The sequence below is a fragment of the Agrococcus sp. GW821-FHT14H11 genome, from assembly GCF_058803545.1.
Genome location: NZ_JBXAPA010000004.1, coordinates 1 through 55,473 on the forward strand (window position 1 = coordinate 1; position 55,473 = coordinate 55,473).

Here is a 55,473-nt window from a genome sequence, read left to right on the forward strand (position 1 = left end):
CAAGGCATCCGAGGAGCCTGTCGAGTAGCAAGTCAGGCGCCCGCGAGGCCGCCGCGCCCATTCTCAATGTCGAGTAGCGGCCGGCTCCGCCGGCCGCGTATCGAGACCAATCCCGCCCGGCGGCACCCCAACCGCCGGTCGAGCCGCGCGGCGCAGCCGCGCGAGTCGAGACCACGTCACTCCACGCTGAGCCTCACCACTCCCCCGTCGCCCGCCTCCACCTCGAACGCCACGACCACCACCTCCTGCGCGGACTCCCCGAACAGCTCGATGCGCGGGTTGCCGTCACCCCCGAAGTCCTCGTCGCGATACGTGGTCTCCGAGTCGCCCATCTGCGCCCACAGCACCGTCTCGAAGTCAGCGGTCGCGCTGATCGCCTGCGTCGCGGCGCCGATGGTCGCGATCGCGACCCCCGGCCGCCCCGGCTCGACCGTGAGGTCGACCTGCTCCCCCGGCCCCACCGCATCCGTGCTCGTCAGCACCTGCAGCTCGAAGCCGGTCGCATCGCCGCCGTACTCGGCGACCTCGATCGTGTAGCTGCCGGGCTCGAGCACCGTCGCGAGCAGCGGGTCGCGGGTGCTGGTGTCGAGCGCGAAGCCGCCGGCCTCGTCGTAGCCGTCGTCGTTCTCGACGTCGGCGCCGTCGCCGACGATGCGCAGCGTGAGGTCCTCGTCGTCGGTCGAGGATGCGGTGGCGACGACCGCGGCGCGCTGGTCGATGAGCAGCGTGAGCTCGGCCGTGCCGTCGCCGGGGATGAATCCGGCGCGCACGTCGCCTTCGTCGGGCGAGCCCTGCGCGATCGGCTCGAGGCTCTCGGGCCTCGGCACCGGCGGCGGGCTCGGGATGAAGCACCCGGTGAGCGCGAGCGTCGGCATCGCGACGAGGAGGCTGGCGGCGGCGACGCGGCCGACCTGTGCGTGGCGCATGCTGCGGACCCCTTCCGACGCGGTGCGACTGCCCGGCTCGATCGTAGGCCGAGAGGACTGAGCGTCGCGTTCTCGCGCGGACCGCGCCTCACGATCCCATCGTGATCCAGGCCGCCAGCCTCAGCAAAGCAGCCGATTAAGGACAGCGAAACAACGGATTGGCTACAGCGTTCTGCCGGATTGAGATACGGTAGCACCATGCGCCCGACGCTCGACCGCCACCTCGCCGCGCGCGCGAGAGAGCGCCTCGAGTACTCACCGATGCTGGTGATCGAGGGCGCGCGCCAGGTTGGCAAGAGCACGCTGGCCCGACAGATCGCCGCGGAAGGCGCGGTGCACGTGACGCTCGACCATCAACCGACCCGTGACGCAGCGGCGGCCGACCCAGAGGGCTTCGTCGCCCAGGCCGGTGATCGTCAGCTGGTCATCGACGAGCTGCAGCGGCTCCCGCTCCTGACGCTGGCCCTGAAGGCAGCGATCGATGAGGAGCGGCGGCCAGCTCGGTTCATCACGACGGGATCAGCAAGTCTGCTGACGGTGAGAGGTACGGCCGACAGCCTCGCGGGGCGCGCTTCGCGTCTGCGTCTCCACGGCTTCAGCGCCGGGGAGCGAGCCCAGACCTTCGACGACTTCGCGCAGCTCGTGCGCCAGCATGGGGTCTCACGGTTGATCGGTGTCGCCGGCATCTACCAGCGCGCTGGCTATGCAGGACTGGTCACCCACGGCTCCTTCCCTGACGCTCAGCTGCTCCCCGAGCGCGCACGCAACGCGTGGATCGACGACTACCTGCAATCGCTGGTCTCGCGCGACCTGCCGGAGCTGCGACGAGAAGTCCGACCCGCGCGCGTGATGGCCCTGCTCCGAGCACTGAGCGGGCGGCAGTCGTCCGAGCTGGTGCGCGCCCGGCTCGCGACCGAGGTCGGCATCCCCAGCTCGACGATGCCGAGCTATCTCGACCTGCTGCACGATGTGGGACTGATCGCGACGCTGCCGCCGTGGACGCCGAACCTCGCCAAGCGCGAAGTCGGCAAGCCCAAGGCGCTGGTGCTCGACGGTGCCATCGCGACGCGGCTCACTCGGGTGACCGCACGCCAGCTCGCTTCGCTCGAGTATGGCGAGGCGTTCGGCGCCTACCTCGAGGCGTGGGTGACGGCAGAGCTGCTCAAGCAGCAGACGTGGTCGGAGCAGGAGTTCGAGCTCTTCCACTACCGCGATCGGAACGGTCACGAGGTCGACCTCGTCCTCGAGTTCGCCGATGGCGCGGTGCTCGGCATCGAGGTGAAGGCGTCGAGCTCCTACAGCGCACAGCAGTTCCAGGGTCTTGTGAAACTGCGCGACAAGCTCGGGGAACGCTTCCTCGGCGGCATCGTGCTCGGCACGGCGGAGCATGGCTACCGCTATGCCGATCGCCTCGTCGGCGCGCCGGTCTCGGCATTGTGGGAGGCGTCGACGCGCTGACGTACGGCGGCATCAGCGCGGCATCGCGAGCCCTGTCCGCCCTGAGCGTCAGCGCGTCGATGTCAGCGGCCGTCGCCAGGCTGAGCCCATGCACCTCGATCTCGACACCATGGTGGCCATGCAGCGCTCGCGGCTGGCCGAGTTCGTCGGCGGCCCGCTCGACGGCACGGTCACCGACGACTGGGAGCCCGTGCCCGGCACGACCGAGGTGGGCGTGCCGATGGCGCGCATGCCGGTGCCGTACCCGATGGGCGACGCGGTGGCGATCGTCTACGTCTGCATCGGCCGCACCGCCGACGGCCTGCGGTGGCACATGCGCTATGTCGCCCTCGAGGGGCCGGACGGCGACCCGCTCGACGTGCGCTCGTAACGGCCGGGATAGGGTCGCACCATGGCCGAGCGCACCACCTACCTCCTCGTCGACGGCGAGAACATCGACGCGACGCTCGGCATCTCGATCCTCGACCGCCGCCCGGAGCCGCAGGAGCGCCCACGCTGGAACAAGGTGCTCGACTTCGCCGAGCGCACGTGGCAGCAGCCGGTGAAGGGCCTCTTCTTCCTCGCCGTCTCGCACGAGCTGCCGGCGTCGTTCGTGCAGGCGCTCATCGCGATGGGCTACCGACCGGTGCCGCTCAGCGGCGAGGGCAAGGTCGTCGACATCGCGATCCAGAAGACGGCGGATGCGCTGGCCGCCCGGGCAGACGACGTCATGCTCGTGAGCCACGACCGCGACTTCGCGCTGCAAATGCAGCGCCTCGCGCAGGACGGCGCGCGCCGCGTCGGCATCGTCGGCTTCGGCGAATTCATGGCCGGCGACCTGCGCGACGTCGACGGCATCGAGTTCTTCGACCTCGAGTACGACGTGGCGGCGTTCAACTCGCGCCTGCCGCGCGTCCGCATCATCCCGATCGACGAGTTCGACCCGCTCGAGTTCCTCTAGGCGCCTGACTGACGCTCGGGCCGCGCCGCGCCGCGCCGCGCCGCGCCGCGCCCGTCGTCAACCCTGCGCTCGGCACCGCCATTCGCGAGCTCGCGCTCGCGGCGGCTGAGGAGGCACGGCGGCGAAGGCGACGTTCTCCGCCTGGCGCGACCTGTCGATCACGAATCGGCGGTGGCGAGGGACCTGGTACTTGGTCGGGGCCGGCATCGAGCGCCAATTTGTTTGGGTCTGGACGCCCTTTAATGGGGCTTCCGGCTGCATGAAGTCAGGCAAGGAAGCACCTAGTTCGCCCAGCGTCCATTTGGCTTCGCGTTGAGGACAGCTGCGATGTACTTGCCCCGGGACTGGCCGCTCGCGGTGAACTCTTCCCATATAGCCTCGGGGCATGCGGAATACGCCCACTCGACGCCGTTTGGGAAGCGAACGAGAATAGTTTCGCTCTCGGACAGATACGCCTCGGCGACGATCCGGCTCGACCCAACTACGGGCTTCCAATCAATCATTCTTGCTCCTTGTCGTAGATGCCGCGCCAAGACGCGATTGCCGCGCCGACGTCGGGTGAACTCGCGGGCTGCCGCCAAGCTCCGAGGTCCGGATCGTGGGCGTCTGGGAACGGATTAGGCGGGTCGACCAGCGCGCGCGCTGGTAAGCCGACCGCTTCGCCGGAGACGATGGCTTCCCCAGTCCGCAGGGCAGGCAACAGCGCCGCAAGCCCCGACACGCTGTCAGGCAACGCTGCCCGAATCTTGGCCTGATCGGCCGAGTTGCTCAGCCGCAGCGCTATGAGCGTGCCGACCTGAGCTAGCGCAGTGTCGGGCAGTTCCGAGGGACGTTGCGTGACAAGAACCAGGCCCACGCCGTACTTGCGGCCCTCGCGAGCGATGCGATTAGCCGCACTGCTCGCCATGTTGGCTACGGCCGGCCCGAGGTAGCGATGCGCTTCCTCTAGAACGATAAGCACTGGGCGGCTACGGCCGATCCCGGTACCGTCAAGAGGGGCGCGGACCGCTGTTTCAAACAGCAACGACAGGATAACCCCAATTGCCAACTCGCTTGCCTCGTCTGGAACCCCGCTGAAGTCGAGGATCGAGACCGGCTGCTCTCGCCCTAGCCAGTTCGCCACCTCCTCCATCAGGGGATCCTGACCCTTGGGGTCGCCGGTTGGCCCCTGGAGGAAGACGCGACGCGGGTCGAGGAGCCCCAGACGCAGCAATTCAGGAACCGCACCATAGACGCCATGGATGGGGCCTTTGAACGGGGCAGCGCCGCCCGGGCCATATGCTGCGAATGTCGTTCGAACTAGCGCTTGCGGGTCGCCCTGCACTTCAATGATTGCCGTTTCTGGATCATTCTTGTCTTGTCGAACTTCGTTGTTCTCAGCATCCAGTTGGTGCCAGACCCTGCGAAGGTCGAAAGGGATAGGCGTGTCCGCGGTAACGGCTTCAGAATCGAGCGCGAGCCAGTCGGCTTCAGCCGCGAAGGCCCGACGCTCCTGCGTGACAAGATCGCGGAAACGGGCCTGGACCGTGCCGCCTCCCTGCGTTCCCGCGAAGGCGTGCAGGATGTCGAGCGCGGGCAAGGCCCAATAGGGCACCTGGAGACGTCGGTCTCCTTCGGCAAGAACCGAGCGTATGGACGCGTGGCCGCGAAGTGCCTCAGCGTACTCGCCGTGCGGGTCAATGACGACGATGTTCGCTGCGTCCCAGCCCCCTCGCGAGAACCCTTGCAGGAGAGAGGCAACGCAACTCGTCTTACCTGCCCCGGTGGATCCTACGATGGCAGCGTGACGCGTCACGAAGCGATTAGCGTCAAGGCAGATTGGCACTTCCTCAGCCGCCGCGAGGCGACCGAGGCGCAGCAATCTCTCATTGGGCCGGGGGAAGAGCGAGCGCAGATCATCGGCTGTAGCAAAGTGGACGGGATCGTCCAGACCCGGATACGTCCCCACTCCTCGTTGGAACCGCCCAGTGCCCCGATCAATCTCACCTAGCAACTCGATCTGGAGCCATCGCTCCCCGACTTGAACAGCGTCCACCGGCTGAGCAGTTCCGCTCAGTTCCGCAATTCCGAGGAGCCCAACCTGCCCGACCAGATCAACGAGTCCCTGCGGAATCCTCACCATCGAGCCGACTTGACCGATGCGTTGCAGACGCCCACGATAGATGGGTGCTGCGCCCGCCAGATCAGGGTCGAGGGCCACTGTGACGCGAGCCCCGAGGACGTGTCTAACGCGACCAATGCAGGTCGGCTCCGACTCACTCATTGGAGATTGCTGCCCTTGACAGCAGATCTTCCAGACGGGCCTGGAGCTCGCCGCGCGGAGGAGAACTCCTCGCCAGGAAGCGTGTGAGGGAGTCGAAATTACCGAGCAAGAACGCGCCGTCCTGCCATACATCGGACGGTATCGCTCCCGGCTCGCTCCAGGCAGCCCGTATGCCCCCGATAATCGCCTCAGTGCGCGTAACGACTTGAACATTGGGCGTCGTGGTTGCCAACGCCGCTAGCTCTTCAGGGATCTCAGAGAAACAAAAGACCACAGTTTCAGACCGTGAGCGTCGCCGAGCCGCAGCGAAGATGGTCTCGTTTAAGTGCTGATCGCCGAACGCGTAGCCCGTGACCAGCGTCAGAGTCTCGGTCTCCTCCAGGGAACGACGCAGACGATCCTGGAGCACAAGGAATGGGACCCGTCGCGACTCATCGTACTTGGCGTCTGACGGGTAGATCGCGGCCGGTTGTCCGCCGGGCGCGATCGTTCCGAGGCGCACGACCGCTGGGTTTTCGTCTTCAGTCCAGACCCAATGTACTGAGCCGTGCAACTTCCACAGACGCACGAGGAACGCCGGAAGAGACTCCCCTGCTGATTGAAACCCGCGTACCGCGTCGCCGCTTGCTTCCACTAGGTCGCTGCGGAACCGCGCACGCAGGGTGCCGACAAAACCATCAAAGTACGGGACGCCTAGGGCTTCTAGTCCCGTCTCAACGAGCAAGTCGTAGTTGACTGTGAAAATTTCGAGAGGGCGGTGGTAGTCGGCTCTGGCCGCCCACGACGCTAAGCGCAGCATCGGCTCGAGAGTAGCGCTTCCGGACGTCAGGCTCTCTATGATAATCCGGCACACTTCGACGTCCAGCGCATTCGCTTCCTCAGCGCTCAGCCCGTCTACTGTGTCGTCTGCGCCTCGGAGGAGCGTCGATATCCGGCGCAAACGACTGAGAACTTGCTCCAGGTTTCTATCTGTTGCGAGCCGATCGAAAGCAGCCAGTTGTTCGTCCTCCAAGGCAGCCCGGAGGTGTTCGGTGAGTCCTGCCACATCGGGAAGCCCGCACGCCTTCGACGCCCCGGCACCGAGGAACAAGCACACGTGGCGTGAACGTGACGCAAGCTTCTCGCTCAATCCATTCACGAACTCCACGACATTGTGCGGCGACATGACATGAGACTACTGCGGAAGCAACAAGTCCCTGAACGTTTAGGCGCTAGGTCGTGAGGTAGCGGCATCTTCCTGAAGGGCACCGCCTCGGCGTGCCGCGAGGACTAGTCCATCCGAACGCCGCTCGCCTCTCGCAGCACTCTGGATTCGCTTCGGGCGCCCCAAGTCGGCATGACTCTGGCACGTCCATGCACGCGACCGTTAGGGGGACATGCTCGACCGTGCTTCCGTCACGGCCACCTGTCCCAACCCAGTCACAAGTGCAAAGTTGCCGCTTTCGGCGCCGTGCTGTATCGCGGCGCCATCTGCTCCATCTGATCCATGACGAGCCTTATGGCCTCAGGCTGCCGGTCCGGCGGGTACCCGTGCTTCACGAGTAGCCGCTTGATCGACGACCGCAGCTTCGCTCGCACGTCGTCGCGCACCGTCCAGTCCGTGCGCACGTCGCGTCGCATCACCGCGACGAGCTCGCGCGCGATGTCGGCGAGCACGCCCTCACCCTGCACCTCGACGGCGGATTCGTTCTGCGCGACGGCGTCGAAGAAGGCAAGCTCGTCGTCGTTCAGTGGCGGTGAGAAGCGCTTGCCACGCTCGGCGTCCGCAGCGATCTCCTTCGCGAGCTCGACGAGCTCGGCGATGACCTCAGCCGACGTCAGCTGCTGGTTCGTGTAGCGGTTCATCACCTCGGCAATCCGCTCCGCGAACGCCCGCTGCCGCACCAGGTTCGACGCCGAGGTTCGCTTCGACTCCTCGACGAGCGTCGCGCGCAGCGCCTCGATCGCGAGCTGGGGATTGGGCGCGGCCTGCGCCTTCGCGAGGAACTCGGGGGACAGCTCATGCAGCGACGGCCGAGGGATGCCGGCCGCCTCGTAGATGTCGACGATGTCGCCGGTGCCCGTCGCCTTCGCGACGAGGTCGCCGAGCAGGCGAGCGATGTCCGCGGGCACCGGCTCCCCGCGGGCCTGCCGCTCGCGCGCGTCGAACTTCGCGACGAGGATCCGCACCTCCTCGTAGAAGCGGATCTCCTGCTTGAGGTCGGCGAGCGTCGCCATGCCGCCGGCGAGCGCCCATGCACGCGCCAACTGCCCCGTGAGCCTCCGGAACGACGCGACCCGTGTCTCCTGCTCGAGCTCGGGCGCATTCGCCGGGTCTGCGGCATCACGGATGTGGTTTGCCGCGCCGGTCACGGCACGCACCATCGAGCGCGGGTCGTTGCGATCGAGCTCGCGGCGCCAGTCGTACCCGGTGAACAACGCCCGCAGCTCGTCGACCATCGCGCGCGCGACGACCGCAGCCTCGTCGATCTCGCGGCCGACGGGCCGCTCCACCTGGTCGGTCTGCGTATATTCCGCGAGCGCCTTCGAGAGGTTCTCGACCAGCGGCGCGTACGAGACCAGTAGGCCGTCGCGCTTGCCGCGGAACGTGCGGTTCACCCGAGCGAGCGTCTGCATGAGCAGCGCTCCCTTCAGCGGTCGGTCGAGGTAGAGGGTGTGGAGCGGCGGCGCATCGAAGCCGGTGAGCATCATGTCCTTGACGATCACGAGCTCGAGCACGTCGTCGACGTCCTTCAGCCGCTCTTTGATCGCGGCGTTCTGGCTGTCGCGCCGCACGTGGTCGCTGATCGGCTGCGGATCTGCCGGTGTGCCCGAGTAGACGACCTTGATGACGCCAGCCGAGTCGGCATCCGCGTGCCACTCGGGGCGCAGCGCGACGATCTCGGCATAGAGCCGCGCGCAGATGTCGCGGGTAGCGCCGACGATGAGCGCCTTGCCGTTCGCGCCGATGAACGGCGTCATTGCGGCGCGGCGCCGCTCCCAGTGCGCGACGATGTCGGCGGCGAGCGCCCGCAGGCGCTCGGGTGCGCCGTAGACCGCGTTGAGCACGGCGACCGATGCCTCCAGCTTCGCCCGCTCGGCTTCGTCGAGCCCAATGGTCGCCTCGTCGGCGGCCGCGTTGATCTGGTCCTCGCTGAGCTCCCGCTCAACCGCGATGAGCCGCGGCTCGAACGCCACGGGCACGGTCGCGCCGTCGTCGACCGCCCGCGTGAGGTCGTAGATGTCGATGTAGTCGCCGAAGACCTCGCGGGTGTTGCGCTCGGCGAACGAGATAGGCGTGCCGGTGAAGGCGATGAGTGTCGCGTTCGGCAGCGCATCGCGCAGGTGCCGCGCGTAGCCGTCGAGGTCGTCGTAGTGACTGCGGTGCGCCTCGTCGACGACCACGACGATGTTGCGGCGTGATGAGAGCAGAGGATGCGCGAGGCCAGCATCGCGTTCGGCCCGCGTGGGGGCGAACTTCTGCAGCGTCGTGAAGAGGATGCCGCCGGTGGAACGGCCGTCAAGCGCGTCTCGCAGCGCCTGCCGCGAGCCGACGCGCTGGGGTCGTTCGGGGAGCAGCAGGCTTCGGGCGAACCCGTCGAAGAGCTGCGAGTCGAGCTCGTTGCGGTCGGTGATGACGACGATCGTGGGGTTGCCGAGCTGCGGCTTCCTGGCGATGAGCGCCGAGTAGAGCTCCATCTCCATCGACTTGCCGGAGCCTTGCGTGTGCCAGACCACGCCCGCCTTGCCGTTCGAGCGCACCGCCTCGATGGTCGCCGCGACGGCCTTCGTCACGGCGAAGTACTGGTGCGGCTTGGCGATGCGCTTGGTCAGGCCCTCGTCGCTGCCGTCGAAGGCGGTGTAGTGGCGCACGAGCTGCAGGAACCGCTCCTGGTTGCCGAGCCCGTCGAGCACCTGCTCGAGCCCGGTGTCGGGTGCGTCCTGGGTGCCGTACTCGACGCGGCTGCCGTCCTCGTCGACGTTCCAGGGCGCGATGTGATTGAGCGGCGTGAACGGCGTGCCGTACTTCGCGGTCTGGCCGTTGCTGAAGATCACGAAGACGGTAAAGCGGAACGCCATCGGCAGCTCGCGCACGTAGGTCTGCACCTGCGCGTGGGCGGCGGCCGTCTCGTCGTCAGCGCTCGATCGCTTGAGCTCGACGACACCCAGCGGCATGCCGTTGACGTAGAGCACGACGTCGAAGCGGCGGTGGTGCTCGCGGTCGCGCACTGTCACCTGGTTGACCGCGAGCCAGTCGTTCTCCTCGGGCCGGTCGCTGAGCACCCGGATCGTCGGGTGCTGCTCGACGCCCTCCTCGTCGATGTAGGTGAGGCGGTAGCCGTCGACGAGGATCTCGTGGACGCGGTGGTTCTCGGTGATCGCATCCAGGCTTGTCGGCTGCGCGATCTCGCCGAGCGCCTGCGCGAGGTGCTGCGGCGGCACGTGCGGGTTGAGTCGCTGCATCGCGGCGAGCAACCTAGGACGGATGAGCGGGTCGTCCCAGCGCTCGCGCTCGTCGGTGCCGGGTGCAATCTCGGTGCCGTGCTTGGGCTGCCACCCGAGCGGCTCGGCGAGCGTCTCGAGCGCGATCTCCTCCCACGTGGCCTCCGAGATCAGCGCCATCTCACACCGCCTCCTCGACTGCCCGTTCAGCGTCCTTGACCCGAAGCCTGCCAGACATCAGTTCGGGCAGGAGTGCGTCGCGCATCCGACGCAGTGTTACTGATTCGAAGTCCCCGCTCGCGGCGTACGTAAGGAGCGACTCGATTTGAGATCCGGCGTGCTGGCGGAGCGGCCCAACCGGCCACTTGACGGCGAGTCCCGCGACTGAACCCTTCGAGACATGCTGTTGCGCAGCGCCCGTAGCGTGCTTCAGGAGTTCCGGAACGGCATCTCGGATTGCGAAGTGGAGCCAGGCAGAGTCTGCGGCGGAATCTGTCCAGGCCCCAACGAGCGACTGATTGCCCGACGCTTCGATCTCCAGGCGCGAGACCTGGCCGAGCGTTGCTCCGGTGATCGCGATGACGGTGGCCCCGATCGGCATCAGCTTCGCGGCGCTCTTCTGCAACGCCTCTGCAGTTATGAGCGTTGTTGGCTCAACGATGCGATCCGCGTTTGCTGCGCCCGATTGCAGCCATGGCACCTTGCCGTCCGACCAATACGTCGCGTTCGACCGCGCAGGCGTCCCCCCGAGCACAACCGTTGCGATGTCGCCGATTCGCTCGGTGCGGACTGAGCGACGGGATGTCGAATCAAATATTGATTGTGAAAGGTCGAAAGCTGCCTGAGCTCGGTTCGCGTTGGCGACGATCTTGTCGTCGAGCGCGCCCAGTACCGCAGCGATCGCTTGCTGCTCAGCGATCGCCGGTAGCGGGATGATCAGCGCGGACAGTTGGGCCTTTGTTAGCGCGCGTCGCGTGGCGCCGCCTCCCGCTTGCTGAAGAAGCGCTGACTTGGTTGTCGGCGACGCCAGCAACTTTTGAAGGTATACCGGGTCGAGACACGCACGGTCGACACGCAGGATCGCGACATGCTGGTTGACGCGCGCCGGGAGTAGCCGTTCGTCGACGACGGCGGTCCTTGCCACTGACTCACCCGTAATGTTGATGAGAACGTCACCACGTTGCACTTCAACGCTTCTAAGCGCGTAGGCGGCGTCGTCGCTGATGTGGGCGATATCCGCGACTCGCATCGCGTGATCCAGGACATTCTGAGAGCGGATCAATGTCACGCCACGGTCTGTGTAGACAGTTGAGCCCCCACGGGGCGTTGCACCAGAGCCGATCTTGATGGTCACGTCGCCGAGTCGGACTCGCTTCACGAGACTCGCCCCAGCTGCTTGCGCACGACCGCCGCCAGGCGGTCGGACTGCTCCATCTGTGCGAACAGGTCCGCGGTCAGGCGCCCCAACTTGTGCTCGAACGGCTCGCTGTCTTCGTCGGTTTGGGCGCTACCGACGTAGCGCCCAGGGGTAAGCGCGTACTCGGCGTCCGCGATGTCGGCGAGCGTCGCCGAGTACGAGAAACCCGCGATGTCCTCGTAGGGGGCATCGGGAGCCGACGCGGTGCCGCGCCAGGCGTGGAAGGTGTCGGCGATACGCGCAATGTCGTCGTCGCTCAGCGCGCGCTCCGCGCGGTCGACCATGTGGCCGAGATCGCGGGCGTCGATGAAGAGTACCTGGCCGGCGCGATCGATCGAGCCGTTCTTGCCAGCGGACTTGTCCTTCGCAAAAAACCAAACGCAGACCGGGATCGGCGTCGAACGGAAGAGCTGCCCCGGCAATGCCACCATGCATGAGACGAGGTCCGCCTCGACGATTTCCGCGCGGATCTTGCTCTCCCCGCCCGCGTTCGACGACATCGAGCCATTGGCCATCACGACGCCCGCCCGGCCGTCGGGCGCGAGCTTCGAGAGGATGTGCTGGATCCACGCGTAGTTCGCGTTGCCTGCGGGCGGCACGCCGAAGCGCCAGCGCGCGTCATCCTCCTTGCGCGACCAGTCCTTGATGTTGAAGGGCGGGTTCGCCATGACCACGTCGGCCTCGAGCCCCGGGTGCAGGTCGCGCGCGAACGTGTCGCCCCACGACGACCCGAGGTTGCCCTGCAGGCCGTGGATCGCGAGGTTCATGCGCGCCATGCGCCACGTCCGCTCGTTGTGCTCCTGCCCGTAGACCGAGATGTCGCTGCCCTCGTGGTGGTGCGCCTCGAGGAACTTCTCGGCCTGCACGAACATGCCTCCCGAGCCGCAGCACGGGTCGTAGACGCGACCGCTCTTCGGCTCGAGCAGCTCGACGAGCACGCGCACGACGCCCGCCGGCGTGTAGAACTCGCCCCCTCGCTTGCCCTCGGCGGCGGCGAACTTCTCGAGGAAGTACTCGTACACCTCGCCCAGGAGGTCTCGGGCGCGCTTCGCGCCCTCGCCCGCGAAGCGCGCGTTGTCGAGCAGGCCGATCAGCTCGCCGAGGCGCCGCTGGTCGACGCTGTCGCGGTTGAAGGCGCGGGGGAGCGTGCCGGCGAGCGGCGCGTTCTCGTCCATGAGCGCCTTCATCGCGTCGTCGATCAGCTGCCCGGCCGACTTGCGGCCCTCACCCTCGGTGCCCTCGGCGCCCTTCGCGCTCCCGGCGAGGAACGACCAGCGCGCCTGCTCCGGCACCCAGAAGACGCCGTGCCCCACGTACTCGTCGACGTCGTCGATCAGCTGCGCGATCTGCCCGTCGTCGAGCCCGTCTGCCTCGAGCTCCGAGCGGATCTTCCCGCGTCGCTCCTCGAACGCATCCGACACGTACTTGAGGAAGACGAGGCCGAGCACGACGTCCTTGTACTGCGACGCATCCATCGACCCGCGCAGCTTGTCGGCCGCCTTCCACAGCGTGTCCTTGAGCTCCTTCATCGTCGAGGGCGCTGCCTCGACCGTTGCCTTGCGTGCCACCTAGTGACCTCCTTCTTCGGTCTGCTCGTCAGCGTGCTCACCCGAAGGGGCGAGCACGCCGGCGACGAATCCATCCACGAGCGCCCGCTCGTACTCCTCGAGCCGCGCGAGCTGCTGGTGCAGCACGCCCATGCGGTCGACGATGTCGACCAGCGACTCGCGCATCGCCGGGTGCGCGCCCGGGGCGAGCCGTCGCACAGGCCAGGTCTTCCAGTCGCCGCGCGCGAAGCGCTCGATGTCGTGCTCGAGCAGCGCCGGCTCGATCGGCGCATGCGCCGCCCGGTCGACGCGCAGGATCGCGGCGGGAGCCTCGACGACGAGCGCGCCGTAGCGGTCGAGCATCGCCGCGGGGCTCTCGCCACCCACGACGATGACGTCGCCGGGCTCGGTGAGCCGGGCGCTGCGGCCCAGTTGCGCGAACCGCAGTCGGTCGACGTAGCGGGTCTGACCTGGGCCACGGAGCTCGCTCGGCGAGACGACACGGAAGCCGCGCTGCGGGTCGTCGGTGAAGAGGTCGGCAGGGATGCGCGTGCCGGGGATGCGCCGGATCTGCCGGTCGCGCACGAGGTCGCCGAGCGCGGCGGGCGGAAGCGGCGCCTCGCCTCCCTCGCGCGGGGCGACCGGAGGCATTCGCTCGCCGAACGCTTCGACACGCCTGCGCGCTTCGAAGAAGCGCGAGACGAGCTCGGCGTCGGGGGCGACGTCGGCGCGACGGGGCCTCGAGGGGACGAGGCGACCGCCGAGCGCGAGCATGGATCGCAGCGGCACCGGCCGGCCGAAGCGGAAGGCGCGCAGATGCCTCTCGTGGCGGTCGCCGAGGCTGCTCAGCAGGTCGAGCACCGCATCGTGGCGCACGTCCGGCGTCAGATCGAGGTCGTCGAGGTCGACGGCCACGACCGAGCGATCGGCCGCCGGCACATCGTGCTGCGGCGAGCCCAGCACCCAGATGGCCAGATGCGCTCGCGAAGCGCCCACAGCGCACCCGCGCGGGAGCCGCGCGATCGAGCGCAGTCGGCCGAGACGAAGGACGCTGGCCCTCAGTCGATCGGCCTCGCCTGTGAGCGGCTCGATCAGCAGCGACGCCGGTCCGATGATGAGCGCGTGCTGGTCATCGGTCATCGAGAGCGCGACGTCGTCGATCTCGGTCAGGCTCCGCGAAGCGTCGACGCTGCCCGACACGGGCAGCTGCACGATGTGCAGCGCGGGCTCGCCGCCTGGCTCGTCTGCGAGGGTCCGCGTGCCGCTCGCCTGGCCGGAGACGGCGATCATCCGCCGCAGCGCCCGCAGCTCGCCATCGGCTGAGCCGCGCACCGCGATGTCGACCTCCCGGTCGGCAGCGGTCACCAGACGTCGCATCAGCGGACCAGCGGCTGCGACCGGCAGTACCAGCGTCGGCGCGGCGTCGCCGCCCTCGACGGCGGCGGCCACCATGCCGCGAGCCGCCGCTTCGATCAGGTCGAGCGCCGGCTCGGTCAACGCGAGCGCGCGGTCGGTGTCGGATGCGTCCAGCAGACGGGAGAGGGCAGCGATCGTCGTGTAGTCCGCATCTACCGCGGCGTCGACGTGGCGCGCGAGCCTCGGAAGGTCGTCGACGCAGGCGATGATCTCTGCACGAAGCATCGCGTCGTCAGGATCGATCTCAAGCGCGAGACGCTGCAGCTCGGCGGCACCAAGCAAAGCGATCGGTGCGCCGTGCAGTTCGCGCAGCGTCATCAGCGCGGCCAGCGACGCGCTCGAGTCTGCGCCAGAAGGCGGGGGCGTGGCGTACGCCGCGGCGTCGAGCAGCGCCTCGGGGTTGTTGCCGCGGCCCGTGCGCTCGAGCCACGCGGCGACCTCTGCAGCGTCGAACGTCGGGCGCTGCGGGTCATCGTTGACAGGCGTCGGGAACGGATCTTCTGCGGAACGGGTGCGGCTGCGCCACATCGACACGACGGGGCGCTGCACGCGCGCGAGCCGCGCGACGCCCTGCATGCCGATCGTGGTCATGGGCCCCCTTCCATCCGGTTCAGCATAAGTCGGGGATCGAATCGTCGCACGGTGCACTTTGATAAGGGGGCTTATCACCGCTGCCAGAGCACTTTTCGGCCGTCGACTGCATTCTCGTCGTGTCGCATCCCGCGGCACATGAAGGTCGATCGAGAGGAGCATCCGATGAACTCGACCCTCACCCGCAGCGCCGCAATGAGTGCTGCACTGATCGCCAGCCTCGGCCTGTCCGCATGCTTCATGCCGCCCTCGCCTGCCGCTGCGCCGTCCGGTGACACTGCCTCTTCGGCAGAGGTCGAGGACGCAGCCGTCGAGCCCTCTACGGCTGAGCCGGCGGCCTCGAGCGAAGCGGCGGAGCCGCCCGCCGAGCAGGGCACGCGCGACAACCCGTGGCGTGCGGGCGACCAGCTCGTGACCGACGAGTGGGAGCTCGTCGTCGGTGCGACGAACCTCGACGCGAATGCGATCGTCGCCGAGGGCAACATGTTCAACGACCCGCCGGACGCCGGGTTCCAGTACATCCAGGTGCCGCTCTCGGTCACCTACGTCGGCGACGAGTCGGCCAGCACGATGGAGATCCAGGTCGCGTACGTCGCGGCCTCGGGAGAGACGTATGAGGCCTGGGATGCATCCGTCGCGGTACCCGACGACAACCAGATGCAGGAGCTGTACAGCGGCGGCACCGCGTCATTCAACGAGTACCTGATGGTGCCGTCCGAGGGCATCGCCGATGGGCTCCTGCGCGTGGAAGTCGGCATGATCGGCGGCGCCCAGGGCTTCGTCACGCTCGATTGACGACCATGCTGCTGCATCGAGAGGAAGCCGCGGCGCCCGGTCAGCGCTTCCGCGTCCGCGTCAAGTTCATCTGCAAGGACGGCACGGAGCATCGGGCTCGAGTCACGTCGGGGACTCCCGATGGAGCTGCGCTGGCCTGAAGCGCAGTCGTCGGGAGTCTCCCAGGGCGGTGGCCGCGGCCCGTGCACGCTGCCCGCCGATGCCGTCGAGCTGGTCGACCGCGAGCTGCGCGAGCGTTTCGAGCACTGGCACCGGCTCGGCTACGTCGAGCTGCACGCCTGAGTTGTCGACTTAGGTCAGCACATGACCGGCGCTGCATCCCGTCGACCGGCAGTCTTGAGCCTGCTCGCGGGCAGGAGCGCAACGTTAGGCGAAGCGCTCGGAGATGCGCGCGCGCACCCAGTCGGCGAGTTGGTCGTCGATCTCCCACTCCGCGCCGACCGCGGGCCGCGCGGCAGTCGGGTGCTCGCGCAGCACTTCGCGCACGGTTTTCGGATGCGTGCCGAGTTCATCCGCGAGGGTGGCCGGGGTGTGGCGTCCGCCGACGCCTCCGTGAGCCAGCGCCGCGGCGTCTTCGGAGCTGAGCAGTGCTCGGAGGTCCGCAGGGGACAGCCGATGCGACTGAGCGGCGCGCTCGCCCTCCACAGGCACACCCTCCTCGCGGAGCAGATCCAGCGGTTCACGACCGGCCTGCGGCAACTCGGAGCGCCATGTGAACCCAGGGGAGACAGCGCCAGACACCTGCAGCACCCGCCAAGGATTCGGCACGGGATTGGTGGCGATGTACTGCCCCAACGGATTCGCGTGAGTGCCGATGACGGCCGCCAGATCGCCGTATGAGGTCCAGCGGCCTCTCGGCAGCGCGTCCATCAGGCGGCGCAGAATCTCCCACTGGCGGGCGGTCCTTGTGTCAGTGCGAGACGTGGCGACGCCCTCCCAGCCGACCAGCGCGACGCGCATGTCCATGAGCGACTGTCCGCTCGTCGACAGGCGCCAGAACCAGGTGCCAGAGATACTGCGGTTGTCTCCGCGGGCGGCCTTCGCGGCAGCGGTCGGCGAATCGAAGCGACGACCGTCGACCTCCAGTGATCCGTCGGCGCGAACGATTGCCCGGCGCTCGGCGAAGCGACCCGCCCCATGCAGCTCGTCCCCATCGTGGAGCTTTCCTCGCTCGAGCAGGAACACGACATCCGTCGCCCGAGTCCCGGCTTCGCTCGCCGTGTCTTGGACGACCTCGTGACCTTCCGGCACGGGCCAGGTGCGGAGGATGCCCTCAACCATGCGCTCGGTGCGACGCTCGATCGCCGCCTCGTCCCAGGCATCCTCCTCGAGCGCATCACGCAGAAGCAGGTCTGTCGAACTCGTGCGGAACGCCTCACGCTTGCCGTCGCCGAAGCGCTGCCCCCAGCCGAGGTTGCCTACCGAGGCGTTGAAGCGCTGCGGCAGCAGCGCAAGGTTGCCAAAGCTGTGGACGAGGCGGTCACGCTCGGCTTCGTCGCGCTCACCAAGAGGCCAGTTGGCTCGCCAAGCCTCCGGCATGATGTGCTCCACCTGGCTGCTGTGCCGCGTCATGCGCGCGTGCGATGTGCGTGCGTGGTCGGTGACAAACCCGCGCGCATCGTCCTCGAGCGCTTCGAGCACCATCCGAAGCCTCGACCGCTTCAGCTGCTTGTACGCAGCCATGGCAGGGAGGCCGGCCTCCAGCATCGCGTCGTCGGGCCAGACGCCCAGGCCCTGCGCGGTCATGAGGTAGTCCTCGACGACCCCGGCAGGGTCACGCTGCGCGTCGTCGATGCGCTGCACGAGCTCGACCGCGAACCGCGGCGCCGGCGTCAGCGAATGGCCCAGCAGCACCTTCCGCACGACCCAGCTCTCGACCATGGCGAACACCCGGTCGATCGACGCGCCGACCTGCGCCTCGTCTCGGGCTCGACGCTCCAGGCCGCTGACGTAGATGAACAGCGGCCAGAACGTTCCGACGTCTGCAGCCTGCAGGCGGTAGACCGTGAGCTCACGACCCTCGATCTGACCGTTGCCTTCGGCTGCTTCCACCAGCCTGCGGTACTCCTGCGCGCTCGCGACGAACTCCTCAACGAGAGCGGTGATCGAGCCATTGCTCGTCTGGACCACCTTCTTGAACGCCCTGAAGACGTCGGTCGCCGGCACCAGCTCCCGCAGCATCGCCGACAGCCAGTGGTTTGTGAACAACGTGAAGCGCGGTCGCGAGAGCTGGCCCTGACGGACCTCTGTCTCCCAGAACTTGTCCTCGAACTGACGCCAGCGCGTCTCGTACATCTGCGCGACATCGGCGCCCTCTGCGACGGCGTGCTGGAAGACGAAGTTCTTGATGAGGTCGGTGGGCTGCAACGGCGTCATGCGTGCGTTGAGCGTCTCGAAGATGCTCTGTGCATTCTCGTTCTGCTCGAGCGAGATCACGACGAGCTCGAGCTTCGAGAGGAGCACCTCGACGAGCTGAGAGGCACGAAGAGCGCGTTGCATCGGCTCCGACGCGGCCTCGAGGAACGTGATGCATGCCCGGCTGAAGAACCGGTGCGCCTTGGCCAGCTTGTGCGAGCGATGCTCGAGGCGACTGTGGTCGACGGGAGCAGCCGCCGTCATGACCTCGACGAACGCGGCTTGATCACGAGTGGTCGGCGTCAGCTTCAGGCGATCGTCGTCCGAGGACCGGAACGCGAGAGGATTCTCGGTCAGGGTGGTGAGCCGCCCACTGAGCGCCTGGCCTCCCTCGATCGCGTGCTCGAGCGTGCCGGCGACCGCGTCGAGGAGCACCTGCAGCGTGGTGAGGCGCTGCTGCCCGTCGATGACATCCCAGGCGCCGAGCCCACCGGGCTGCGTCTCGGCACGCTGCAGCACGATCGCGCCGAGGAAGTGGGTCTCAGTCGGCGCCGTGGCGGCCAGAGCCACGAGATGCTCGACGTCTTCCCAGAGCAGCTGCCACTGCCCTTCCTCATCCCAGGCATATGCACGCTGGAACATCGGCACGCTGAGGTGCTGCGGCGCGCTCAGCAGGTCTGTGAGGGTCTTCTTGCTCGTCTGCATCGGGAACTGTCACTCTCTCGATCTCAAGTGCTCGATCGACTGGGTCGAGCAAACGGCCTCATTCGGGCTCGGTACCGCGCTCGCCGTCGCGCTTCCGCTGGAACAGCGAGCCCAGCCGTTCCGACGTGCCGCTCGCGAAGTCCTTGGCCGCGGACCCGGCACCCTTGAGCGCCGTGAGCGCCCGCGCCTCATCGGCGACGCCATCGCCGTCGAGGTCGATGGGGCGGAAGTAGTCGGTGGCATCCGACACAGCAGCGAGGGCGCGCTCCCGGGTGGCGGCGACCCCGCCGCCTTCCTCCTGCTGCGCCTCGGCCGCCGCGCGCGCCTCGGTCAGGAGACGCACGTACTCGGCGGCGTCGACCCCGGGCGGAGGCAGCTCGCGGAGGTGATCCATGAGTCGTCGGGCCTGGACACCGAGCATGACGTACGTGAGCGCGCCGGAGACGACGCCACCGATGACGGGCACGACCTTGCTGGCGGCCTTGGCGAAGCTGTCCTTCGTCAATTGCACGCCGACCACGCGGAGCACCTGCTTCATCGGCGTGTACCAGGCGGTCTTCGTCAGCGCGATGCCGGCGATCTGTCGCTGCACCGCAGGGCGCGCGACGTTCGCCGCGAACGCCGTCAGCGAAGCCGAAGCGCCGCCGACGCCCATCATGACGCCGAGGAACATCGTCAGCATCCCGAGCGTCTCGTCATCGATCTCGTCGGTGTCCTCGAGGAACGACTGCCAGCCGTAGATGTAGGAGACCTTCTGCATGATGCGGAACGCGTGCACGTAGAACTGGGCTATGTCGCCGGGAACCGTGCCGAGCATCGCGAGACCGCCCGGGAGGCCGGCCACGAACGAGAGGGCCGTCGACTTGCGGGTCTCGAACTCGATGGCGGCGAGCGCCATCTCGTCGAGCACGGCAGGAGCGATGCCGGCTGCCGCAGGATTCTCGTCGAGCGCTCCCTGGATGACTGCTCCGGAATTGCCGCGCTTGTGCAGTTCGGCCTTGAGGAATTGCTCGCGGTCGATGCGGACACCCTTCAGCCGGATCGCCTTCGTGAGGAACGCAACAGCGTACTCCTCTGCCTCACGGCGTTGCTCCTCATTCATGCCCATCCAGGTCGCGTCCGCCTCGGCTTGGAGGTTCGCGTCCACGGGCGTCGCGGGGATCCCGCTTGACACGACCGGGATCTCGGCGGAGTCGCGTTCTTCGATGTGCATATTCGGTCTCGCTTCTTTGCCCAGTAACCGGTCGTCCCGGTGAGATCGAACGTACCTCAGGTCAATGACACCGGGGGACGAAAGTGAGTCTTGCTGCGTTCACTCCGGCGAGACGTACCGGATGGGGTTCTGCGAGCCAGGGGGAAAGAGGTGGGCGACGGACTTCCATCGGTAGCGATCACGAACGCCGGCGGCGGCAATGCGTCCGACGAACTCCCACCGGTCATGCGGCTCGTTCTCGCGAAGGTCGGCGTACTGCGTCGACTCCGCGGGAAGCCAGGCCGCGATCGAGTAGACCTCGCGGATGACGCCGCCGAACACCGCGGCCGCGAACTCCGCCCTCGCGGCACGGTGCCGGTCGACGCGCCAGGTGCCACGAGTTGCGTCGTAGAGCGCCATCGCGTCGTCTTCTGCGGCCCGGTAGGTCGCGTTGAGCTTGATCAGCATCATCTCGTGGCCGATCCGACCGATGGGCTCGGCATCGAGCTCGGCATGCACCGTGTCGATGCTCTTCCGCCCGAACTGTCGAGCATGGCGCCCGATCTGCGCGTTGGTGAGGTTCTCGAATCCCACGAGGTCGATCGCCGCGGCCTCGACCTTGAATGCAGTGACTTCGTCGAGACCGAAGGCAAGGATCTCGATCTTGGGCTCCTGGCCGCGCGAGCGGATCTCTGCGATGCGCTGCACCTTCTGTGTCTCGCCGGTGTCCTTGAGATGGGAGAAGGCGCGGTTGCCGATTCCCTTGCCGATGTAGAACGGCTGGCCGTTGGCGGGGTCGGAGTACAGATAGACGTAGTAGCCCAGGCGTTCGATCTCGGCGGGGCTGAATGCATGTGTCGGCCGCACCCGCTTATCGTGCCTGGAAGGGCGGGCTGGATCACGAGAAACGCCGATTGAGCTGGCACGGGCGGGCCATTGCTGACCCGCCCGCCGTTCAGCCCTTGCCGAGCGTTCGCCCGGCGCTGGACTTCGCGCTCGACGACGACGAGTTGGACGCGAGCGTCTTTCCCGCCTTCGAGAGCGCCTTCTTCGACGGCTTCGCCATCGCTAGCTCCTCTCATCGAGGCGAACCGGTCAAGCGACCAGTGCCGGCCGACGGCCGACACCACCAGCGTGGCGGTGGCCACCGACAGCAGCGGCCGATCTCTCACACGTCCCGCAGATACGTGTTCAACGCCCGCGCCCGCTCCAGCGCCGCCGGCGGCACCTCGACCACCCCGACGCCCGGCTCGTCGCCGAGCAGCACCGCATTCCGCCCGAACGGCGTCGCGATGCACGAGCGGCCAGTGAACCCCGGTCCACAGTGGTTCGCATAGGCGACGACCACGCCGTTCTCGAGCGCCCGGGCCGGCACCTGCAGCGTCGACGTCTGCGTCGCTGAGTAGTGCCACGCCTCACCCAGCCCGTCAACACCCTCCTCCACTGTCGGCACCGCGGTCGGCACGAGCAGCACGTCGGCGCCGGCAACAGCCAGAGCACGTGCGAACTCGGGGAACTCCACGTCGTAGCAGATGCCGACGCCCCACTCGAGGCCCTGCCACCCCACGACCGAGCCGTAGTCGGCGGCAGGCGTCATCCACTGCTGCTCGACCGCGCCGAAGAGGTGCCGCTTGTGCACGCGCTGCAGCTCGGCGCCGTCGGCGTCGAACATCGAGGCGGCGATCCGGTGCGAGCCGTCAACAGAGTCGACGCTCGAGCCCACCAGCGCCACCCGATGCCGCCGCGCGATCTCCGCGAGCGCCGCGCGCACAGCCTCGCCGTCGTGCTTCCAGGCGCGGTCGGGGGCATAGCCGGTGGCGAAGAGCTCGGGCGTCACGACCACGTCGGTGCCCCTCGCCGCGGCCTCGGCTACGAGCCCAGACAGGGTCTCGAGGTTGCGGTCCACGTCGTCGATGACGGCCGCCGCCTGCGCGACGGCGACGGTGCGGCTTGCCTGGGCGCTCATGAGCCCATCCTCCCTGCTCGACGCGATCGAGGCATCCGCTGTTGACGAGCAGCACCAGCGTGCCGCATCATGACGCTAAACCCAACTGGTTTTGGTTTAGCGATCAGCGATCACCACCCCGAGCTCGGCGAAGGAGCCAGCCATGACGTCACCCCGGCCCGACGCGCCCCAGGCGCCCGCCACCGACTTCCAGGAGGCGCTGCGCGCCCGCGGCACCGACTCGGCGATCGCCGCCGAGCTCGAGCGCCGCATCGAGCTCATCGAGCACGAGGAGTACGAGGATGCGTCGCGGCTGCCGCTCACGGCGCGCGAGGTCGTCGCCTACGTCGGCGTGACGCTGGGCGCCATCGCGCTCGGCCTGCTGGTCGTCGTCCTGTGAGCGACCGGAAGGCCCTGGCGGCCGACCCGATGCTCTCGAGCGAGCACGTCTTCGGCACGTTCCCGCTGCTGAAGAAGGAGCGCACCTGGAGCGCGCTCGACTTCACCTGGGTCAACACGGCCCTCGCCATCGCCACCTGGGCGTTCCTCGTCGGCGGCTCCACGGCGCTGCTCGTCGGCTTCCAGGACGGCATCGCCGCGATGATCATCGGCAACGCGATCGGCCTGTGCTTCATGGTGCTCGCCTCGGTCGTCGCCTCGCAGCGCTGGGGCAGCGAGCAGTACCTGCTGCTGCGCGGCGCCTTCGGCGTCGTCGGCGTCGGCGCGCTCGTCTTCACCGTCATCCTCATCACCGAGATGGGCTGGTCGTCGCTGCTCGCCGTCATGGCCGGCCGCGCCACGAGCCAGGTCGTCTCGACCATGGCCGGCACCGACCTCGGGCAGTACGGCCCGGTCGTCACGATCGGCGGCCTCATCGCCATCGCGATCGCCTGGTGGGTGCTCTCCCGCGGCCCCGTCACGATCGGCCGCTTCAACGCGATCATCGCGCCCGGGCTCGCCGTCATCACCGTCGTGATGATGGTGTTCCTCGTCATCAACACCTCGTGGGACGCGCTCTTCGCCGCCTCCCCGATCGCGCCGTTCGACGACGCGACGCTCAACTTCATGGTCGCCGTCGAGTTCAACGTCGGCGTGGGTGTCTCCTGGTACCCGGTGATGGGCTCGCTCGCCCGCATGACCCGCTCGCGCAAGGCGGCCGTCTGGCCCGCCTACGGCGGCCTGCTCATCGCCACGCTCGTCGCGCAGATCGTCGGCATGGCCGCGGCGCTCACGCTCGGCGACTCCGACCCGACCGTCTGGATGGTGCCGTTCGGCGGCGCGGTGCTCGGCGTCGCGGTGCTGATCTTCATCGCCTTCGCCAACATCACGTCGATGTCGTCGATCGTCTACTCGACGATCCTCGCGATCCGGCAGTCGTCGGGCGGCCTGCTGGCCCGCGTGCCCTGGAAGGTGCTCACCGCATCCTTCTTCATCCTCCCCGCGATCATGACCTTCTTCCCGCAGTTCATGTACGAGCAGTTCATGATCTTCGTCTCGGTCTCGGGCGCCTTCCTCACGGCGGTCTGCGGCATCGCGCTCGCCGACTACTTCGTGCTGCGCAAGCAGCGCATCGACCTGCGCGAGATGCACCTGGGCCAGCAGGGCACGCTCTACGCCTACCCGGCGGGCATCAACTGGGCCGGCATCATCGCGCTCGTCGCCGGCGCCGCGTTCTACCTGTGGCTCTACAACCCGATCACGCTCGAGACGCAGGCCGTCTTCTCGGTGATCACCGCATCCCTGCCCGCCGCCGTCGTCGCCGCGCTCGTCTACCTCGGTCTCTCGGCCGTGCTGCACCGCGGCCGCGCCATGGTGGGGGCGCGCTGATGGCGGCGACGCGAGCGGCGGTCTACGACGGGGATGCGCGCCTGACGGTCAGGGACGTCGAGCTGCGGGAGCCGGGGCGCGGCGAGGTGCTCGTGCGCATCGGCGCCTCGGGCGTCTGCGGCTCCGACCGGCACGTGCTCGACGGCGACTGGCAGATGCCGCGGCCGACGATCATGGGCCACGAGGGCGCAGGCGTCATCGAGGCCGTCGGCCCCGGCGTGCGCTCGCTCGAGCCCGGCGACCACGTGATCATGACGTGGTTCTACCCCTGCGGCACGTGCTCGGCCTGCCGCCAGGGCCGCACCTGGGTGTGCACCGGCTCGCGCTCGGAGGAGTGCCTGCTGCCCGACGGCTCGACGCCGATGCAGCTCGACGGCGCCGTGGCCTACCCGTACCTCGCAGTCGGCTCGATGAGCGAGCGCGTCGTGGTCGCCGAGCAGGCGGCCGTGCGCGTGCCGAAGGAGCTGCCGTTCGACGTGGCCGCCCTCATCGGCTGCTCGATCGCCACCGGCGTCGGCGCGGTCGTCAACGACGCCGCGGTGAAGCCCGGCCGATCGGCGCTCGTCATCGGCGCGGGCGGTGTGGGCCTCAGCATCATCATGGGCCTGAAGCTCGCGGGCGCGAGCCCCATCATCGCCGCCGACGTCACCGACGAGTCGCTCGAGCTCGCGCGGCAGTTCGGCGCGACGCACACGGTGCGGTCGGGGGCGGATCTCGCCGAGCAGGTGCGGTCGATCGTGCCGGACGGGGTGGATGTCGCCTTCGAGGCCATCGGCCGGCCCGAGACCATCGCGCTCATGCCCGCGGCTCTGCAGCGCGGCGGCACCGCCGTGGTGGTCGGCCTCCCCCCGCAGGACCGGCCGGTGCCGATCGACGCGCTCGCGCTCGCCGAGGAGGGCAAGTCGCTGCTCGGCTCGAACTACGGCTCGACGGTGCCGGCGCGCGACTTCCCGATGCTCGCCCGCCTCTACCTCGACGGCAAGCTGCCCATCGACGAGCTCATCACCAACCGGTGCTCGCTCGACGAGGTCAACGACGCCTTCGACCTCATGCGCTCCGGCGCGCGGGGGCGCAGCGTCATCGTCTTCTGATGCCACGCTGAACCGATGGCGAGACCGAAGCACAACATCCTCTCCCCCGGGTCGATCGCGCGGGCCGCGCTGCGGCAGGTGGCGGCGAACGGCGACTTCACCATCCCTGGCATCGCCAAGATGCTGGGCGTGCACCCGTCGTCGCTCTACCACCACCTGCCCGGCGGGCGCCTCGCGATCGTGCACCGCATGCGCGAGGAGCTCTACGCCGGCGTCGACCTCGCGCCGCTGCTCGACCCCGCGGTCGCACCGCTCGACCGGCTCGCGCGCTGGATGCGGTCGTACCGGGATGCGACGGCGCAGGTGCCGACGGTCGTGCCGGTGCTGGTCGGGGCGCCGGTGGAGGACGCCCGCACCCTCGAGATCTACGAGGCGCTCTTCGTGATCCTGCGGGATGCGGGGGTGCCGGAGGAGGCGCGCGTGGCGTTCTCGGCGATGATCGACGCGGTCGTGCTCGGCTCAGCCGTCGATGCGGCGTCGCCGTCGCCGCTGTGGCGCATCGAGGGGCACGAGGTGCCGGAGCTGCGAGCCGTGGCGGCGCGTGGGGATGATGCGGGACGCGCTGCGACCGGGTTCGAGCTGGCGGTCGCGACCGTGGTGGATGCGGTGGGGCGGAGCGCGGCGGGGCGCTGACCGCCGTTGGCCTCCGGTCGTCAATAGACCTCGCGCCGATGGGCGATGCGGAAGACCGTCACCGTGACCACGCGGTCGTCGACCTCGTAGAGCACCCGGTAGTCGCCGACGCGGATGCGCCAGGCGTGCTGCTCGCCGGCGATCTTGCGGCAGCCAGGGGGCCGCGGGTCGTCTGCGAGCGCGCGGACCTTCTCGAGGATCTTGTCCCTGGCTGCTCGTGGCTCGAGCTTCTTGAGCTCGCGGGCTGCGGCGGTCGTGAACTCGACCGAGTAGGAGGTCACTCAGCGAGCTCGGCTGCCAGCTCGTCCAGCGAGATCCGGGAGCCGTCGTCGGCGGCCTTGGCGGCACGGAACTCGGCCAGGTCACGCGCATCCTCGAGCTGCTCGAGCAGCTCGAGGTCCTCCACACTGATCACCACGGCCGCGAGCTTGCCGTAGCGCGTGACGCCCACGCGCTCCTTGCCATAGCTCACCCGGCCGACCACCTCGGCGAAGCCGGTGACGAGATCTCCCGTGCTGACGCTGCGGCTGATGGTGTTCATGGCTCGAGTCTACCCCGTTTCGTGTAAAACGGGAGAAGCATGTGGAATTGCGGTTCGTCAGTCGCCAGCCGGGAGCGGCTCGCCGCAGTCGCGGCAGGTCGCGGCGGCAGGCACGACCATGAAGCAGTTCGGGCAGGTCGTCTCGCGCATCGCCGGCCGCGGCGCGGCGGACGCCCGCGGAGCGCTGGCGCGCGTGGCGCGGCTGCGCGGGCGACGCTCGGGAAGCGGCGCGAGCACGACCGGCTGCCCGCCGTCCGCGGGCATTGTCGCGCCGAAGAAGCGGTAGCACTCGAGGCGGTCCTCGGCAGCAACGCGCTCACGCGTGCGCTCATCGGTGCCGGCGGGCACACCCGGATAGCCGTCACCGATGCGGCGCTCGGCCGTGACGCACACCGACGTGAGTCGAGGCTCTCCGCGCGTTTCTGCATCCCCCGCGACGGCGCCGAGCACCCGCCCGATCCAGTGCGCCATCAGCTGACTCGTCGTGATGCCCGTCCGCGCCTGGATGCGGTCGCTCAGGTCCTGGTAGGTGATCCATCCGCCGTACTCGCTAGCGGTCTCGATGAGCACCTCACGGGCGGCCGGCCACCACTGCCGCACGGCGTCGGCCCCCGAGACGTACTTGCCGTTCGCGAGCTCTGGCATAGGTGTCCTCCTCGGTAACCGTCAGCTCCAACGGTATCGGCGCTGTCAGTCGATGACCCCGTCGCCCTCGTACCCGACGACCACGCGGCTCTCGAGCAGCGGGATGATCTGCATCTTGCCGATCGATGCGAAGTGGGCGCTCTCGCGGTGCGCGGTGAACGCATCCGCGTCCCTGTAGACCTCGACGATCGTGAAGACGTTCGGGCGCTCGAGGTCTCGGGCGACCGAGTAGGAGATGTTGCCCTCCTCCGCTCGGCTGGCGGCGGCCAGCTGCGGCAGCAGCATCGCGACCTGCTCGGTCGCGTCGGGCTTGGCGGTGTAGGTGGCCACGGCGATGTAGTGCTGCGTCATGCGATCCATCCTGCTCCTACGATCTTGTGTGCAGGGTCGCATCGCGAGAGCCTGACGCCAGTCCACCGAGTCGAGGAGGCAGCCGTGGCCGACCGCCGCACCGAGTCGGACGAGCACCTCGCCGCCTACCTCAACGAGCACCTGCTCGCCGGCGAGGGCGGCGTGCAGGCGTTCCACGCGGCCGCCAGGACGTTCGAAGGCTCGCCGCACGAGCGGGCGCTGCTCGCCCTCGCCGACGAGATCGCGCGGGATCGACGCGACCTGGCCCGGATCATCCACCGCCTCGGCTTCCGGCCCGCCGCCTGGAAGCGGATGCTCACGCTCGCCATCAAGGCAGCGGGCAGCATCAACCCCGTCAACCTGCTGCGGCAGCGGCGCAGCTCGATGGCGCAGTTCGAGCTCGACTTCCTCACCGGCGCCGTGCGCGCGAAGCTGTCGATGTGGGAGGCGCTGCTCGAGCTGAGCGAGAGCGACGACCGCTTCGACCGCGCCCTGCTGCTCGACCTCGAGCGCCGCGCGGAGGAGCAGATCGCCGAGATCCAGCGCATCAACCGCGAGACGGTGCGGGAGCGCTTCCTGGGCTGACCCGCCGCAGCCCCGCTACTCGACGACGGGCGGCGCGACGCGCGGCACCGGCCTGCGGGTCGCCTGCACCGCGACCGCCCACTCGACCATCAGCGCGAGCCAGCCGACGAGCCACGCGATCAGCGCGGCCCATCCGATGCCCGCCGACAGCTCGTGCAGCGGCGACGGGCTCGTCGGCGCGCCGAGCAGCAGCGTGAGCGTCGACTGCACCGATTCGCGCGTGTCGCCGCCGTCGATCGCGGTGAGTCCGAGCACCACGACGCCGACCGACGTCAGCCACGCCCAGACGCGCGCCCGCGAGCGCCGCTCCGGCCGCCGCAGCACGCCCTGCCGACGCAGCATGCCGCGCGCGGCGGCCAGCACGACCGCCACGTAGCCGGCGAGCAGCAGCGGGCTCCAGAAGAGGAGGAACACCGCGAGCCAGCCCGCCGACGCGAGCTTGAGCGCGATGCCGACGAGCGGCGCGAGGATCGCGACCCACGCGGTGAACGGCATCGGTGGGGCGGATGCGGGGGCGGGCGTCGGGTGCACGGGGACAGTGTGGCGGATGGGGTTGCGGGAGTGGTCTCGACTCGACGGCCCGGAGGGCCGTCGGCTCGACCAGCGGGGCGGGGGGTCGACCAGCGGTGCGGGGGCTCGACCAGCGGGGGGCGGCGGAGGGAGCGGGGAGGTTGTGCGCGTAGCCTGCCCGCGCAAGGCTTGCGACGTACGGGCAGAGCCCGACGCATCCGCCGACCCGACCGCCAGGAGGCCGCATGACCACCGCCGTCGTCGTCGGCGCAGGGCCCAACGGCCTGACCGCCGCGGCCGTGCTCGCCCGCGCAGGGCTCGAGGTGACGGTGCTCGAGCGGCTGCCCTACGTCGGCGGCGCGAGCGCGTCGATCGCCGCGTTCGGCGATCAGGCGATCATCGACCCGGGCGCCTCGGGGCACCCGTTCGGCATCACGAGCCCGGCGTTCCGGGCGCTCGGGCTCACCGACCACGGGCTCGAGTGGGTGCACGCCGACTACCCGATGGCGCATCCGCTGCCCGGCGGCCGCGCGGCGATCCTGCACCAGGACGCCGAGCGCACCGCCCGCGAGCTGGGCGTCGACGCCCGCGCCTGGCTGCGCATGCACCAGCCCGCGACCGACGACCCCGAGGGCACGGCCGAGGCCATCCTTGGGCCCTTGCTGCGCGTCCCCGACGATCCGCTGCTGCTCGCCCGCATCGGGCTGCGCGGCGCGTGGCCGGCCACGCTGCTCGCCCGCACCGCCTTCCGCTCGGGCGCCGCGCAGGCGCTCTTCGCCGGCAGCGTCACGCACGCGACGCTCCCGCTCGGCCACCTCATGACGAGCGCCTTCGGCGTCGCCTTCGGCGGGGTCGGCCACTCGGCCGGATGGCCGTTCGCGAAGGGCGGGTCGCAGTCGATCGCGGATGCGCTGCGTCGCGTCGCCGAGGCGGCCGGGGCCCGCATCGAGACCGGCGTCGACGTGACCGACCTGCGCGAGCTGCCGCAGGCTGACCTGATCCTGCTCGACGTGACCCCGCACCAGCTGGCGCGCATGGCGGGCGACCGCATCGAGGGGCCGTACGCGTCGCGCATCCGCACCTGGAAGTACGGGCCGGCCGTGTCGAAGCTCGACCTGCTGCTCGACGGCCCGGTGCCGTGGGAGGACGAGCGCGTCGCCGGCGCGGGCACCGTGCACCTCGGCGGCACCTTCGCCGAGATCGTCGACGCCGAGCACGCCGTGGCCGTCGGCCGCATGCCCGAGCGGCCGTTCGTGCTCGCGACCCAGCCGACCGCCGCCGACCCGGAGCGCGCCCCTGCGGGGAAGCACCTGCTGTGGGCCTACGCCCATGTGCCGCACGGCTGGCCGGGCGACGCATCGGCCGCCATCGAGGCGCAGATCGAGCGCTTCGCCCCCGGCTTCCGCGACCGCATCCTCGAGCGGCGGCCGATGACGCCGGCGGCGCTCGAGCTGTGGAACCCCAACCTCGTCGGAGGCTCGATCGGCGGCGGCACGCTCGCCGGCACGCAGCAGCTCGCCCGCCCCGTGCTCGCGCACCCGTACCGCGTGCCGATGCCCGGCCGCGTCTTCCTCTGCTCGTCGTCGACCCCGCCCGGCGGCGGCGTGCACGGCATGAGCGGCTGGCACGCGGCGCACGCGGCGCTGCGCGAGATCGGCGTGCACGAGGGCTGATCGCGGCCCGATCGGGCACGGGCGGGCGGCCATGCCTTCACTACATTGGCGAGCGTGACCCCGTCCCTCTCCATCAGCAGTCAGTTCGACCCGTTCGGTCTCTTCGCTGGCACAGCCGGCATGGCCTTCGTCGGCCTGCTCATCGCGGCAGCCCTGGCTTTCCTCGGGCTCCTCTGCATGTACTGGCTCATCCGACTCGCGGTGCGGCACGGCACCATGGATACCGTGCGTTGGTACAGCGCTGAGGTCGCCTCCCTCGGGCCATCGCACCCGCACTCGACGCCGACCCCTCCGGCAGAACCCGCGCGCGGCGCCCGACGGACGTCAACCCGTACCGGCACCAAGCGAGACGTCGCAGCGCCACCCCGCAACACCCTCGAATGGTGAGCTGCGCCATCGAGCCGCGCTCGCGCTGAGGCTCTGCGCCGCCCCTTGCCCGCAGGCGCGCGGCTCGCGAGAGTGGTCTCGACACGCCACGCTGCGCGCGGCTGCTCGACCAGCGAGGGAGAGGAGGCGACCGCGATGGACTGGGCAGCGCTCACGAGCTGGCTCGACGCCCCGCACGCCGAGCTCGCCCGCCAGGTGATCCAGCGCGGCACGGCAGCGATCTTCGCGGTCGCGTTCCTCTCGACGCTCCTGCAGTTCCCGGCGCTCCTCGGCGAGCGCGGCCTCCTGCCCGCCCCGCGGTACATCGCCGCAGGCGGACTCGACGGCCAGCCCAGCATCTTCCGGTGGCACTACTCCGATTCGCTGCTGCGCATCCTCTGCCTCGTCTGCATCGGGATCGCCCTCGCGCTCGTCGCGGGACTGCCGCAGCTCGGCCCGCCATGGCTGCCGATGCTCGCGTTCCTCGCGCTCTGGATCGTCTACCTCTCGATCCTCCCCATCGGGCAGGTGTTCTACGGATTCGGGTGGGAGCTGCTGCTGTGCGAGGCGGGGTTCCTCGTCGCGTTCCTCGGCTCGAACGCGACCGCTCCCCCGACGCTCGCCCTGTTGCTCATCGTCTGGCTGGTCTTCCGGCTCGAGTTCGGCGCCGGGATGATCAAGATCCGCGGTGGACGCGAGTGGCGCGACCTCACGGCGCTGATGTACCACCACGAGACGCAGCCGATGCCGGGGCCGCTCAGCCGCTGGGCGCACCTCGCGCCCGCGTGGTGGCATCGCACCGAGGTGGTCGGCAACCACGTCGCGCAACTGGTCGCGCCGTGGCTGCTGCTGGTCGGGGTGCTCGGCGCGATCGTGGCGGATGCGGTGGCCGGCCCGGGCGGCGCCGACGGTGCATCGCTCGGGTTCGCCGCGGTCGCCACCGGCGCCGCCGCGGTGATGATCCTCACCCAGGGCTGGCTCGTGCTCACCGGCAACTTCGCCTGGCTCAACTGGATCACCATCGTGCTCGCCTTCGCGGCGGTCGACGACCGCGCGGTCGGATGGCTGCTGCCCCGCCTGCCCCTCGACACCGCCTACGCGCCGACGCCGGCCTGGTGGAGCATCCTCGTCGCCGTCGTCTTCCTCGCCTACCTGTGGCTCAGCATCCCGTCGGTGCGCAACCTCGCCTCCCGCCGCCAGCTCATGAACGCGTCGTTCAACCGGCTCCGGCTCGCGAACGCCTACGGCGCGTTCGGCACCGTCACGAAGCGGCGCGACGAGATCGTCATCGAGGGGACGATGGCGGATGCGCCGGCCAGCGACGAGTGGGTGGAGTACCCGTTCAGGGGCAAGCCGGGCGACGTGCGCCGTGTGCCCGGCTGGTTCGCGCCGTACCACCTGCGGCTCGACTGGCTCATGTGGTTCCTCGCGCTCGGGTCGCACGGGCCGTGGTTCCGGATGCTGCTCGTGCGCCTGCTCGAGGCCGACCCGCCGACGCTGCGGCTGCTCGCCGACGACCCCTTCGACGGACGTCGCCCGACGTGGGTGCGGGCCCGCGTCTACCGGTACCGGTTCGCGACGCGAGCCGAGCACCGCGAGACGGGCCAGATCTGGATGCGCGAGGCGCGCGGTCTGCTGGTGGCCCCGATGCGGCTGACCCCCTCCTCCGCTGGTTGAGCCGCTGCGGCGCTCCGCTTCCGCTGGTTGAGCCGCTGCGGCGCTCCGCTTCCGCTGGTTGAGCCGCTCCGCGCGCGGAGCGCGCTGAGCGAGTCGAAACCACTGCCGCGCGGGCTGCGGAGTGGTCTCGACTCGGGCGGCCGCCTCCGGCGGCAGCCCGGCTCGACCAGCGGAGGCTCACCCCGCTCGTCGAGTAGCGCCCGCAGGGCGCGTATCGAGACGAGGGAGGCTCCCCGGTCGTCGAGTAGCGCCCGAAGGGCGCGTATCGAGACGAGGTGATCTCGACACGCCCGGCTCCGCCGGGCTACTCGATCAGCGGGAGGGCGGGGAGGCAGCCGCCTCCGCCTCCTCCTCGCGCTCCGCGCCCGCAGCGCGGTCGATGCGCTCGCGCATCGCGCGCAGCGCGAAGACCAGCGTCGCCATGCCCGACTCCGGCTCGTCGTGGGCGATGATCCGCTGGTACAGCCGCTCGATCGCCTCCCCCGAGGCCGCGGACGCCTCCTCGACCCCGCCGGTGCCGGCCCACGCCCGCAGGTGCTCGGCCAGCGCATCCATCGCCCGCGCCGTCAGCCGCCGCTCGTCGTCCTCCATCTCGACCTCGAGCGGCGACTCCCACGCGGCGGCGGCGATCGCGTCGAGCACGTCGATCATGCGGTGCGACACCGAGCGCACCGTCGCGACGCTGCGCTCGTCGCGGGCGAGGTCGTGGTGCCGCCACATCGAGCGCACGTTCAGCACGCGGCTCTCGCGCGCGGCGACCACCTCCTGCGACAGCTCCTCCACGCTCCCCTGCAGCTCGAGCCCCCAGTCGACCCACGACTCGTCTTTCGGCGGCCACTCCCCGCGCAGCATCTCGGCGAGCTGCTCGACGCGATCGGCGGTCCGTCGCACCTCGCCGCGGATGCGCTCGCGCGCCTCGCGGTCGTAGAGGGGCGGCATCATTAGCATGTTCACGATCACGCCCACGACGAGGCCGACCGAGAACTGCCCCACGTAGGCGACGGCGTACCCGTCGGCGTCGACGCCGCCGAAGATGATGACGAGCACGGCGACGACCGGCACGACGCCGGCGCCGATGCCGAGCGCGCCCGCGCCCTGCAGCAACACGCCGATGACGGCGATGATGCCGATCTTCAGCAGCCCGTGGATGTCGACCGCCAGCATCGCGAGCCCCACGGCCGCGCCGATGGCGAGCCCGACGGCCTGCTGCAGCGCCGTGCGGGCGATCGTGAACACGGTGGTGCCGGTGGCGATGAAGGCACCGAGCGGCGCGGCGTAGGCGTACTCGGCGAAGTCGGCCGGCAGCTGCGTGCCGAGCAGCCACGCGGCCATGGCGGCGAGCGCGGCGCGCACGGCGTTCGCGATGCGGGCGGGCGGCAGCCAGCGGTGCAGCGCCCGCTCGGTCTTCGCGGTGACCGAGGCGTCGATGATCTCCGACGGTTCGGTCGGCGGATGCTCGGAACGTGCCACGAGGCCAACGGTAACCCCGGGCGGGCGGCCCGGGAAGTCGAGTTCCGCTCGGCCGCCGCGCACCCTCGGGCGCACGAGAACGGGGCCGCCCCGGTGTGGGACGGCCCCGTTCGACTGCGGTCATCGCAGCAGGTTGCGAGCGAGTGCGTCCAGGCGGTGCTGGGCGCGGGCCGCGAGCGCCTGCTCGTAGGCCATCGCCTCGCGCCGCCGCTGGTCGCGGTGCTGGGCCCGCATGGCCCACCGCTCGAGCTGCCGCGATGCGCTCAGCGCGAGCCGGCGCGGAGCCGGCATCGCGAGCATCGAGTTCGACATGGTGTTCTGCTTCCTGGCATGGCGATATCGCCCTCGGAATGGGCGTGGGATATCGCAGGTGAATTGCGGAGAATTGCGCGCGTCGAATTGCACCGTGAAGGTGCTGCGGATGCGCGAGGGTGCGCGGGCGCCGATGGTGCGGCCAAGGAGGTGGCCGGCTCGGCAGCCGCGATCAGCGGGCGAAGGGGCGGGGGGAAGCGCAGGGCTCAGATGCCTGCAGTGGCCTGGCCAGTCGGGCGCTCATCGGCGTGACGCCGACGAGCTCCGCGGACCAGCGGCCCGTGCGCTTCGCCGCTAGCGGACCCCACCGGGAAGGAGGGCTGCAGCGGCAGTGATCGTGATGAACATGGCGAGCTCCTCCTTTCGACTCGGGGCATGGAAGTTCGCGTGATGAAGATATACCGATGCGGGCGGGAATTGCAAGGCTGGATCGGGACTTCTTGCGGGAATTTAGGGATGGGGGACAATTCGAGCCGCTCGAGGTGGTCTCGACTCGGTCGCCGCGCTCCGCGCGACGACCGGCTCGACCAGCGAAGCGAGCGCGACGACCGGCTCGACCAGCGGGAGACGGGGCTCGTGCCGTTCGCGTCGACCTATTCGGTGTTCGCCGCACGCCGCGCGTACGACTTCATCGCGCTCGACATCGCCGAGTCCGGCCTCAACGTCAACGTCGTCGGCGGCCTCCCCGGGCTCACGACCGGCTACGGGCCGAGCCACCAGGCCACCGAGGACATGGCGATCTTCCGCGGGCTGCCGAACCTCATGATCGTCGACCCGTGCGACGCGCTCGACCTCGCGCAGGCCGTGCCGCAGCTCGCCGCGCACGAGGGCCCCACCTACCTGCGCCTGCTGCGCGGCAAGGTGCCGCTCGTGCTCGACGAGTACGACTACGCGTTCGAGCTCGGCAAGGCGAAGGTGCTGCGGGGCGGCGCCGACGTGGTGCTCGTCTCGTCGGGCCTCATGACGATGCGGGCGCTGCAGGCGGCGGATGCGCTGGCGCGCCACAAGGTCGACGTGGCGGTCGTGCACTCCCCCACGATCAAGCCGTTCGACAGCGAGACGGTGCTGCGCGAGCTCGACACCCCGCGCCTCGCGGTGACGCTCGAGAACCACTCGGTGATCGGCGGGCTCTTCTCGGCCGTCGCCGATGCGGCCGTGCGCCGCGGGCTCGGCACGCGCATCGTGCCGATCGCGCTGCCGGACGAGTTCCTCGACGCGGGAGCGCTGCCGACGTTGCACGACCGCTACGGCCTCTCGAAGGACCGCATCGTCGAGCGGGTGCTGGCCGAGCTGGGCTAGCCCCTCCCCCTCCGCTGGTCGAGCCTCCCCCGCTGGTCGAGCCGCGCGGCGCAGCCTCCCCCGCTGGTCGAGCCGCGCGGCGCAGCCCCCTCCGCTGGTCGAGCCGCGCGGCGCAGCCGCGCGAGTCGAGACCACTCCCCGGCCGCGCCCCTCAGACCGGCGTCGCCTCCGTCGGCCCCTGACTCCGCTCCGCCCGCCGCTCGCGCATGCGGTCGAGGGAGCGCATCACGGGCGTCGCGGCGACGCCGTGCACGAGGATCGAGCCGACGATGACCGCCCCGGCGATCGCCCACAGCCGCTCCCCGTCGGGGAAGTCGCCCTCCTGCAGCGCGTAGGCGATGTAGAACAGCGAGCCGACGCCGCGCACGCCGAAGAACGCGATGACGCCCCGCTCGCGCGGCCCCGTCTTCCCGGGCGTGAGCCCGAGCCAGCCGGTGAGTGGCCGCACGACGAACAGCAGGACGACGACGAGCAGGATGTCGGCCAGCTGCAACGACTCGAACAGCCCGCGCGCGATCGCGCCGCCGAGCAGCACGAGCACCGCGACCGTGAGCAGCCGCTCGATCTGCTCGACGAACTTGTGCAGCACCGCGTGGAAGCCGTGCGTGCTCTCGGCGGCGCGGATCGTCGTGGCGCACACGAACACGGCGATGAACCCGTAGCCCTCGGCCATCTCGGCGACCCCGTAGGCGAGGAAGGTCGCGGCGAGCGCGATGAACCCCTCGGCCTTCTCGGTGAGCCCCAGCCCGTCGGCCCACGACGAGAAGAACAGGCGCCGCAGCAGCCAGCCGGCGCCGAGCCCCACGGCGACGCCGACGACGAGCCGCCACCCGACGTCGACGAGCAGCCACTCCCCGAGCCACGCCGACGGCGCGATCCCGACGAGGCTCACCGCGATCGCCGCGTAGGTGAACGGGAACGCGAGCCCGTCGTTGAGCCCCGCCTCGGAGGTGATCGCGAAGCGCGCCTCGTCGTCGTCGGCGTCCTCGTCGTCGGTGATCGGCTCGCTCACCTGCACCTCGGTCGCGAGCACCGGGTCGGTCGGCGCGAGCGCGGCGCCGAGCAGCATGGCGCTCGCGATCCCCAGCCCGAGGCCGGCCCAGCCGAGCAGCGCGACGGCGACGATCGACAGCGGCATCGTGATCGCGAGCAGCCGCCAGGTCGTCGACCATCGCCGCCAGCCGATCGCGCGGTTGACGGCGAGCCCGGCGCCCATGAGCGAGACGATGACGCAGAGCTCGGTCAGGTGCAGCGCGAACCCGGACTGCTCCATCGGGTCGGGCTCGGGCAGGTCGGGCAGCAGCGCGAACGCGATGATGCCGGCCGCGACGAAGACCATCGGCATCGAGACGGGCACGCGTCCGAGCACGCGCGGCAGCAGCGCGGCGGCGAGCGTCGCGACGCCGATCGCGGCGTAGATCGTGCCGACTTCATCCAGCGCCATTGGTCGGCCTCCTGCCTCGATGGGGAGAGCATTCCACAGCGGTCGCCGACGGAGCCGGGAGGATGCGGGCCGGTCTCGACTCGCGCGGCCGCACCCCGCGGCTCGACCAGCGGAGGGGGCCTCAGCGCGCCAGCGCCGCCTCCATGCGCGCGACGATGTTGTCGCGGGCCGAGGTGTTGTGCTCGCGCAGCACCTCGCGGGCGTGCGCGGCGTCGCCGCTCGCGATCGCCTCGACGATCGGCGCGTGCCGGGCGGCCGACATGTTCGCGATCGCGGTCTCGCGGCCCGCGGCGGTGATCACGGCGCGCGCGAGCCCGCTCACACGGCGCCACGACTCGACGAGGGTGCGGTTGCCGCTCGCGGTGCAGAGCGCCTCGTGGAAGGCGAGGTCGGCGGCGACCTGCTCGGCGATGCCGACGTCCTCGCTCTCCTCGAGCCGCTCGAGGGCGGCGCGCAGCTGCGGCACGACGTCGGCGAGGTCCTCGCGCTCGCAGACGACCTCGGCGGCCGCCGACTCGAGCGCGAAGCGCACGTCGAAGATCTCGCGCACCTCGGCCGGCGTGACGACGCGCACCGAGAGCCGGCCGCGCGCATCCTTCGACAGCAGCCCCTCCTCCTCGAGGTGCCGCAGCGCCTCGCGGAGCGTGCCGCGCGAGACCCCGAGCGACGTGCTCAGCTCTGTCTCGGCGAGGTGGGTGCCGGGGGCGAGCTCGCCGCTCGTGACGGCCGAGCGCAGCCGGTCGAGGATGAGCTCCCGCCGCGTGACGCGCTCGATCGATCCGAGGGATCGGAACTGCGCTTCCATCGTCATGTCGATCACGGTACCCGAGCACTTCCTTGGGTTGTCCCGGCGCGAGCCGGGGCCGGCCGCGGGTGCGGCCGGCGGGGCGGTCAGTGCAGGTGGCTCGCGCCGTTGATGTCGATGTTCGACCCCTGCAGGTAGGCGGCGTCGTCGCTCGAGAGGAACGCGAACACGGCCGCGATCTCCTCGGTGGTCGCGACGCGGCCGATGGGGATGTCGGCGGCGAGCTTCGCCTCCGACTCGGGCGTCGCGCCGACGCGGATGTTCGTGTCGACCGCACCCGGCGTGACCGAGTTGATCGTCACGCCCGACGACGCGATCTCGCGGGCGAGCGCCTTCGTGAAGCCCAGGATCGCGGCCTTCGCCGCCGAGTAGGGCACCTTGCCGAAGACGCCGCCGCCGCGCTGCGCCGACACCGACGACATGTTGACGATGCGGCCCCAGCCGGCCTCGAGCATCCCGGGCAGGAACGCCTTCGTGACGAGGTAGGTGCCGGTCGCGTTCACGGCCATGACCGTGTTCCACAGGGCCAGGTCGGTCTCGAGGAAGGGCACGGGCGAGGTGATGCCGGCGATGTTGGCGAGCGCGCCGACCACGGGGAGGCGGCCCGCGTCGACCTCGGCCTGGACGGCGGCCTGCGCGGCGGCGACGGCGTCCTCGTCGGCGACGTTCACGGCAGCGCCGAAGGCGGGCACGCCGTGGCGCTCGCCGATCTCGGCGGCGACCTGCGCGGCGCGCTCGCCGTCGAGGTCGAGGATGACGACGGCCCAGCCGTCGCGCGCGTAGCGGTCGGCGACGGTCATGCCGATGCCGCGCTCGGAGGTGGCGCCGGTGATGACGGCGGTGCGCTGGGTGCGCTCGGTCATGATGCTCCTTCAGTGGTCAGAAACTCGGGGGTCAGCGACGGATGCGTGAGGTCGAGGCCCGCGACGAGCGGCGCCATGCGCGCGGCCGCGTCGCGGATCGCGTCGACGCGGGCGGCGCGAGCGGCGTCGTCCATGGCGCCCGTCGCGTCGTCGACGTACGCGCGCGAGGGAAGCTCGAGCGCGAAGCCGCCTGCGTAGCCGATGTCGGCGAGCGCCGCGAAGGCCGCGGGGAAGTCGATCGATCCGCCGCCGATGGGCCGCGAGAACTCGCCCGGCACTGCGTCGCGCAGGTGCACGTGGGCGACATCCGCTCCCCACGCGCGGATCGTCGCCGGCAGGTCGTCGCCCGCGGCGACCACGTGGGCGACGTCGAAGATCGGCCGCACGCCGCTGCCGGCGAGCAGCGCGTGCAGCGCCTCGGCCCGCTCGCGGTCGAAGCAGAGCCGGAGGAAGTGCAGCGACTCGACCCACACCTCGACGCCGTGGGCCGCGGCCGCGTCGGCCGCCCGGGCGAGCGCGGCCGCGACCCGCTCCAGGTCGGCGTCGAGCGAGTCGAGCGGCTCGTGGCCGAGCGCGCCGCAGGGCAGCACGAGGGCGTCGGCGCCGACGGCCGCGGTGAGCGCGATCAGCCGGTCGACGTGCGCGGCCTGCGCCGACGCATCCGCCCCCGGGTCGTTGAAGGCGCCCACGTCGCCGTTGACGCTGCGCACGCGCAGGCCGCTCGCGGCGATGCTCGCCGCGACCTGGGCGACCGCGGCGTCGTCGAGCTCGAAGGGCACGTGGTCGCAGACGCCGGGCAGCGCGCCGAGGTCGATCTCGGCGAAGGCCAGGCGCTCGATCTCGGCCAGCGCGCCCTCGAGGGGCAGGTGCTGGAACGAGATGGTCGAGCAGCCGAGGCGCTGCGGCAGGGCTGCGGGCGGGGTCATGGCAGCACGACGCCCTTGCGTGCGTCGCCCATCGGGATGGGCGTCCAGCGCACGACCTCGACAGGGCTCGCGAGCAGGCCCTCGAGCTCGGCGTTGAAGTCGGCGACGGGCTCGCCCGCGCCGTGCGCGTCGAGCAGCGCGGCGGAGTCCCAGTGCTCGATCATCGCGATCGTGCCGTCCTCGGCCTCCTGGATCGCGTAGAGGTTGCAGCCGGCCTCCTGGTGCACGCGCGGGATGACGCGCTCCATGGCGGCGAGCACTTGCTCGCGCGCGCCCGGGACGGGGCGGAAGATGGCGGTGACGACCAGCGGTGCGTCGGTCATGGCTGCTCCTTGGTTCGGATGATGGTGCGGTAGACGCCGGAGTGGTCGAGGGCGCCGTCGCCGGCGTCGGATGCGGCTTCGAACAGCGCGAGGGCGGTGCGGGCCGCGTCGAGCGTGAGCCCCGCCTCGTCGGCGGCCTCGCGCGCGAGCGCGGCGCTGCAGCAGCGGGCCGACCATGCAGTCGGCCTCGACGTTGACCATGATCACGTGCTTGCCGTTGTCGATCGCGGCGACCGCGTGGTCGGTGCCGACGATCGGGTTGCCGGTGATCTCGAGGACGACCTCGACCGACGGGTGCTTGATGAGCGCCATCGAGTCGTCGATCACGGCGGTGAGACCGGTGCGCGCTGCCTCGTCGAGGCTCGTGGCGGCGTAGCGGTCGGCGCTCCAGCCCGTGCGGGCGAGCGCGTCCTTGGCCTTCGGCACGTTGATGTCGGCGACGCCGACCACGTGGAACTCCGGCGTGACCGAGGCCTGCGTGAGGAACATCGAGGCGAACTTGCCGGCACCGATGACGCCGACCCGGATGGGCCCCGCGCTCTCGGCTCGGCGCTGCAGCAACGAGTACAGGTTCATGGACTGCTCCTTTGCAGTGGATCTCTCGGACGATGCGCGTGTCCGACTGTTGACAGTAGAACGTGGTGGGCGGATGCGTCAAGCGCTGCGGGTCTGGACGGCTCGTCGCCGCTGTGGAGAGCGCGGGCCCGCGGTGCGGCCGTTCGCGTAACCTGCCCGCATGCTCGCCAGGCTCGGATCAGGTCTCGCGCTCGCAGCGGTCGCAGCGCTCGCTCTCGTCGGCTGCTCGCCGCCGGAACCGGTCGCGACGACGCCGGCGGCGGAGCCGACGGTGGAGCCGAGCGCTCCATCGATCACCGAGGAAGCCCGAGAGGTGTACGAGCAGTACTTGCAGACAACGGTCGATCTCGCGGCGGAGCGAGAGCCGACCGTCGAGCCGCTTCTCGAGTTCGCGACAGAGGAGCAGGCCGGGCTGGCGCTGGCCGAGGTCGAACTCGCGGTCGCTGAAGGTCTGGTGCTCGAAGGAGAGTGGCGCGTACCGTCCGTGCAAGTCATCGATGATCGACCCGACGCCCCGACGGTTGTGGCGTGCCGTGACAACAGCGGTCTCGCGACGATCGATCCAGAGTCGGGTTCCGAGTCGCCGCTAGCACCGGCGGAGCCGCGGCTCGTCTCGTTCGAGCGCGACGGGACCTTGCGGGTCGCTGCCATTGGAGACGTTCCCGACGATCACACTGCCGAATGCAACTGACCGCACTTCTCGCAGCTGCCGTGATCGGCTTGACCGCCGCGCCAGGCGGCAGCACGACGGTCATGTGCACAGAGTTCCGCGTCTCGCTTGGTCAATGCCCGCCAGAAGCGATCGGCTCGATGGTGGTCATTGGAGAGATGGACGTTCCCGGTGGACCAGGACTAACCGAGCCCGCACCGCCAGAGCGTTCAGCCGAGGAGATCGAGGCGGCCAGGGAGGCATACCGCGCCTACCTTCAAATGCTTCACGATCGGTGCATCGCGATGGGTGAAGACCCCGCTGAATGCCCGCCACCTCCCCCACCTCCCGGAGAGCCTCTCCCTTCGGAACCCCTCCAAGCGATCACCATGAGCGACCTCGCCGCGTTCCGGCCGCTGGTCGGCGAGCTCGTCGTCGAGCCCGACGGCTGGGGCGTCGTCGGCACGCCGACGAACTTCTACGCGACGGCCGAAGCGCACACGATGGACGGCGAGCTCTTCGACGTGCCCATCCGGGTGCGGTGGACGCCCTCGTCGTACGTCTTCGACTACGGCGACGGCACCGTGGAGGAGACCGAGGCGTCAGGCACCGCCTGGCGCGGACCCGAGGAGTCGTGGACCGAGACGGCCACGAGCCATGCGTACGCGACGACGGACGATGTGCGCGCATCCGTCACCGTCGTCTTCACCGCCGAGGTCGACGCGGGCGGCGGCTGGTTCGCGGTGCCGGGCACGCTGCCGGTCGAGGCGCCGGGCGTCGACGTGAAGGTCTTCGAGGTCGACACGGTGCTGACGAACGGCGACTGCATGGCGAACCCGTCAGGGGCGGGGTGCGGTTGAGCGCGGCGCGCCCGTAGAGTCGCGACATGACGACCACCTCCCCCGGCTGGGGCATCCTCGGGCCCGGCCGCATCGCCGACGCCTTCGCACGCGACCTCGCGACCGGCGGCCACCGCCTCGTCGCCGTCGGCAGCCGCAACGGCGAGCGCGCCGCAGCCTTCGCGGCCGAGCACGGCATCCCCAACGTGCACGCCTCCTACGAGGCGCTCGTCGCCGACCCCGACGTCGACGTCATCTACATCGCCACCCCGCACTCGCACCACCGCGAGCACGCGCTGCTCGCGATCGAGGGCGGCAAGCACCTGCTCATCGAGAAGGCGATCACCACCACGGGCGACGACGCCCAGGCGATCGTCGACGCGGCGCGCGCGAAGGGCGTCTTCGTGATGGAGGCGATGTGGACGCGCTTCCTGCCGACCATGGTCGCCGTGCGCGAGCGCATCGCGGCAGGCGACCTCGGCGACGTCGTCGCGGTGAACGCCGACCACTCGCAGATGCTCGACCTCTCCCCCGGCAGCCGCCTCATCGAGCCGTCGCTCGGCGGCGGGGCGCTGCTCGACCTCGGCGTCTACTGCGTCTCGCTCGCGCACGCCGTGCTCGGACCGGTGACGCGCATCCAGGCGTCGGGCGTCGTCGACGCCGCGGGCGTCGACCACCGGGGCGCCGCCATCCTCGAGCACGCCGGCGGCGGCATCTCGACCGTGACGTTCTCGATGGAGACGCTCGGCTCCAACCGCGCCACGATCTCGGGCACCGACGGCGTCATCGAGCTCGACCCCGCGTTCTACACGTGGACCCGCTACGCGCGCCGCCACGCATCCGACCACGCCGCGATCGCCGAGGCCTTCGAGCCCGACATGCTGGGGCGCGGCATGCAGTTCCAGGCTGCCGAGGTCGAGCTCTGCATCGCCTCGGGCAAGCTCGAGAGCGAGCTCATGCCGCTCGATGAGTCGGTCGCGATCATGCGGGTGATGGACGAGATCCTGCGCCAGATGCGCGCGCTGGAGCTATGAGCGGAGGCCCTTTCGGGCCTCCGCCGCGACGCCAGCGCCGACGCCCGTCCCGGGCGTCGGGAGCAGCCCCGACGTAGCGTGCGGGGTGGTCTCGAGACGCACTCGGCCTCCGGCCGAGTGCTCCTCGACCAGCGGACGGGACCGAGGGCTCCTCGACCAGCGGGGGCGTCAGCTCGCGGCCGCCGCCGCCTCCCGCTCGGCGATGCGCGCCCGCACCTCGGGCCGGCGCAGCGGCGGCACTGTCTTCGGCGGCTGGCGCCGCTCGGGCAGGTCGTCGAGCAGGTGCCGCGTGATGTGGGCGACCTCGGCGACCGCCCGCTCGAACGCGTCGCGGGTGCGGTCGGTCGGATGCGTGATGCCCGACACCTTGCGCACGTACTGGCGCGCAGCCGCCTCGACCTCGTCGTCATTCGCGGCCGGCTCGAGGCCGCGCAGCTCGGTGATGTTCCTGCACATGCGGCCAGGGTAGGCGTGCCGCGGAGGCACTCGCCAGGGCCGTCGACACTCTCGACGCGTCCCGTGCACAGGCCGCCTCCGATGTCAGTGGCCCCCTCTACCTTGGTGGCGACGAAGGGGTCGAGGGTGACGATGATCGAGCAGGCGGAGGCAGCGGTGCAGGCCGCGCGCGCCATGCTCACCGGCGCCCTCGACTTCGCGCGCGCCTCCGACGCCGAGGTCGTCGATCTCCTCGCGCGCACTGCCGAGCTCTCGCGCCTCGTCGACGCGCAGCGCGTGCGCATTGCCGGCGAGATCGCCGAGCGGTCCCGGGGCTCCGTCGACGAGTCGCTGTGCCGGCGGCTCGGCCAGCGCAGCGCCAAGGAGGCCGTCGCGTCGGCGTTCGGCATCCGGGCGGGCGACGCGCAGGCGATGCTCGCACTCGCCGCGGCCACGAGACCCGCAGTGGGGGTCTCGGGCGCCGACATCGCCGCGCGCTACCCGCGCGTGGCGCAGGCGCTCGACGCCGCCGCCATCTCGCTGCCGCAGGCGCGAGCCATCGTGCAGCAGCTCGAGCCCGCGGCCCCCCGTGCCGACCTCGAGCAGCTCGCCTGGGCCGAGCAGCAGCTCGTGACGGCGGCGACCGACCCCGACTGGCCGCTCGGTCCCGAGCTGCTCGTCACGCAGGCACGCGCCTACGTCGCGGTGCTCGATCCCGACGGCGTGCTCCCGAGCGCCGAACGGCATCGGGCGCTGCGCAGCCTGAGCCTGCGGCAGCAGCCCGACGGCATGTGGCACCTGCAGATGCTCTGCCCGCCCGAGGCGGGGTCCGCCCTCAAGGCCCTGCTGGATGCGTACACGTCGCCACGAGTGCGGGTCGCGTTCCGAGACAGCGGGGCGACCGCGGATGACACTGCCGATGACGGCGCCCTCAGCGCTCCCGTCGGTCTCCCGCCCGACGAGCCGGTCGACGACCGCACACCCGAGCAGAAGCGCCACGACGTGCTCGTCGCGCTCGTGCAGGCGCACGCCGCCGCCGGCGACGCCCCGGTCGCGGGCGGGGAGCCGCCGACCCTCGTGCTCACCGGCACGATCGACGCGTACGCGGCGTACCTGCACGGCGCCCCGCACGCCGATCGCACCCTCACCATCGAGCACACCGGCGACCTCGTGCCGATCGAGACGGTCGACCGACTGCTGTGCGATGCGCTCGTGCAGAAGGTGGTGCTCGACGAGCGAGGGCACCCGCTCGCGCTCGGCCGCGCCGACCGCCTGTTCAGCCGCGCGCAGAAGGCCGCGCTCGCCAAGCGCGACAAGGGCTGCATCACGCCGGGCTGCGGGATGCCCGTCGCCTGGACGGAGGCGCACCACGTCGTGTGGTGGGAGCAGGGCGGCGCGACCGACGTCGACAACGGCGTGCTGCTGTGCAGCCACTGCCACCACGAGGTGCACGCCGGCCGCCTCCGAGTCATCGCCGCGAGCGACCGGCCGGGCGACTGGCGCGTCGTCGCCGAGCTGCGCGCCGCGAATCGCTACGCCCGGGCCGGGCGCACCACGACCGCTGCAGGATCCGCGCGAGTCGCGACGGCCGCTCACGCCGCGGCGAGCGCCGCGGCCGTCAGGATCGCGGCCGACGCGGCCATCAGCCCGAAGCTCGCCGCCGGATCGGAGCTCGCGCCCGCAGTGCCGCCGTCATCCCCGGTGCCGACGGTCCGCGCGCCACGGCGCACCCGCGCATCCGTCGAGGCACGCCTGCGCGGCATGGCGCGGGCGCGACCCAACGGGCCGCGCCCGCCGGCGCTCGACCTCCGCCCGCCCGCGCACATCGTGATGCGCACCTGACGGGCAACGCTCCGCCGGGCAGAGTTCCGCCGGTCAGCTCTCCTTCGTGATCTCCACGCTCACGAAGAGCTGCGACTTGCCCGCTCCGGCATACACGCCGCGCAGCGGCGGCACGTCGTTGTAGTCGCGGCCGAGGCCGACCTTCACGTGCCGCTCGCCGATGTCGATGAGGTTCGTCGGGTCCCACGCGTTCCACTCCCCGGTGAACCACTCGACCCACGCGTGCGACTCGCCGCGGATCGTCTCGCCGATCTGCGCGTTCGGCCGCGGGTGCAGGTAGCCCGACACGTAGCGCGCCGGGATGCCGACCGCCCGCAGCGCGCCGATCGTGATGTGCGCGATGTCCTGGCAGACGCCCTTGCGGTTCGTCCACGCCTCCGAGGCGAGCGTATGCACGTGCGTCACGCCCGACATGTACTCCATCTCCTCGCCGACCATGCGGGCGATGGCCGATGCGGCGGCGCCCGGCGACGACGACGCATCCTTGATCTCCTGCGACGCCCGCACGAGGTCGTCGGTCGGGCGCGTGCGCACCGTCTGCCCGAGCTGCTCGACGTGCTGCGTGGCGCGCGAGGCGACCTTCTCGAGCTGCTCCCACGACAGGTCGTGGCCGCCGGTGAGGCGCGGGCGCACCTCGACGAGGCTCGTCGCCGTCAGCTGCAGCTCGGTGTGCGGCGCGAGCACGTCGAACGAGACGACCTTCGTGCCCCAGTAGTCCTCGTAGGTGTTGATCGAGGTGTTGGGGCGGATGTCGAGGTTCGAGTAGATGACGAACTGGCCGTCGCTCGTCGACGGCAGCATGCGCGACTCGTTGTACGAGGCGACGGCCGGCTGCTCGTAGCGGTAGCCGGTGGTGTGGCGGATGCGGATGCGGCTCACGATGCCTCCCTCGTCCAGGCGGGCATGTTGTGGGTCGGGAAGTAGCGCTCCCGCACCGCGTGCGAGACGGCGGTCGTCGTGGTCTGCACCTTGTCCATCACGGTCGGCAGGTTCTCGATGATCTCCTGGATGGGCGTGAACTCGAGCTCCGCACGGATCTGCCCGAGCATCCGCTGGGCCTGGTCGACGTAGCCGATGCGGTCCTGCCTCGGCTCGATGTCCTGCAGGCACTCCTCGGCGCCGCGCACCGAGAAGAGGATCGAGCGCGGGAAGAGCCGGTCGAGCAGCAGGAACTCGGCCGCGTTCGTGCTCGAGGGCACGCCGCGGTAGGTGCGCAGGTACGCCTCGTACGCGCCGACCGAGCGGAGGATGGTCGTCCACGAGGGGCCGGATGCCTCGGTCAGCGCCCGGGTCGCGAGCAGTCGGGCGACCATGTCGGCCCGCTCGATGAAGCGGCCGAGCGTGAAGAAGCTCCACGCGTCGTCGCGGCTCGCGGTCGAGTCGGCCATGCCGCCCGCGAGCGCCGCGCGCTCGCGCACCCAGCCGAACATGACGTGCACCTGCTCGGGGTTCACGCGGCGCGGCATGTTCGCGTAGGTGGCGTTCAGCACCTCCCACAGCTCGGTCGAGATGATCTCGCGCGCACGGCGGGCGTTCTCGCGCGCCGCGTTCACCGAGTAGGCGATAGAGGCGGGCTGCGTGCGGTCGGTCGCGAGCGTGTTGACGACGTCGACGCGGGTGAGCTTGCGGTCCGGCGGCGCGTCGTGGCCCATGACGCCGAGCAGTGCGCGGCAGGCGGTGTCCTCGTCGACCGCGACGTCCTCGAGGAGGAGCTGCAGGTAGACGTCGAGGATGCGCGCGGTGCCGTCGGCGCGCTCGATGTAGCGGCCGATCCAGAACAGGCTCTCGGCGATGCGGCTGAGCATCATGAGCGCTCACCTCCTGTCTGCTCGGTGCGGGATGGTCTCGAGACGCCGCCTGCGGCGACTCCTCGACCGGCGGGGTCGAGCGCCTGCTGCTGCTGCTCCTCCTGGCCGGCGCGGCCGCGGGGAGCGTCCTGCGGGCTCTGGTCCTGCGGGTGCTCGTGGCCGCCGACGATGCTGATCGGGCGCGTGAGCGGCTCGCCGCTCGCGCCGAACTCGGCGTCGTGGTCGATCTGCGGCAGCTGCTCGCGCGCGCCGGCGAGCACCCAGGTGTCCTTCGAGCCTCCGCCCTGGGAGGAGTTGACGACGAGCTGGCCCTCGGGGAGCGCGACCCGGGTGAGGCCGCCCGGCAGCACCCACACATCCTTCCCGTCGTTGACGGCGAAGGGGCGCAGGTCGACGTGGCGGGGGCGCATGCCGTCCTCGACGAGCGTCGGGATCGTCGACAGCTGCACGACCGGCTGCGCGATCCAGCCGCGCGGGTCGTCGAGCAGCCGCTGCTTGAGCGCCTCGAGCTCCTCCTGCGTCGCGTCGGGGCCGACGACGAGGCCCTTGCCGCCCGAGCCGTCGACGGGCTTCACGACCAGCTCGTGCAGGCGGTCGATGACCTCCTCGAGCGCGCCCGGATCCTCGAGCCGCCACGTGTCGACGTTCTTGAGGATGGGCTCCTCCGACAGGTAGTAGCGGATGAGCTCGGGCACGTACGTGTAGACGAGCTTGTCGTCGGCGATGCCGTTGCCGACCGCGTTCGCGATCGTGACGTTGCCGAGCCGCGCGGCGAGCATGAGGCCGGGGCTGCCCAGCATCGAGTCGGCGCGGAACTGCAGCGGGTCGAGGTAGTCGTCGTCGACGCGGCGGTAGATCACGTCGACGCGCGCCGGCCCCTCCGTGGTGCGCATGTAGACGCGGCCGCCGCTCGTGAAGAGGTCGCGGCCCTCGACGAGCTCGACGCCCATGAGGCGCGCGAGCAGCGTGTGCTCGAAGTAGGCGGAGTTGTAGACGCCGGGCGTCAGCACCACGACGCGCGGGTCGTCGACGCCCGCCGGCGCGGCGGCGCGCAGCGCGTGCAGCAGCTTGTCGCAATAGTCGCCGACGGGGCGCACCCGCATCGACGAGAACATCTCGGGCAGCGTCTGGGCGATGACGCGGCGGTTCGAGATGACGTAGCTCACGCCCGAGGGCACGCGCACGTTGTCCTCGAGCACGCGCCACTCGCCGTCCTGGTCGCGGATCAGGTCGATGCCCGAGACGTGGATGCGCACGCCGTTGGCGCCGGTGATGCCGGCCGCCTGGCGGTGGAAGTGGGTGGAGGTGCTGATGAGCTTGGCGGGGATGATGCCGTCCTCGACGGCGCGCTGCGGGCCGTACATGTCGGCGAGGAACGCCTCGAGCGCCCGCACCCGCTGCTGCACGCCCGACTCGACGTGGCGCCAGTCCTCGGCGGTGATGATGCGCGGGATGGCGTCGAGCGGGAACGGCCGCTCCTCGCCCGCGAAGTCGAAGGTCACGCCCTGCGCGAGGTAGGAGGTGGCGAGCGCGTCGGCGCGGGCCCGGAGGTCGTCCTTGGTGAGCTCGCTCAGCGCGTCGTACAGCGGCTTGTAGGGGCCGCGCGCCTCGCCCTTGCTCTCGAACATCTCATCCCACGCCGTGCCCTCGCGCTTCCGCGGATTCGCGAAGGGCTTGTCGTAGTCGTCGAAGAGGTCGCCCATGCCCGCGAGCCTACTGGCGCTGTGTTTCGGGCTCGCTCACCGCCGTCCCCCGGCCGGCGCGGGGTCAGCGGTCGCCGGCGACGCGCAGGATGCGCGCAGTCGCGGTGGCCATGTGCTCGGCCATCGCGGCCTGCGCGGCGGCGCTGTCGCCGGCGATGATCGCGTCGGCGATCGCCGCGTGCTCGCGGATCGCCGTCTCGACGTCGCGCGGGTCGTCGACGGCGTGCTCGAACCAGACCCGCAGCAGCGAGCGGGCTGTCGAGAGCAGGTCGCTGAGGATGGCGTTGCCGGCCATGGCGGCGAGGTGCCGGTGGAACGCGATGTCCTGCTCGACGTAGCCGTCGAGGTCGGCGTCGCGCTGCGCCTGCACGAGCGCGCGCAGCCGCTCGGCGTCCTTCGGCGTCACGACCTGCGCCGCCCGCTCGGCGGCGGCGCGCTCGAGCGCGGCGCGCACGAAGGCGACATCCTCCATCTGCTCCTGGTCGACGAGCATCGACCACGAGAGCGTCTGCGGCAGCAGCTCCGACGTCGCCGACCGCAGGTAGGTGCCCGAGCCCGCGCGGGTCTCGACGACGCCCAGCACCTCGAGCGCGGCGATCGCCTCCCGCACCGCCGAGCGGCCGACGCCGAGCGCCTCGGTGAGCTTGCGCTCCGAGGGCAGCCGGTCGCCCGCGCGCATGCTGTCGCCGAGCAGCAGCTTCAGCAGCTGCTGCGCGACCGAGCCGCTCACCGAGGTGGTGGCGGTCGTCGAGCGGCGCAGCGCGTCGAGGAGGGATGCGTCGGACACGGGATGAGCGTACCCCGCGTCGGCCGGAGAATTGGTCAACCGGTTGCGCGGTTGCGGCATCCGCGCTAGCGTGACGACGACCTCGCCGCAGCGGCTGCGCGGGGCGACGGCACAGCACACGACGAGGTTTGCGACATGGACATCGGGATCGGCTCCTACGCCCTGTTCTGGGAGTGGCACGACCACCCGCGTCCGCTCTCCATCGCCGACATGCTCGAGCGGGCCGCCGAGCTCGGCTGCGACGTCTTCGAGATCTGCGACGACCCGCGCATCGAGCAGTGCACCGCCGACGAGCTCGACGCGCTCTGCGCGAGCGCCGACCGCCTGGGCGTGCGCCTGCAGCTCGGCACGCGCGGCATCGACCCCGACCACGTCGCCCGCTACCTCGGCATCGCCACTGCCCTCGACGCGCACGTGCTGCGCTCGATGGTGCAGCGGCCCGACGCCGAGCAGGGCGCCGAGCACGTCGCCGAGCTGCTGCGACGCTCCCTCCCCCGGCTCGAGGAGTCGGGCATCGCGCTCGCGCTCGAGACGTACGAGCAGATCCCCACGAGCGTGCTCGTCGCCGCCGTCGAGGCGGTCGGGTCGCCGCTCGTCGGCATCACCCTCGACCCGGCCAATTGCATCGCCGCGCTCGAGCGGCCCGCCGACGTCATCGACGCGGCCGCGCCGCATGCGCTCGACCTGCACGTGAAGGACTTCGCCTTCGCCCGCCAGGAGGGCTGGGTGGGCTTCACGCTCTCCGGCGCCCGCATGGGCGACGGCCAGCTCGATTTCGCCCACGAGCTGCGCGCGCTCGCCGACGCCGGCCGCTCCCCCGCCGCCATCGTCGAGCACTGGCTGCCGTGGCAGGGCGACTCCGCCGCGACCGTCGCGCTCGAGCGCGAGTGGACGGCCGCGACCCTCGCCGCGCTGCGCGCGGCCGCCGCCGCCGACCCGATGCCGTGACCCACGGCATCCGCCACCCAGACCGATCACCGAACACCGAGAACCGAGAGAGAAGGAGCATCGTGAGTCCCAGCGAGCTGAACCCCCTCACCGGCAAGCAGGTCGACCTCGACCCGTCGCTGACCGTCGCCGTCATCGGCGCCGCAGGCAAGATGGGCATGCGCGTGTCGAACAACCTCGACCTGACCGGCGCCACCATCCACTACTGCGAGGCGTCCGACGCCGGCAAGGAGCGCATCGAGGCGCTCGGCCGCACGGTCTCGACCGTCGACGAGGCCGTCCCCGGCGCCGACGTCGTGATCCTCGCGGTGCCGGACGTCGTGCTCGGCAAGGTCTCGGAGCAGGTCGTGCCGATGATGCAGGCGGGCGCCGTGCTGCTCACGCTCGACCCGGCCGCGGCCTACGCGGGCCTCCTCGCGCAGCGCGACGACGTGCACCAGGCGTGCGCGCACCCGTGCCACCCGTCGGTGTTCCTCGAGCGCACCACGGTCGAGCAGTACGCCGACACCTTCGGCGGCATCGCGGCCGACCAGGACGTCGTCGCCTCGTTCGAGGGCGACGACGAGGCGGCCCGGCAGCGCACCGAGCAGGTCGTGCGGGCCATCTACGCGCCCGTCATCGACGTGCACTGGGTCACGACGAAGCAGCTCGCGCAGCTCGAGCCGACCCTCGTCGAGACGACCGCGTGCATGATCGGGCAGTTCCTGAAGGACTCGATGGACCACGCCATCCACGAGGTCGGCATCCCCGAGGACGCCGTCAAGGCGATCTTCTTCGGCCACATCGGCATCGCGCTCACCAACGCGCTGCGCGGCTCGAACCCCTTCTCCGAGGCCTGCCACCTGGCCATGGACTACGGCCGCGAGGCCATCATCAACGATGACTGGAAGCGCATCTGGGACGACGAGGACCTCGACCGGGTGCTCACCAAGATGCTGAAGATCGACAAGATCGAGAGGACCCGATGAGCCCCATCTACCTGATCGCGGTGGCCGTCGTCGCCATCGCGCTGCTGCTGTTCCTGGTCATGAAGCTGAAGTGGCCGGCATACCTCGCGCTGCTCGCCGTGTCGGTGCTCACCGCGCTCGCCGCGGGCATCGCCATCCAGGAGGTCATCCCGACCGTCATCGCCGGCATGGGCACGACCCTCGGCAACGTGGCGCTGCTCGTGGGCCTCGGCGCCATGCTCGGCGGCATCATCGAGAAGACCGGCGGCGCCGAGATCATCGCGCGCAAGGCCGCGAAGGTGCTCGGCAAGGACCGCCTGGGACCTGCGCTCCTCATCGCCTCCGGCCTCGTCGCGATCCCGATCTTCTTCGACGTCGCCTTCATCATCCTGGTGCCGATCATCTTCAGCTTCGCCAAGGCATCCGGCCACAAGAGCCCGATCGCGCTCGGCGCGCCCGTGGCCGTCTTCATGGTGTTCATCCACAACGCCGTGCCGCCGCACCCGGGCATCGTCGGCTCGACGACCCTGCTGAACCCGGATGTCATGGGTCTCGTCACGATCCTCGGCATCCTGCTGGCGATCCCCATGGGCTTCGTCATCTGGTGGCTCTCGAAGCGCATCATGGCGCGCGGCTCGTGGGAGATGTCGCCCGAGATCGCCGAGAAGTACGCCGACGCGGGCGCCGCGAACCTCGGCTCGGGCGACCGCGACCTCGACGGCGGCGCCGGCGCCGGCCGGGCCACGCTCACCGCGGCCGACCCCGTCACGGGCACCTCGACCACGACCGCCGTGCGCGAGCGCACGATCACCACGCCGAGCGCCGGCGCGGTCGTCGCGCTCATCCTGCTGCCGATCGTCATGATCGCGATCGGCACGGTCGGCAAGCTGATCGTCGAGCCCGAGACGCCGGTCGCCAACGTGCTCGCCTTCATCGGCGCGCCGGCGCTCGCCCTGCTCGTCGCGTGCGTGCTCGCGATGTACCTGCTGGGCGTGCGCCACGGCTGGGGCAAGCAGGACATGAGCGACATCATGGACTCGGCGCTCGCGCCCGCCGCGATCGTCGTGTTCGTCACCGGAGCGGGCGGCGTGTTCGCCCGCGTGCTCACCGAGTCGGGCATCGGCGACGCGGTCTCCGGCATGCTCGTCGACGCCGGCGTGCCGATCATCTTCCTCGCCTTCATCCTCGCGCTCATCTTCAAGGTGGCGCAGGGCTCCGGCACGGTCGCGACGCTCACCGCCGCGGGCCTCGTGCAGTCGACGGTCGCGGCCGGCGGCTACAGCGAGCTCCAGGTCGCGCTCATCATCCTCGCGATCGCGATGGGCTCGGTGTCGCTGTCGCACATCAACGACTCCGGCTTCTGGATCGCCACGAAGTTCATCGGCCTCTCGGTCGCGGGCGGCCTGAAGACGTGGACGTTCATGTGCACCGTGGTCGGCTTCCTCGGCATGGCGATCGTCTCGGTCGCCTGGCTGCTGGCGTCGGCGATCGCGTAGCGCCCACCGCCGCATCCCCGGGCCCCGGCTCGCGAGCATCCGCTCGCGGGTCGGGGCCCTTCGGCATGCCCGATGCCCGACGGATGCACGGGGTTGGGAATTCCGAACCGGTAGCGTCGGGGCATGGCTGACGAGCGATTCGACGACTTCACCGACATCGAGGGCCTGCTGCGGCTGCCCCGCCACGCGGGGCTCGCGGCCTCGCCGAGCGGACGGCTCGTGGCAGTCATCCAGCAGGCCGACGAGCACGGCTCGCGCATGGTGCCCTCGCTCTGGGAGCTCGACCCGGCCGGCGAGCGCGAGGCGCAGCGGCTCACGTGGTCGGAGAAGGGCGAGAGCGCCCCGCGCTTCGCCCCCGACGGCTCGCTCCTCTTCTCCTCCGCCCGGCCCGACCCGACCGGCACGGCCGACGAGGACGTCGCCGCCATCTGGCGCCTGCCCGAGCACGGCGAGGCGCGCGTCGTCGCATCCGCCCCCGGTGGCCTGAGCCTCGTCGCGGTCGCCGACGACGGCACGATGCTCGCCACCACCGAGGTGCTCGCGGGCGGCACGCTCGCTGACGACGCCGAGCGGCGGAAGGCCCGCAAGCAGGCGAAGCGCACCGCCATCTGGCACACCGGCATGCCCATCCGCTACTGGGACCACGAGGTCTCCGACGTGAGCCCGAGGCTCGTGCTCGTCTCGCCCGACGGCGACGTGCGCGAGCTCACGCCCGGCGCCGACACGCTCAACCTGCTCAACGCATCCGCCGACCTCTCGCCCGACGGCGAGCGCGTCGCCACCACCTGGACCACCCGCGTCGCCGGCGGCGAGACGCGCTCGGCGATCGCGGTCGTCGACGTGCGGGCGCGCCGCCGCCGCGTGCTGCTGCGCGCGACCGCCGCGCACCAGTGGGCGCGGCCGCGCTTCTCGCCCGACGGGGCGGCGCTCGCCGTCACCCGCCTCACGACCTCGAGCCCCACCGACACGACCTACGACTTCCTCGAGATCCATCCGCTCGGCGGCGGCGACCCGGTGCTCGTCGACGTCGGCGACGTCTCGGTCACCGAGTACGCGTGGGCGGATGCGTCGACCCTGCTGGTCGCGGGCGACCTGCACTCGCGGGGCGCCGTGCTGGCGGTGGATGCGTCGACCGGCCGGGTGCGGACGCTCGTCGACGACGCCCCGCACGCGTCGCTCGCACCGACCGCCGACGGCCGCTCGGTCTTCGCGCTGCGCACCGACATGGCGACCCCCGCGGCGCCCGTGCGGATCCCCGTGCGCGGGCGCGGCCAGACGGCAGCCATCGAGGCCCCCGGCCGGATCGGCGCGCTGCCCGGCCGGCTCGAGTGGGTCGAGACGGACGTCGACGGGGTGACCGTCGGCGGTTGGCTCTGCACGCCCAATGCGGCGAGCACGAAGGCGCCGGCGCCGGTGATGCTGTGGATCCACGGCGGCCCGCACGGCTCCTACAACGCGTGGAGCTGGCGCTGGAACCCGTGGCTCGCGGTCGCGCGCGGCTACGCGGTGCTGCTGCCCGACCCCGCGATGTCGACCGGCTACGGCCACGAGGGGCTCAACCGCGGCTGGCCGCGCCTCGCCGACGTGGTGTGGCGCGAGTGCGAGCGGCTGCTCGACCACGTGCTCGAGCGGCGCACGCTCGACGGCTCGCGCACGGCGCTGCTCGGCGCATCCTTCGGCGGCTACATGACCAACTGGATCGCCGGGCACTCCGACCGCTTCGACGCGATCGTCACGCACGCGGGGCTCTGGGCGCTCGACCAGCAGCACGCGACGACCGACGCGGCCGCGCAGAAGGTGCGCGTGCACGGCCATCCCGACCTGCTGCCCGAGTGGTACCGCTCCTACTCGCCGCACCACAGCGCATCCGCCATCACCACCCCGATGCTGCTCACGCACGGCAACCGCGACTACCGCGTGCCGGTGAGCGAGGCCATGCGCATGTGGTGGGACCTCGTCTCGGCGTGGCCGGGCAGCCCCGCCACGATGCCGCACCGCTTCCTGCAGCTGACCGACGAGAACCACTGGGTGCTGCGCCCGTCGAACGCGGTGACGTGGAACCGCGCGGTGCTCGGCTTCTGCGACCAGCACGTGCTCGGCGGGGAGCCGCTGCCCGACGCGCTGCCCTGGTAGCGGCGCGCGGGCGGGCGCGCTCGCCGTGTCAGTGCAGCGCGATCGTCTCCACCGCACGCAGCTGGTCGCGGATGAAGCGGTTGGCGTGCGCTGCGAGGTCGGCGGAGTCGTCCCAGAGGTTGCGCCAGATGCCGAGCGTGTTCGACAGCGACTCGGAGACCACGGCGCTCGAGAACGACTCGAACACGACCGGTCCGTCGTAGCCGACCCGCGCGAGGCCGCGGAAGAACGAGCCGAAGTCGACCGAGCCGGTGCCGAGGTAGCCGCGGTGGCTCTCGCCGATGTGCACGTAGCGCAGCCGATCGCCGGCGTCGAGCACCGGCTCGAGCATCCCCGACTCCTCGATGTTCATGTGGTACGTGTCGAGGTGCAGGTGCACGTCGTCGTGGCCGACCTGCTCGAGGAACCGCAGCCCTCCGCGCGCGGTGTTCGCGATGTTCGTCTCGTAGCGGTTGACGATCTCGAGCGACAGCGTGACGCCCGCCGCCTGCGCCCGGTCGCCGAGCCGCGCGAGCGCGGCTGCCGAGGCCGCCCGGCCCGCCTCGGTCGGCGGCACCATGTACTTCTGCATCGCCGAGTAGATGACGCCGCACAGGTGCTCGCCGCCGGCCTCGGCGACGACGTCGATCGCGCGCTCGAGCAGGCTCTCGCCCTTGCGGCTCACCGCGGCGTCCTCGCTGGAGAGGTCGTGCGCCGCGTCGAGGCCCAGGCTCGCGGTCATCGCGATGCCGTGGTCGTCGACCATGCGGCCGACGAGCGCGCCGTCGAAGGCGTACGGATCCATGAGCGGCAGCTCGAGCAGGTCGAAGCCCGCCTGCTGGGTGCCGGCGATGGCGGCCTTGAGGCCCGCCTCGTCGAATTCGCCGGTGAAGACGAGGCCGTGGACGCCGATCTGCATGGGAGAGCTCCTTCGCGCTGGGGACGGTCAGACTCCAGCATGGCGCATCCGCCCCGCAGAGGTCG

The 55,473-nt window shown here is 70.6% G+C and carries 52 protein-coding genes; 22 read left to right on the forward strand and 30 right to left on the reverse strand.

Features of this window, described 5'->3' with window-relative positions:
* Positions 1-176: 176 nt before the first annotated feature.
* Entirely contained in the window at positions 177-926 is a 750-nt protein-coding gene (locus AC1RNL_RS05415; protein WP_492934647.1) for a hypothetical protein, read from the reverse strand.
* 198 nt (positions 927-1,124) lie between these two features.
* Between AC1RNL_RS05415 and AC1RNL_RS05420 the strand changes: the two genes are divergently transcribed.
* The 3 genes from AC1RNL_RS05420 (at position 1,125) to AC1RNL_RS05430 (ending at position 3,324) form a co-directional block, all read left to right on the forward strand.
* Entirely contained in the window at positions 1,125-2,384 is a 1,260-nt protein-coding gene (locus tag AC1RNL_RS05420) for an ATP-binding protein (RefSeq protein ID WP_128189784.1), read from the forward strand.
* 88 nt (positions 2,385-2,472) lie between these two features.
* The gene (locus AC1RNL_RS05425; RefSeq protein WP_364192979.1) at positions 2,473-2,754 is read left to right on the forward strand and encodes a hypothetical protein; all 282 of its coding nucleotides are present in this window, start codon (positions 2,473-2,475) and stop codon (positions 2,752-2,754) included.
* A gap of 21 nt (positions 2,755-2,775) precedes the next feature.
* A complete protein-coding gene (locus AC1RNL_RS05430) occupies positions 2,776-3,324 on the forward strand; it encodes an NYN domain-containing protein (RefSeq protein WP_492934648.1) in 549 nt (182 codons plus the stop codon).
* Positions 3,325-3,605: 281 nt separating this feature from the next.
* Here AC1RNL_RS05430 and AC1RNL_RS05435 read toward each other — a convergent pair whose 3' ends face one another.
* The 7 genes from AC1RNL_RS05435 to AC1RNL_RS05465 all read right to left on the reverse strand — a co-directional run bounded on the left by AC1RNL_RS05435 (position 3,606) and on the right by AC1RNL_RS05465 (position 15,142).
* Positions 3,606-3,827 carry a KTSC domain-containing protein gene (locus tag AC1RNL_RS05435; RefSeq protein WP_492934649.1) on the reverse strand — a complete coding sequence of 74 codons (222 nt, stop codon included), beginning with the start codon at positions 3,825-3,827 and terminating at the stop codon, positions 3,606-3,608.
* On the reverse strand, positions 3,824-5,587 hold the full coding sequence (locus AC1RNL_RS05440; protein WP_492934650.1) for an ATP-binding protein: 1,764 nt from the start codon (positions 5,585-5,587) through the stop codon (positions 3,824-3,826). Before AC1RNL_RS05440 ends, AC1RNL_RS05435 begins: the two co-directional genes overlap by 4 nt.
* Positions 5,580-6,752, reverse strand: coding sequence for an SIR2 family protein (locus AC1RNL_RS05445; protein WP_492934651.1), 1,173 nt, complete (start codon positions 6,750-6,752; stop codon positions 5,580-5,582). The genes AC1RNL_RS05440 and AC1RNL_RS05445 overlap by 8 nt, the downstream gene beginning before the upstream one ends.
* Before the next feature lie 254 nt (positions 6,753-7,006).
* Entirely contained in the window at positions 7,007-10,189 is a 3,183-nt protein-coding gene (locus AC1RNL_RS05450; RefSeq protein WP_492934652.1) for a type I restriction endonuclease subunit R, read from the reverse strand.
* Position 10,190: 1 nt separating this feature from the next.
* A complete protein-coding gene (locus AC1RNL_RS05455; RefSeq protein WP_492934653.1) occupies positions 10,191-11,363 on the reverse strand; it encodes a restriction endonuclease subunit S in 1,173 nt (390 codons plus the stop codon).
* 20 nt (positions 11,364-11,383) lie between these two features.
* Positions 11,384-12,955, reverse strand: a complete 1,572-nt coding sequence (locus tag AC1RNL_RS05460; RefSeq protein WP_492934768.1) for a class I SAM-dependent DNA methyltransferase — start codon at positions 12,953-12,955, stop codon at positions 11,384-11,386.
* Between the two features lie 39 nt (positions 12,956-12,994).
* Positions 12,995-15,142, reverse strand: a complete 2,148-nt coding sequence (locus AC1RNL_RS05465) for a hypothetical protein (protein WP_492934654.1) — start codon at positions 15,140-15,142, stop codon at positions 12,995-12,997.
* Between the two features lie 3 nt (positions 15,143-15,145).
* Between AC1RNL_RS05465 and AC1RNL_RS05470 the strand changes: the two genes are divergently transcribed.
* Together AC1RNL_RS05470 and AC1RNL_RS05475 are read left to right on the forward strand one after the other, a co-directional pair.
* A complete protein-coding gene (locus AC1RNL_RS05470; protein ID WP_492934655.1) occupies positions 15,146-15,775 on the forward strand; it encodes a hypothetical protein in 630 nt (209 codons plus the stop codon).
* A 120-nt stretch (positions 15,776-15,895) separates the two neighbouring features.
* Positions 15,896-16,057: a hypothetical protein gene (locus AC1RNL_RS05475; protein WP_492934656.1), complete on the forward strand. Its 162-nt coding sequence runs from the start codon at positions 15,896-15,898 to the stop codon at positions 16,055-16,057.
* Between the two features lie 84 nt (positions 16,058-16,141).
* On the opposite strand, the gene AC1RNL_RS05480 is transcribed toward AC1RNL_RS05475, so the two are convergent.
* From AC1RNL_RS05480 to AC1RNL_RS05495, 4 genes are all read right to left on the reverse strand, one after another.
* Complete coding sequence (locus tag AC1RNL_RS05480) at positions 16,142-18,835, reverse strand: GmrSD restriction endonuclease domain-containing protein (RefSeq protein WP_492934657.1); 2,694 nt, start codon at positions 18,833-18,835, stop codon at positions 16,142-16,144.
* 58 nt (positions 18,836-18,893) lie between these two features.
* Positions 18,894-20,048 carry a hypothetical protein gene (locus tag AC1RNL_RS05485; RefSeq protein ID WP_492934658.1) on the reverse strand — a complete coding sequence of 385 codons (1,155 nt, stop codon included), beginning with the start codon at positions 20,046-20,048 and terminating at the stop codon, positions 18,894-18,896.
* 99 nt (positions 20,049-20,147) lie between these two features.
* Entirely contained in the window at positions 20,148-20,894 is a 747-nt protein-coding gene (locus tag AC1RNL_RS05490) for an LEM-3-like GIY-YIG domain-containing protein (protein WP_492934659.1), read from the reverse strand.
* A 301-nt stretch (positions 20,895-21,195) separates the two neighbouring features.
* Positions 21,196-21,993: a nitrilase-related carbon-nitrogen hydrolase gene (locus AC1RNL_RS05495; protein ID WP_492934660.1), complete on the reverse strand. Its 798-nt coding sequence runs from the start codon at positions 21,991-21,993 to the stop codon at positions 21,196-21,198.
* Between the two features lie 142 nt (positions 21,994-22,135).
* Between AC1RNL_RS05495 and AC1RNL_RS05500 the strand changes: the two genes are divergently transcribed.
* The 4 genes from AC1RNL_RS05500 to AC1RNL_RS05515 are packed head-to-tail and all read left to right on the forward strand — an operon-like array spanning position 22,136 to position 25,523.
* Positions 22,136-22,372: a hypothetical protein gene (locus AC1RNL_RS05500; RefSeq protein ID WP_128188913.1), complete on the forward strand. Its 237-nt coding sequence runs from the start codon at positions 22,136-22,138 to the stop codon at positions 22,370-22,372.
* A complete protein-coding gene (locus AC1RNL_RS05505; RefSeq protein WP_492934661.1) occupies positions 22,369-23,799 on the forward strand; it encodes a purine-cytosine permease family protein in 1,431 nt (476 codons plus the stop codon). Before AC1RNL_RS05500 ends, AC1RNL_RS05505 begins: the two co-directional genes overlap by 4 nt.
* Positions 23,799-24,890: an alcohol dehydrogenase catalytic domain-containing protein gene (locus tag AC1RNL_RS05510; RefSeq protein ID WP_492934662.1), complete on the forward strand. Its 1,092-nt coding sequence runs from the start codon at positions 23,799-23,801 to the stop codon at positions 24,888-24,890. Before AC1RNL_RS05505 ends, AC1RNL_RS05510 begins: the two co-directional genes overlap by 1 nt.
* Before the next feature lie 15 nt (positions 24,891-24,905).
* Positions 24,906-25,523 carry a TetR/AcrR family transcriptional regulator gene (locus tag AC1RNL_RS05515; RefSeq protein ID WP_492934663.1) on the forward strand — a complete coding sequence of 206 codons (618 nt, stop codon included), beginning with the start codon at positions 24,906-24,908 and terminating at the stop codon, positions 25,521-25,523.
* Positions 25,524-25,543: 20 nt separating this feature from the next.
* On the opposite strand, the gene AC1RNL_RS05520 is transcribed toward AC1RNL_RS05515, so the two are convergent.
* The 4 genes from AC1RNL_RS05520 to AC1RNL_RS05535 are packed head-to-tail and all read right to left on the reverse strand — an operon-like array spanning position 25,544 to position 27,060.
* Entirely contained in the window at positions 25,544-25,804 is a 261-nt protein-coding gene (locus AC1RNL_RS05520; protein ID WP_492934664.1) for a type II toxin-antitoxin system RelE family toxin, read from the reverse strand.
* Positions 25,801-26,064: a type II toxin-antitoxin system prevent-host-death family antitoxin gene (locus AC1RNL_RS05525; RefSeq protein WP_146354361.1), complete on the reverse strand. Its 264-nt coding sequence runs from the start codon at positions 26,062-26,064 to the stop codon at positions 25,801-25,803. Before AC1RNL_RS05525 ends, AC1RNL_RS05520 begins: the two co-directional genes overlap by 4 nt.
* A gap of 57 nt (positions 26,065-26,121) precedes the next feature.
* Positions 26,122-26,709, reverse strand: coding sequence for a hypothetical protein (locus AC1RNL_RS05530; protein WP_492934665.1), 588 nt, complete (start codon positions 26,707-26,709; stop codon positions 26,122-26,124).
* Between the two features lie 45 nt (positions 26,710-26,754).
* A complete protein-coding gene (locus AC1RNL_RS05535; RefSeq protein WP_492934666.1) occupies positions 26,755-27,060 on the reverse strand; it encodes a putative quinol monooxygenase in 306 nt (101 codons plus the stop codon).
* 84 nt (positions 27,061-27,144) lie between these two features.
* On the opposite strand from AC1RNL_RS05535, the gene AC1RNL_RS05540 reads away from it, so the two are divergent.
* Positions 27,145-27,645: a hypothetical protein gene (locus AC1RNL_RS05540; RefSeq protein ID WP_492934667.1), complete on the forward strand. Its 501-nt coding sequence runs from the start codon at positions 27,145-27,147 to the stop codon at positions 27,643-27,645.
* A 15-nt stretch (positions 27,646-27,660) separates the two neighbouring features.
* Here the strand turns inward: AC1RNL_RS05540 and AC1RNL_RS05545 are convergent, their stop codons facing one another.
* Entirely contained in the window at positions 27,661-28,176 is a 516-nt protein-coding gene (locus AC1RNL_RS05545) for a hypothetical protein (protein ID WP_492934668.1), read from the reverse strand.
* A gap of 224 nt (positions 28,177-28,400) precedes the next feature.
* Between AC1RNL_RS05545 and AC1RNL_RS05550 the strand changes: the two genes are divergently transcribed.
* The 3 genes from AC1RNL_RS05550 (at position 28,401) to AC1RNL_RS05560 (ending at position 31,871) form a co-directional block, all read left to right on the forward strand.
* Positions 28,401-29,828, forward strand: a complete 1,428-nt coding sequence (locus AC1RNL_RS05550) for a phytoene desaturase family protein (protein WP_492934669.1) — start codon at positions 28,401-28,403, stop codon at positions 29,826-29,828.
* A 54-nt stretch (positions 29,829-29,882) separates the two neighbouring features.
* Positions 29,883-30,215, forward strand: coding sequence for a hypothetical protein (locus tag AC1RNL_RS05555; RefSeq protein WP_492934670.1), 333 nt, complete (start codon positions 29,883-29,885; stop codon positions 30,213-30,215).
* Between the two features lie 135 nt (positions 30,216-30,350).
* On the forward strand, positions 30,351-31,871 hold the full coding sequence (locus AC1RNL_RS05560; protein ID WP_492934671.1) for a lipase maturation factor family protein: 1,521 nt from the start codon (positions 30,351-30,353) through the stop codon (positions 31,869-31,871).
* A 312-nt stretch (positions 31,872-32,183) separates the two neighbouring features.
* Here the strand turns inward: AC1RNL_RS05560 and AC1RNL_RS05565 are convergent, their stop codons facing one another.
* Together AC1RNL_RS05565 and AC1RNL_RS05570 are read right to left on the reverse strand one after the other, a co-directional pair.
* Positions 32,184-33,341 (reverse strand): FUSC family protein, encoded by a 1,158-nt coding sequence (locus AC1RNL_RS05565; protein ID WP_492934672.1) that lies wholly within the window; start codon positions 33,339-33,341, stop codon positions 32,184-32,186.
* A gap of 120 nt (positions 33,342-33,461) precedes the next feature.
* On the reverse strand, positions 33,462-33,653 hold the full coding sequence (locus AC1RNL_RS05570; RefSeq protein WP_128188889.1) for a hypothetical protein: 192 nt from the start codon (positions 33,651-33,653) through the stop codon (positions 33,462-33,464).
* 456 nt (positions 33,654-34,109) lie between these two features.
* On the opposite strand from AC1RNL_RS05570, the gene AC1RNL_RS05575 reads away from it, so the two are divergent.
* Positions 34,110-34,952, forward strand: a complete 843-nt coding sequence (locus AC1RNL_RS05575) for a transketolase family protein (protein ID WP_492934673.1) — start codon at positions 34,110-34,112, stop codon at positions 34,950-34,952.
* A gap of 151 nt (positions 34,953-35,103) precedes the next feature.
* On the opposite strand, the gene AC1RNL_RS05580 is transcribed toward AC1RNL_RS05575, so the two are convergent.
* The 5 genes from AC1RNL_RS05580 to AC1RNL_RS05600 form a co-directional block, all read right to left on the reverse strand.
* The gene (locus AC1RNL_RS05580; RefSeq protein WP_492934674.1) at positions 35,104-36,396 is read right to left on the reverse strand and encodes a cation:proton antiporter; all 1,293 of its coding nucleotides are present in this window, start codon (positions 36,394-36,396) and stop codon (positions 35,104-35,106) included.
* 121 nt (positions 36,397-36,517) lie between these two features.
* On the reverse strand, positions 36,518-37,207 hold the full coding sequence (locus AC1RNL_RS05585) for a GntR family transcriptional regulator (protein ID WP_225792618.1): 690 nt from the start codon (positions 37,205-37,207) through the stop codon (positions 36,518-36,520).
* 80 nt (positions 37,208-37,287) lie between these two features.
* Positions 37,288-38,064, reverse strand: a complete 777-nt coding sequence (locus AC1RNL_RS05590; RefSeq protein WP_492934675.1) for an SDR family NAD(P)-dependent oxidoreductase — start codon at positions 38,062-38,064, stop codon at positions 37,288-37,290.
* Positions 38,061-38,990 (reverse strand): sugar phosphate isomerase/epimerase family protein, encoded by a 930-nt coding sequence (locus tag AC1RNL_RS05595; protein ID WP_492934676.1) that lies wholly within the window; start codon positions 38,988-38,990, stop codon positions 38,061-38,063. The genes AC1RNL_RS05590 and AC1RNL_RS05595 overlap by 4 nt, the downstream gene beginning before the upstream one ends.
* Positions 38,987-39,889 carry a putative quinol monooxygenase gene (locus AC1RNL_RS05600; RefSeq protein WP_492934677.1) on the reverse strand — a complete coding sequence of 301 codons (903 nt, stop codon included), beginning with the start codon at positions 39,887-39,889 and terminating at the stop codon, positions 38,987-38,989. The genes AC1RNL_RS05595 and AC1RNL_RS05600 overlap by 4 nt, the downstream gene beginning before the upstream one ends.
* A gap of 160 nt (positions 39,890-40,049) precedes the next feature.
* Between AC1RNL_RS05600 and AC1RNL_RS05605 the strand changes: the two genes are divergently transcribed.
* The 3 genes from AC1RNL_RS05605 to AC1RNL_RS05615 all read left to right on the forward strand — a co-directional run bounded on the left by AC1RNL_RS05605 (position 40,050) and on the right by AC1RNL_RS05615 (position 42,411).
* A complete protein-coding gene (locus AC1RNL_RS05605; RefSeq protein ID WP_492934678.1) occupies positions 40,050-40,580 on the forward strand; it encodes a hypothetical protein in 531 nt (176 codons plus the stop codon).
* A gap of 347 nt (positions 40,581-40,927) precedes the next feature.
* Entirely contained in the window at positions 40,928-41,398 is a 471-nt protein-coding gene (locus AC1RNL_RS05610) for a PKD domain-containing protein (protein WP_492934679.1), read from the forward strand.
* A gap of 26 nt (positions 41,399-41,424) precedes the next feature.
* Complete coding sequence (locus AC1RNL_RS05615; RefSeq protein WP_492934680.1) at positions 41,425-42,411, forward strand: Gfo/Idh/MocA family protein; 987 nt, start codon at positions 41,425-41,427, stop codon at positions 42,409-42,411.
* Positions 42,412-42,579: 168 nt separating this feature from the next.
* Here AC1RNL_RS05615 and AC1RNL_RS05620 read toward each other — a convergent pair whose 3' ends face one another.
* A complete protein-coding gene (locus AC1RNL_RS05620) occupies positions 42,580-42,867 on the reverse strand; it encodes a DUF2277 domain-containing protein (RefSeq protein WP_492934681.1) in 288 nt (95 codons plus the stop codon).
* 132 nt (positions 42,868-42,999) lie between these two features.
* Here AC1RNL_RS05620 and AC1RNL_RS05625 point away from each other — a divergent pair, with 132 nt between their 5' ends.
* The gene (locus AC1RNL_RS05625) at positions 43,000-44,688 is read left to right on the forward strand and encodes an HNH endonuclease signature motif containing protein (protein WP_492934769.1); all 1,689 of its coding nucleotides are present in this window, start codon (positions 43,000-43,002) and stop codon (positions 44,686-44,688) included.
* A gap of 33 nt (positions 44,689-44,721) precedes the next feature.
* Here AC1RNL_RS05625 and AC1RNL_RS05630 read toward each other — a convergent pair whose 3' ends face one another.
* The 4 genes from AC1RNL_RS05630 to AC1RNL_RS05645 form a co-directional block, all read right to left on the reverse strand.
* Positions 44,722-45,567, reverse strand: a complete 846-nt coding sequence (locus tag AC1RNL_RS05630; protein WP_128189063.1) for a transglutaminase family protein — start codon at positions 45,565-45,567, stop codon at positions 44,722-44,724.
* Positions 45,564-46,493 (reverse strand): alpha-E domain-containing protein, encoded by a 930-nt coding sequence (locus AC1RNL_RS05635; protein ID WP_128189099.1) that lies wholly within the window; start codon positions 46,491-46,493, stop codon positions 45,564-45,566. The genes AC1RNL_RS05630 and AC1RNL_RS05635 overlap by 4 nt, the downstream gene beginning before the upstream one ends.
* On the reverse strand, positions 46,493-48,199 hold the full coding sequence (locus AC1RNL_RS05640; RefSeq protein ID WP_400531832.1) for a circularly permuted type 2 ATP-grasp protein: 1,707 nt from the start codon (positions 48,197-48,199) through the stop codon (positions 46,493-46,495). Before AC1RNL_RS05640 ends, AC1RNL_RS05635 begins: the two co-directional genes overlap by 1 nt.
* Positions 48,200-48,263: 64 nt before the next feature.
* Positions 48,264-48,986 (reverse strand): FadR/GntR family transcriptional regulator, encoded by a 723-nt coding sequence (locus tag AC1RNL_RS05645; protein ID WP_246992988.1) that lies wholly within the window; start codon positions 48,984-48,986, stop codon positions 48,264-48,266.
* A 135-nt stretch (positions 48,987-49,121) separates the two neighbouring features.
* On the opposite strand from AC1RNL_RS05645, the gene AC1RNL_RS05650 reads away from it, so the two are divergent.
* The 4 genes from AC1RNL_RS05650 to AC1RNL_RS05665 all read left to right on the forward strand — a co-directional run bounded on the left by AC1RNL_RS05650 (position 49,122) and on the right by AC1RNL_RS05665 (position 54,510).
* Positions 49,122-49,934 carry a sugar phosphate isomerase/epimerase family protein gene (locus AC1RNL_RS05650; protein ID WP_492934682.1) on the forward strand — a complete coding sequence of 271 codons (813 nt, stop codon included), beginning with the start codon at positions 49,122-49,124 and terminating at the stop codon, positions 49,932-49,934.
* Positions 49,935-49,996: 62 nt separating this feature from the next.
* Positions 49,997-50,902, forward strand: a complete 906-nt coding sequence (locus AC1RNL_RS05655; protein ID WP_400531829.1) for a phosphogluconate dehydrogenase C-terminal domain-containing protein — start codon at positions 49,997-49,999, stop codon at positions 50,900-50,902.
* Positions 50,899-52,377 carry a GntT/GntP/DsdX family permease gene (locus AC1RNL_RS05660; protein WP_492934683.1) on the forward strand — a complete coding sequence of 493 codons (1,479 nt, stop codon included), beginning with the start codon at positions 50,899-50,901 and terminating at the stop codon, positions 52,375-52,377. Before AC1RNL_RS05655 ends, AC1RNL_RS05660 begins: the two co-directional genes overlap by 4 nt.
* Positions 52,378-52,500: 123 nt before the next feature.
* On the forward strand, positions 52,501-54,510 hold the full coding sequence (locus AC1RNL_RS05665) for an alpha/beta fold hydrolase (RefSeq protein WP_492934684.1): 2,010 nt from the start codon (positions 52,501-52,503) through the stop codon (positions 54,508-54,510).
* A gap of 28 nt (positions 54,511-54,538) precedes the next feature.
* Here the strand turns inward: AC1RNL_RS05665 and AC1RNL_RS05670 are convergent, their stop codons facing one another.
* Complete coding sequence (locus tag AC1RNL_RS05670; RefSeq protein ID WP_492934685.1) at positions 54,539-55,408, reverse strand: sugar phosphate isomerase/epimerase family protein; 870 nt, start codon at positions 55,406-55,408, stop codon at positions 54,539-54,541.
* Between the last annotated feature and the right edge of the window lie 65 nt (positions 55,409-55,473).

Bases quoted from the DNA above. Each gene is read 5' to 3' on its own strand.
- AC1RNL_RS05415 (WP_492934647.1), bottom strand. From the start codon at position 926: ATGCGCCACGCACAGGTCGGCCGCGTCGCCGCCGCCAGCCTCCTCGTC.
- AC1RNL_RS05420 (WP_128189784.1), top strand. From the start codon at position 1,125: ATGCGCCCGACGCTCGACCGCCACCTCGCCGCGCGCGCGAGAGAGCGC.
- AC1RNL_RS05425 (WP_364192979.1), top strand. From the start codon at position 2,473: ATGCACCTCGATCTCGACACCATGGTGGCCATGCAGCGCTCGCGGCTG.
- AC1RNL_RS05430 (WP_492934648.1), top strand. From the start codon at position 2,776: ATGGCCGAGCGCACCACCTACCTCCTCGTCGACGGCGAGAACATCGAC.
- AC1RNL_RS05435 (WP_492934649.1), bottom strand. From the start codon at position 3,827: ATGATTGATTGGAAGCCCGTAGTTGGGTCGAGCCGGATCGTCGCCGAG.
- AC1RNL_RS05440 (WP_492934650.1), bottom strand. From the start codon at position 5,587: ATGAGTGAGTCGGAGCCGACCTGCATTGGTCGCGTTAGACACGTCCTC.
- AC1RNL_RS05445 (WP_492934651.1), bottom strand. From the start codon at position 6,752: ATGTCGCCGCACAATGTCGTGGAGTTCGTGAATGGATTGAGCGAGAAG.
- AC1RNL_RS05450 (WP_492934652.1), bottom strand. From the start codon at position 10,189: ATGGCGCTGATCTCGGAGGCCACGTGGGAGGAGATCGCGCTCGAGACG.
- AC1RNL_RS05460 (WP_492934768.1), bottom strand. From the start codon at position 12,955: ATGAAGGAGCTCAAGGACACGCTGTGGAAGGCGGCCGACAAGCTGCGC.
- AC1RNL_RS05465 (WP_492934654.1), bottom strand. From the start codon at position 15,142: ATGCTCCTCTCGATCGACCTTCATGTGCCGCGGGATGCGACACGACGA.
- AC1RNL_RS05470 (WP_492934655.1), top strand. From the start codon at position 15,146: ATGAACTCGACCCTCACCCGCAGCGCCGCAATGAGTGCTGCACTGATC.
- AC1RNL_RS05475 (WP_492934656.1), top strand. From the start codon at position 15,896: ATGGAGCTGCGCTGGCCTGAAGCGCAGTCGTCGGGAGTCTCCCAGGGC.
- AC1RNL_RS05480 (WP_492934657.1), bottom strand. From the start codon at position 18,835: ATGCAGACGAGCAAGAAGACCCTCACAGACCTGCTGAGCGCGCCGCAG.
- AC1RNL_RS05485 (WP_492934658.1), bottom strand. From the start codon at position 20,048: ATGCACATCGAAGAACGCGACTCCGCCGAGATCCCGGTCGTGTCAAGC.
- AC1RNL_RS05495 (WP_492934660.1), bottom strand. From the start codon at position 21,993: ATGAGCGCCCAGGCAAGCCGCACCGTCGCCGTCGCGCAGGCGGCGGCC.
- AC1RNL_RS05500 (WP_128188913.1), top strand. From the start codon at position 22,136: ATGACGTCACCCCGGCCCGACGCGCCCCAGGCGCCCGCCACCGACTTC.
- AC1RNL_RS05510 (WP_492934662.1), top strand. From the start codon at position 23,799: ATGGCGGCGACGCGAGCGGCGGTCTACGACGGGGATGCGCGCCTGACG.
- AC1RNL_RS05515 (WP_492934663.1), top strand. From the start codon at position 24,906: ATGGCGAGACCGAAGCACAACATCCTCTCCCCCGGGTCGATCGCGCGG.
- AC1RNL_RS05525 (WP_146354361.1), bottom strand. From the start codon at position 26,064: ATGAACACCATCAGCCGCAGCGTCAGCACGGGAGATCTCGTCACCGGC.
- AC1RNL_RS05530 (WP_492934665.1), bottom strand. From the start codon at position 26,709: ATGCCAGAGCTCGCGAACGGCAAGTACGTCTCGGGGGCCGACGCCGTG.
- AC1RNL_RS05535 (WP_492934666.1), bottom strand. From the start codon at position 27,060: ATGACGCAGCACTACATCGCCGTGGCCACCTACACCGCCAAGCCCGAC.
- AC1RNL_RS05550 (WP_492934669.1), top strand. From the start codon at position 28,401: ATGACCACCGCCGTCGTCGTCGGCGCAGGGCCCAACGGCCTGACCGCC.
- AC1RNL_RS05560 (WP_492934671.1), top strand. From the start codon at position 30,351: ATGGACTGGGCAGCGCTCACGAGCTGGCTCGACGCCCCGCACGCCGAG.
- AC1RNL_RS05570 (WP_128188889.1), bottom strand. From the start codon at position 33,653: ATGTCGAACTCGATGCTCGCGATGCCGGCTCCGCGCCGGCTCGCGCTG.
- AC1RNL_RS05575 (WP_492934673.1), top strand. From the start codon at position 34,110: ATGGGGGACAATTCGAGCCGCTCGAGGTGGTCTCGACTCGGTCGCCGC.
- AC1RNL_RS05580 (WP_492934674.1), bottom strand. From the start codon at position 36,396: ATGGCGCTGGATGAAGTCGGCACGATCTACGCCGCGATCGGCGTCGCG.
- AC1RNL_RS05585 (WP_225792618.1), bottom strand. From the start codon at position 37,207: ATGACGATGGAAGCGCAGTTCCGATCCCTCGGATCGATCGAGCGCGTC.
- AC1RNL_RS05590 (WP_492934675.1), bottom strand. From the start codon at position 38,064: ATGACCGAGCGCACCCAGCGCACCGCCGTCATCACCGGCGCCACCTCC.
- AC1RNL_RS05595 (WP_492934676.1), bottom strand. From the start codon at position 38,990: ATGACCCCGCCCGCAGCCCTGCCGCAGCGCCTCGGCTGCTCGACCATC.
- AC1RNL_RS05600 (WP_492934677.1), bottom strand. From the start codon at position 39,889: ATGAACCTGTACTCGTTGCTGCAGCGCCGAGCCGAGAGCGCGGGGCCC.
- AC1RNL_RS05605 (WP_492934678.1), top strand. From the start codon at position 40,050: ATGCTCGCCAGGCTCGGATCAGGTCTCGCGCTCGCAGCGGTCGCAGCG.
- AC1RNL_RS05610 (WP_492934679.1), top strand. From the start codon at position 40,928: ATGAGCGACCTCGCCGCGTTCCGGCCGCTGGTCGGCGAGCTCGTCGTC.
- AC1RNL_RS05615 (WP_492934680.1), top strand. From the start codon at position 41,425: ATGACGACCACCTCCCCCGGCTGGGGCATCCTCGGGCCCGGCCGCATC.
- AC1RNL_RS05620 (WP_492934681.1), bottom strand. From the start codon at position 42,867: ATGTGCAGGAACATCACCGAGCTGCGCGGCCTCGAGCCGGCCGCGAAT.
- AC1RNL_RS05625 (WP_492934769.1), top strand. From the start codon at position 43,000: ATGATCGAGCAGGCGGAGGCAGCGGTGCAGGCCGCGCGCGCCATGCTC.
- AC1RNL_RS05635 (WP_128189099.1), bottom strand. From the start codon at position 46,493: ATGCTCAGCCGCATCGCCGAGAGCCTGTTCTGGATCGGCCGCTACATC.
- AC1RNL_RS05640 (WP_400531832.1), bottom strand. From the start codon at position 48,199: ATGGGCGACCTCTTCGACGACTACGACAAGCCCTTCGCGAATCCGCGG.
- AC1RNL_RS05650 (WP_492934682.1), top strand. From the start codon at position 49,122: ATGGACATCGGGATCGGCTCCTACGCCCTGTTCTGGGAGTGGCACGAC.
- AC1RNL_RS05660 (WP_492934683.1), top strand. From the start codon at position 50,899: ATGAGCCCCATCTACCTGATCGCGGTGGCCGTCGTCGCCATCGCGCTG.
- AC1RNL_RS05665 (WP_492934684.1), top strand. From the start codon at position 52,501: ATGGCTGACGAGCGATTCGACGACTTCACCGACATCGAGGGCCTGCTG.
- AC1RNL_RS05670 (WP_492934685.1), bottom strand. From the start codon at position 55,408: ATGCAGATCGGCGTCCACGGCCTCGTCTTCACCGGCGAATTCGACGAG.